At 41.1% G+C, this 57,671-nt stretch carries 47 protein-coding genes and 2 pseudogenes (1 of these 49 running past the window's edge); 40 read left to right on the top strand and 9 right to left on the bottom strand.

Annotated features, from left to right (window positions below):
- The first annotated feature begins 251 nt into the window (after positions 1-251).
- Together FYJ75_RS08405 and FYJ75_RS08410 are read left to right on the top strand one after the other, a co-directional pair.
- On the top strand, positions 252-1,028 hold the full coding sequence (locus tag FYJ75_RS08405; RefSeq protein WP_154430011.1) for a tyrosine-type recombinase/integrase: 777 nt from the start codon (positions 252-254) through the stop codon (positions 1,026-1,028).
- Positions 1,012-2,037 (top strand): tyrosine-type recombinase/integrase, encoded by a 1,026-nt coding sequence (locus tag FYJ75_RS08410; RefSeq protein WP_154430012.1) that lies wholly within the window; start codon positions 1,012-1,014, stop codon positions 2,035-2,037. Before FYJ75_RS08405 ends, FYJ75_RS08410 begins: the two co-directional genes overlap by 17 nt.
- A 72-nt stretch (positions 2,038-2,109) precedes the next feature.
- Here FYJ75_RS08410 and FYJ75_RS08415 read toward each other — a convergent pair.
- A pseudogene (locus FYJ75_RS08415) lies at positions 2,110-2,922 on the bottom strand (DDE-type integrase/transposase/recombinase); the annotation flags it as partial.
- 73 nt (positions 2,923-2,995) lie between these two features.
- Positions 2,996-3,394: pseudogene (locus FYJ75_RS08420) on the bottom strand (DUF6431 domain-containing protein); the annotation flags it as partial.
- Between the two features lie 463 nt (positions 3,395-3,857).
- Here FYJ75_RS08420 and FYJ75_RS08425 point away from each other — a divergent pair.
- On the top strand, positions 3,858-5,423 hold the full coding sequence (locus FYJ75_RS08425; RefSeq protein WP_154430014.1) for a ComEC/Rec2 family competence protein: 1,566 nt from the start codon (positions 3,858-3,860) through the stop codon (positions 5,421-5,423).
- Positions 5,424-5,436: 13 nt separating this feature from the next.
- On the opposite strand, the gene FYJ75_RS08430 is transcribed toward FYJ75_RS08425, so the two are convergent.
- Positions 5,437-5,952, bottom strand: coding sequence for an HNH endonuclease (locus FYJ75_RS08430; protein ID WP_195838975.1), 516 nt, complete (start codon positions 5,950-5,952; stop codon positions 5,437-5,439).
- 787 nt (positions 5,953-6,739) lie between these two features.
- On the opposite strand from FYJ75_RS08430, the gene FYJ75_RS08435 reads away from it, so the two are divergent.
- The 30 genes from FYJ75_RS08435 to FYJ75_RS08580 all read left to right on the top strand — a co-directional run bounded on the left by FYJ75_RS08435 (position 6,740) and on the right by FYJ75_RS08580 (position 43,492).
- Entirely contained in the window at positions 6,740-8,911 is a 2,172-nt protein-coding gene (locus tag FYJ75_RS08435) for a hypothetical protein (protein WP_154430016.1), read from the top strand.
- Positions 8,912-9,338: 427 nt separating this feature from the next.
- Entirely contained in the window at positions 9,339-10,766 is a 1,428-nt protein-coding gene (locus tag FYJ75_RS08440) for an IS110 family RNA-guided transposase (RefSeq protein WP_154430017.1), read from the top strand.
- 697 nt (positions 10,767-11,463) lie between these two features.
- Positions 11,464-12,198, top strand: a complete 735-nt coding sequence (locus tag FYJ75_RS08445; RefSeq protein ID WP_154430018.1) for a hypothetical protein — start codon at positions 11,464-11,466, stop codon at positions 12,196-12,198.
- 189 nt (positions 12,199-12,387) lie between these two features.
- Positions 12,388-12,651: a hypothetical protein gene (locus FYJ75_RS08450; RefSeq protein WP_154430019.1), complete on the top strand. Its 264-nt coding sequence runs from the start codon at positions 12,388-12,390 to the stop codon at positions 12,649-12,651.
- Between the two features lie 100 nt (positions 12,652-12,751).
- Positions 12,752-13,666: a glycoside hydrolase family 25 protein gene (locus FYJ75_RS08455; protein ID WP_235907048.1), complete on the top strand. Its 915-nt coding sequence runs from the start codon at positions 12,752-12,754 to the stop codon at positions 13,664-13,666.
- 9 nt (positions 13,667-13,675) lie between these two features.
- Positions 13,676-14,440 carry a YARHG domain-containing protein gene (locus FYJ75_RS08460; RefSeq protein ID WP_154430085.1) on the top strand — a complete coding sequence of 255 codons (765 nt, stop codon included), beginning with the start codon at positions 13,676-13,678 and terminating at the stop codon, positions 14,438-14,440.
- A 174-nt stretch (positions 14,441-14,614) separates the two neighbouring features.
- Positions 14,615-14,866, top strand: coding sequence for a hypothetical protein (locus FYJ75_RS08465; RefSeq protein WP_154430020.1), 252 nt, complete (start codon positions 14,615-14,617; stop codon positions 14,864-14,866).
- A gap of 36 nt (positions 14,867-14,902) precedes the next feature.
- Positions 14,903-15,703: a prolipoprotein diacylglyceryl transferase gene (locus FYJ75_RS08470; RefSeq protein WP_328596897.1), complete on the top strand. Its 801-nt coding sequence runs from the start codon at positions 14,903-14,905 to the stop codon at positions 15,701-15,703.
- Positions 15,704-15,823: 120 nt separating this feature from the next.
- The gene (locus FYJ75_RS08475) at positions 15,824-16,258 is read left to right on the top strand and encodes a DUF7577 domain-containing protein (RefSeq protein WP_154430022.1); all 435 of its coding nucleotides are present in this window, start codon (positions 15,824-15,826) and stop codon (positions 16,256-16,258) included.
- A 15-nt stretch (positions 16,259-16,273) separates the two neighbouring features.
- The gene (gene ccmA / locus FYJ75_RS08480) at positions 16,274-16,936 is read left to right on the top strand and encodes a heme ABC exporter ATP-binding protein CcmA (protein WP_154430023.1); all 663 of its coding nucleotides are present in this window, start codon (positions 16,274-16,276) and stop codon (positions 16,934-16,936) included.
- Between the two features lie 17 nt (positions 16,937-16,953).
- Positions 16,954-18,456, top strand: a complete 1,503-nt coding sequence (locus FYJ75_RS08485) for a hypothetical protein (protein WP_154430024.1) — start codon at positions 16,954-16,956, stop codon at positions 18,454-18,456.
- A 1-nt stretch (position 18,457) separates the two neighbouring features.
- Positions 18,458-19,663, top strand: coding sequence for an ABC transporter permease (locus tag FYJ75_RS08490; protein ID WP_154430025.1), 1,206 nt, complete (start codon positions 18,458-18,460; stop codon positions 19,661-19,663).
- Positions 19,648-20,670 (top strand): ABC transporter permease, encoded by a 1,023-nt coding sequence (locus FYJ75_RS08495; protein ID WP_154430026.1) that lies wholly within the window; start codon positions 19,648-19,650, stop codon positions 20,668-20,670. The genes FYJ75_RS08490 and FYJ75_RS08495 overlap by 16 nt, the downstream gene beginning before the upstream one ends.
- A gap of 23 nt (positions 20,671-20,693) precedes the next feature.
- Positions 20,694-23,048 (top strand): zinc ribbon domain-containing protein, encoded by a 2,355-nt coding sequence (locus tag FYJ75_RS08500; RefSeq protein ID WP_154430027.1) that lies wholly within the window; start codon positions 20,694-20,696, stop codon positions 23,046-23,048.
- Between the two features lie 17 nt (positions 23,049-23,065).
- Positions 23,066-23,962: a zinc-ribbon domain-containing protein gene (locus tag FYJ75_RS08505; protein WP_154430028.1), complete on the top strand. Its 897-nt coding sequence runs from the start codon at positions 23,066-23,068 to the stop codon at positions 23,960-23,962.
- Positions 23,952-25,256 (top strand): glycoside hydrolase family 3 protein, encoded by a 1,305-nt coding sequence (locus tag FYJ75_RS08510; protein ID WP_154430029.1) that lies wholly within the window; start codon positions 23,952-23,954, stop codon positions 25,254-25,256. The genes FYJ75_RS08505 and FYJ75_RS08510 overlap by 11 nt, the downstream gene beginning before the upstream one ends.
- 123 nt (positions 25,257-25,379) lie before the next feature.
- Positions 25,380-26,408 carry a leucine-rich repeat protein gene (locus FYJ75_RS08515; RefSeq protein WP_154430030.1) on the top strand — a complete coding sequence of 343 codons (1,029 nt, stop codon included), beginning with the start codon at positions 25,380-25,382 and terminating at the stop codon, positions 26,406-26,408.
- Positions 26,409-26,750: 342 nt separating this feature from the next.
- The gene (locus FYJ75_RS08520) at positions 26,751-28,085 is read left to right on the top strand and encodes a vWA domain-containing protein (RefSeq protein ID WP_154430031.1); all 1,335 of its coding nucleotides are present in this window, start codon (positions 26,751-26,753) and stop codon (positions 28,083-28,085) included.
- A 432-nt stretch (positions 28,086-28,517) separates the two neighbouring features.
- Positions 28,518-30,005, top strand: a complete 1,488-nt coding sequence (locus tag FYJ75_RS08525) for an ATP-binding protein (protein ID WP_154430032.1) — start codon at positions 28,518-28,520, stop codon at positions 30,003-30,005.
- Between the two features lie 97 nt (positions 30,006-30,102).
- Positions 30,103-31,920: a VWA domain-containing protein gene (locus FYJ75_RS08530; protein ID WP_195838976.1), complete on the top strand. Its 1,818-nt coding sequence runs from the start codon at positions 30,103-30,105 to the stop codon at positions 31,918-31,920.
- Positions 31,921-32,056: 136 nt separating this feature from the next.
- Positions 32,057-32,785 carry a hypothetical protein gene (locus tag FYJ75_RS08535; protein ID WP_154430034.1) on the top strand — a complete coding sequence of 243 codons (729 nt, stop codon included), beginning with the start codon at positions 32,057-32,059 and terminating at the stop codon, positions 32,783-32,785.
- A 75-nt stretch (positions 32,786-32,860) separates the two neighbouring features.
- On the top strand, positions 32,861-33,868 hold the full coding sequence (locus FYJ75_RS08540) for an LCP family protein (protein ID WP_195838977.1): 1,008 nt from the start codon (positions 32,861-32,863) through the stop codon (positions 33,866-33,868).
- 12 nt (positions 33,869-33,880) lie between these two features.
- Positions 33,881-34,648 carry a class B sortase gene (gene srtB, locus FYJ75_RS08545; protein ID WP_154430036.1) on the top strand — a complete coding sequence of 256 codons (768 nt, stop codon included), beginning with the start codon at positions 33,881-33,883 and terminating at the stop codon, positions 34,646-34,648.
- 96 nt (positions 34,649-34,744) lie between these two features.
- Complete coding sequence (locus FYJ75_RS08550; protein ID WP_154430037.1) at positions 34,745-35,470, top strand: CpsB/CapC family capsule biosynthesis tyrosine phosphatase; 726 nt, start codon at positions 34,745-34,747, stop codon at positions 35,468-35,470.
- A gap of 16 nt (positions 35,471-35,486) precedes the next feature.
- A complete protein-coding gene (locus FYJ75_RS08555) occupies positions 35,487-35,969 on the top strand; it encodes a hypothetical protein (protein ID WP_154430038.1) in 483 nt (160 codons plus the stop codon).
- Positions 35,970-36,009: 40 nt separating this feature from the next.
- Positions 36,010-36,777 carry a YveK family protein gene (locus tag FYJ75_RS08560; protein ID WP_154430039.1) on the top strand — a complete coding sequence of 256 codons (768 nt, stop codon included), beginning with the start codon at positions 36,010-36,012 and terminating at the stop codon, positions 36,775-36,777.
- Positions 36,778-36,821: 44 nt separating this feature from the next.
- On the top strand, positions 36,822-37,751 hold the full coding sequence (locus tag FYJ75_RS08565; protein ID WP_195838978.1) for a polysaccharide biosynthesis tyrosine autokinase: 930 nt from the start codon (positions 36,822-36,824) through the stop codon (positions 37,749-37,751).
- 29 nt (positions 37,752-37,780) lie between these two features.
- Positions 37,781-39,307 (top strand): LCP family protein, encoded by a 1,527-nt coding sequence (locus FYJ75_RS08570; protein WP_154430041.1) that lies wholly within the window; start codon positions 37,781-37,783, stop codon positions 39,305-39,307.
- A 58-nt stretch (positions 39,308-39,365) separates the two neighbouring features.
- Entirely contained in the window at positions 39,366-40,712 is a 1,347-nt protein-coding gene (glmM, locus tag FYJ75_RS08575) for a phosphoglucosamine mutase (protein ID WP_154430042.1), read from the top strand.
- Positions 40,713-40,861: 149 nt separating this feature from the next.
- The gene (locus FYJ75_RS08580; RefSeq protein ID WP_154430043.1) at positions 40,862-43,492 is read left to right on the top strand and encodes a C1 family peptidase; all 2,631 of its coding nucleotides are present in this window, start codon (positions 40,862-40,864) and stop codon (positions 43,490-43,492) included.
- 62 nt (positions 43,493-43,554) lie between these two features.
- On the opposite strand, the gene FYJ75_RS08585 is transcribed toward FYJ75_RS08580, so the two are convergent.
- From FYJ75_RS08585 to FYJ75_RS08610, 6 genes are all read right to left on the bottom strand, one after another.
- Positions 43,555-45,000: a flippase gene (locus tag FYJ75_RS08585; protein ID WP_154430044.1), complete on the bottom strand. Its 1,446-nt coding sequence runs from the start codon at positions 44,998-45,000 to the stop codon at positions 43,555-43,557.
- 3 nt (positions 45,001-45,003) lie between these two features.
- On the bottom strand, positions 45,004-45,612 hold the full coding sequence (rfbC, locus tag FYJ75_RS08590) for a dTDP-4-dehydrorhamnose 3,5-epimerase (protein ID WP_154430045.1): 609 nt from the start codon (positions 45,610-45,612) through the stop codon (positions 45,004-45,006).
- Positions 45,613-45,644: 32 nt separating this feature from the next.
- Complete coding sequence (gene rfbD, locus FYJ75_RS08595) at positions 45,645-46,655, bottom strand: dTDP-4-dehydrorhamnose reductase (protein ID WP_154430046.1); 1,011 nt, start codon at positions 46,653-46,655, stop codon at positions 45,645-45,647.
- A 29-nt stretch (positions 46,656-46,684) separates the two neighbouring features.
- A complete protein-coding gene (gene rfbB / locus FYJ75_RS08600; protein WP_154430047.1) occupies positions 46,685-47,704 on the bottom strand; it encodes a dTDP-glucose 4,6-dehydratase in 1,020 nt (339 codons plus the stop codon).
- A 53-nt stretch (positions 47,705-47,757) separates the two neighbouring features.
- Positions 47,758-48,654: a glucose-1-phosphate thymidylyltransferase RfbA gene (gene rfbA / locus FYJ75_RS08605; protein WP_154430048.1), complete on the bottom strand. Its 897-nt coding sequence runs from the start codon at positions 48,652-48,654 to the stop codon at positions 47,758-47,760.
- Positions 48,655-48,774: 120 nt separating this feature from the next.
- Positions 48,775-49,983: a MerR family transcriptional regulator gene (locus FYJ75_RS08610; protein WP_154430049.1), complete on the bottom strand. Its 1,209-nt coding sequence runs from the start codon at positions 49,981-49,983 to the stop codon at positions 48,775-48,777.
- A 240-nt stretch (positions 49,984-50,223) separates the two neighbouring features.
- On the opposite strand from FYJ75_RS08610, the gene FYJ75_RS08615 reads away from it, so the two are divergent.
- The 7 genes from FYJ75_RS08615 to FYJ75_RS08645 form a co-directional block, all read left to right on the top strand.
- A complete protein-coding gene (locus FYJ75_RS08615) occupies positions 50,224-51,948 on the top strand; it encodes a phospho-sugar mutase (protein ID WP_154430050.1) in 1,725 nt (574 codons plus the stop codon).
- A 136-nt stretch (positions 51,949-52,084) separates the two neighbouring features.
- Positions 52,085-52,285: a DNA-directed RNA polymerase subunit M gene (locus FYJ75_RS08620; RefSeq protein WP_154430051.1), complete on the top strand. Its 201-nt coding sequence runs from the start codon at positions 52,085-52,087 to the stop codon at positions 52,283-52,285.
- Positions 52,286-52,314: 29 nt separating this feature from the next.
- Positions 52,315-53,454, top strand: a complete 1,140-nt coding sequence (locus tag FYJ75_RS08625) for an LCP family protein (protein ID WP_154430052.1) — start codon at positions 52,315-52,317, stop codon at positions 53,452-53,454.
- Positions 53,455-53,523: 69 nt separating this feature from the next.
- Positions 53,524-54,732: a UTP--glucose-1-phosphate uridylyltransferase gene (locus FYJ75_RS08630; protein WP_154430053.1), complete on the top strand. Its 1,209-nt coding sequence runs from the start codon at positions 53,524-53,526 to the stop codon at positions 54,730-54,732.
- A 147-nt stretch (positions 54,733-54,879) separates the two neighbouring features.
- Positions 54,880-56,301 carry a S1C family serine protease gene (locus tag FYJ75_RS08635; RefSeq protein ID WP_154430054.1) on the top strand — a complete coding sequence of 474 codons (1,422 nt, stop codon included), beginning with the start codon at positions 54,880-54,882 and terminating at the stop codon, positions 56,299-56,301.
- Positions 56,302-56,462: 161 nt separating this feature from the next.
- Complete coding sequence (locus FYJ75_RS08640) at positions 56,463-56,873, top strand: GtrA family protein (protein WP_154430055.1); 411 nt, start codon at positions 56,463-56,465, stop codon at positions 56,871-56,873.
- Positions 56,874-57,028: 155 nt separating this feature from the next.
- Positions 57,029-57,671 carry the beginning of an amino acid adenylation domain-containing protein gene (locus FYJ75_RS08645; RefSeq protein WP_154430056.1) on the top strand. The gene runs 896 nt beyond the window's last position, so 643 of the gene's 1,539 nt are visible here — the first part of the coding sequence; its start codon is at positions 57,029-57,031; its stop codon lies off the right edge, out of view.

Genomic DNA, 57,671 nt, shown 5'->3' on the forward strand with positions numbered 1-57,671 from the left:
AAAGAAAATAATAGCCAAGCTGGGATATACATCCATGCTTGACTATTATCTAATAGTTAGTGAAAACTAAAGAACCGCCCTGGTACGGAACCGTATGCCGGGTGGTGTGGGAGGACGGTAAATAAAACAATTATTTACCTCCTACCCGATTGGTTACGAAAAGACTATATGGGAAAGAATGGGAATGGTCAATAGGGCAGATAAAAACGTGCCGCAAAAAACAGCACGTTAAGATAGATGATATAAAGGAGATGTCGGATTTAATCTGCGGTAAAGCTGCAGTAGGTGGGAACTATAATTCGACGCGTGACATTAAAGGATATGATGTATACCTAATGCACGACGTTTTCTTTAAAGCAACAGACTTTCAGCCGCATATTTACACGGACGATGAAATTCATAGGTATTTCCATGCGGTTGACACATATCATTCAAGCATTAATCGTATGGAAGATGTTCAGCTGCCAGTCCTGTTCCGTCTGTTATACTGTTGCGGTACCAGAATCAATGAAACTCTTGGGATTAAAAAATCCGATGTAGATTTGGCAAATGGCATCATTAGACTCACGGAGGTTAAAAATGGCTGCGAACGCTACATCGTTCTTAACGAGGAAATGAACAGGTTGATGAAGCGCTATGCTGATAAAACCTTTTATCTCCTGGGCGACGACGATTATATCTTCGCTTCCTTCGCCGGCAGGCGCAGGCAGGGACGCAGGATATATGATATCCACAGGATGATTCTAAAAAAAGCAGATATACCCTTTCTTGGAGATGGGAATGGACCCCGCCTCCATGACTGGAGGCATACCTTCGCAGTACATTCATTCAAGCAGATGGTTGATAACGGAATGGACATGTATGTTGCTCTCCCTGTCCTTTCAACTTATCTTGGGCACAAAACAATTTATGCCACGGAACGGTATGTGCGGCTGACAATGAGCCTGTATCCATATATAGAAGAACGGTTCAGCCACCGGTTTTCTGAGGTGTTCGGGAAGGAGGCATCCTATGGCCAAACAGACTGATTTTGCTGTTTTCCTGAACCGTTTTCTGACAGACTATCTTCCCAACAAAAGAGGAAGTTCGCCAAAAACCATTGATTCTTACAGGTATTCGTTTATCTTTCTTATAGATTACTATGAGGAAGCCTATAGGATTGGACCTGACAGGCTGGCATTGGCAGATATCACTTACGAAAAAATTTCAGGATATTTTGACTGGCTTCAGGAAACGAAACTTTCATCCGTATCCACCCGAAACCAGCGACAGGCAGCAATTAACAGCTTTATCCGTTTTCTCATGTATGAAAGACCGGAGTATCTGAATGAATACCAACGTATACTTGCTATCCCGGTAAAAAAGGCTCCACAGAAAGAAATCTCTTACCTGAAAACAGATGGTGTGTCAGCTTTAATGGGAACGGTAGATACATCCAAAACAAATGGACTCCGGGACTATGTCATCCTGATGTTACTGTATTCTACAGGAATTCGAGTGAGTGAACTGATAAACCTAAAAATCAGGGACATTTCCCTGCACATGCCTTATACACTGCTCGTCCATGGAAAAGGTAACAAGAGTAGGTATATTCCATTGTTAAAGGATGCAGTTCCAATTATCCAGAGATATCTGGATTCGGACATTTTTCATGGCTATGTTGATGTTAATCGCTGGTTATTTGTCAACCATATGAAAAAGCAATTCACCAGGCAGGGAATAAATCATCTCATCAAAAAATATGGTGACCTGGCACGAAAACAACATCCTGAGTTAATTCCGGAAGATATCAGCCCGCATAAAATGCGGCATACTGCCGCAATGGAACTGGTTAATTCGGGCGTCGACCTTATTTACATTCGAGACATGCTTGGTCATGTGAGCGTTAAAACAACGGAAATATATGCCAGAACCGACGCAAAACTCAAAAGGGCGGCTATTGAGGCGGCAAGCCGTGAGATTGTCCCTCCAGAAGAAGCACTCTGGGATTATGACGAAGACCTGAAATCCTGGCTAAAGGGATTCAACAAGCGATAATTATTATGTAAAGAAATCCATGCTGAAGTTCAGCATATATGGGCTTCAGCAGACATTTCTTTACATAACGGATTTCTTGTCATAACCCTTGCTTTTCCCTGAACGTGGTTTTGCATGCATGACACGGATTCCAAGTCTGGCAAGTGAGAACTGGATCTGTTTTGCAATGTACTGGCTTCCATTATCGAAGTAGCAGGCATCAAAAGTTCCATATCTGGAGATTGCCTGATGGAAGGTATCCTCAATGATGGATTCCTCCTGATTATCATAAAACCGGGAGGAAAGCAGATATCTGGAATGGTCATCGATGGCAGAAGACAGATAAGTCTGTACCTTTGCGCCATGTTTCCCAATGGGAAGTTTAGGACCATACTTGATATCACCCTGGATCAGCATCATGCGGTGAGGTTTGCAGAAACGTTTGGAAGAGCTGTTTCTTGCTTCTTTGTACATCTGCATTTGTTTCTGACCATAACCAGCCCGGTATATGTGCCGCTCAAGGGTCGATCTTTTCAGAATACCCGGTGCCACAAGACCTTCCGCTTCCAAAATGTAAATAATCTTAGCAACTGACCGCTCCGGGACTTCTTTACGGAGCTGGATCGCCTGTTCCAGAAGAAACTCAAAGTTTTCCGGAAGTTTTTGAGAGCGGTGTTTTGCACGGTCAGCTGGTCTGAGTCCTGCAAACTGTTTTTCAGCGAATGCTTTCTCATACCGGTAAAGAGTGCGGACAGAAATGTTATTCTCGTCTGCAATCGCTCTGCGGAGCTGTAAACGTTTGGCATCATCCAAACCTGTCTGAAGAAGCGGTGAGATCAACTGGAAACGGTGAAGCGCTTCTTGATCCTGCCATTGCTGCTTTATCAATGTTTCATTTGTATTCATAGTATAGCTACCTCCTTATGAGACCACTATACTATCTGCCTGTATGACAGACGAACCAAAGCAGGTGCAAAACTTACCAGCGGATTGGCACCAAAAATCCACCGCTGTTATAAATGAGCCGGAGGATAAGTTCCAGCCAGTTTAGATATCTGTTTCTGATCTTGTTGAGCAGTAAGTCTGGCGTAAATAGGAGTTCCTCTCCCAGATTTAATATCTGATATCCAGCTGTCCGTAAGTATCCTTCTATACGTTGCAGGTTTTCGCGAAACCATTGAAGCCAGCGGAGCATTGTACTGAAAGAAGGATAATCTTCAGAGTCCAGGTAACCAGGAAGAATCACTTCATCCAGAACACCGGCAATCACTTCTGCTTCGTAGTGTTTATAGGGAACAAGGCAGTCCGGAAGTTCATTGTGATAGCTATGGCAGTTCTGACAGCGGAACCTGCGGATCATCAGACGCTCCTTCACGCCACCTTCCTTTTTCGGATGCGTGGACGGGAGTCTCTATAGCGGAGTATCCCCTGGCAAACCGGACAAAGATGGGAGTTCTCACTGCTCTCAACAAAAAACACCAGAATCCTCCTTGAGGACCAGTGTGTAGTCTGATATAATAATCATGGTTTTGACCATGGTCTCAGAGTACACAACTTTCCAGGTAGGGTGCTCTGGGACCTTTTTCTTTCTGTAAACTAATGACAGTATACAGATCATTCCAGAGACATGCAAGTAGATCAGTATCATGCTAATTTAAAGAGTCAACAACAGTAATGTTTGAAAAAATCTCTGAACACAGTCAATTGAGTCGTTGTCGTCGAAATGGTTTTGTGGTATACTAGACATGACATAAACCCCTTTGTAAAGATGGTTTCTAGTCAACATAAATTATGTGATCAGTAAACTTGTTATTTTTAAGAAGGATTAAAAGAGGTGCGTTATGAAAAAGAGAAGAATCATGGAAGCAGCGGGAGTAATACTTTTTTGCTTTCTAATGGTTATCGGTGTTGCTGCCGGAACGAAAAAGAACCAGCATCAGACATTGAATAGCACGGAAGTGGCTGCAGATGAGCTGCAGACAGAGGGGTTTGCTGTTGCAGATGGAATGGAAGTAAATGTATTGCAGGATGTGTTTTATACACAGGATATTGCTTCGGTTGATCCGGGGAGTCTGGTTGAAGTGAAGGGCGCAAAGGATTGTACAGTTTCGATTGATGGATATCAGAAATTAGAGTCTCTCGATGCTGAACAGAATCAGATCGGAGAATTCAGTAATACAGTTCCGGAAGAAGAAGGGTATTATAAAGTATCAATTACGGTATCGGATAAAGTGCAGGGGAGTGTCATGACGGATGCAGTTCTTGTTTATGACAAAACAGCACCGGAGATTGCTGGAGTAGCAGATGCTTCTTTTGATTCGGAGCCGACAGAAGATATGATCACATGTTCCGCAACAGATAATATAGATGGACCGGTAGATTGTCAGAAGCAGATTGAGAAGATCTCGGATGAAGAGTACAAAGTGACGGTTAAGGCTGTTGATAAAGCTGGAAATGAAGCGGTTGCTACAGCAACGCTTACTGTGGGTGCTGAGGGTGATAAAGGCACTGGGCAGGAACAGCAGCAGAGCGCAGCTGCATCATCTGATTCGGCGAATGTCGAGCAGGGCACAAATACAGGTGCAGGGACGCAAAATGTCGCAGATAGCTGGCAGATCACTCAGTATGGCGATGAGGGCGGAGCTCAGTATATGTTTTATACAATTGTTGATAATACAGGGCGTCTGGTTATTGTAGATGGAGGTTATGAAGAAAATGCAGATGCAGTCCGCAACGTGATTAAGCAGCACAATAATCATGTCACAGCATGGATTATTACACATCCGCATGCTGATCATGTTGGGGCATTTAATGCAATCATGTCTGCAAATACAGACAATGCGATTACCGTAGACCGAATATATACAATTCCGGTAAATAAAGAGCGGTATGAAGCAACTGCACAGGATTATGATAATATTGGGACCTTTGAAAAATTCTATTCTCTGTCTCAGACGATGAATAATATATCTTACTTAAATGCAGGGGATGAATTGGATCTGATCGGACTTCGGATGCAGGTGTTCCATTCGTGGGATGCGAATGTTGATGCATTGCCAGATCATTTATGCAATGATGGATCTATGATGTTTAAGGTATCCGGCAAGAAAAAAAGCATGTTATTCTGTGCAGATGTTCAGTCGGAAATGGAGCCATATATTCTGGCTTCTTACAGGAACCAGTTCCATGCAGATTATGTTCAGCTTGGACATCATGGCAACTGGGGACTGACGACAGATTTTTATGATGTGGTAAATCCTTCTGCAGTATTCTTTGATGGACCACGTTCATTGATTGATGATGAAAGTGGAAAATATGATGGATATTTATTGAGAAATTACTTTGCAGCAAAAGGAATACCGGAGTATCGCTTTACAACAGCACCAAATACCGTTGTGGTGGAATAGGGAATATACCCAGTCAGGCAGGTCGAGCATGATCTGCCTGATTTTTGCGTTTAACTTCTGCAACACCCCCTAAATGACCAAAATATGAGTGAATTATGCTTGGCACAAGATCGCAGGATCGCATATCATTTAATTCATGCCAAGTATATTTATGAGTTTGTCTCCATTGTGCAACAGAAGTTGAAGTCCAATTATTTTTTCCCTCAAAAAGCTCTTGATTCCATTTTTCAGAGCAATGTTGATCACATAGACGGAAATTGATACTGCGTGTTTCGGTAATGGAGATATTTGCTATTCGTATAAGTTTACAGGGAGAAAAATCAGGGACAGCATTCAGATATTCAATGCCGATTAAGCCAAATTCATGGAGTGCATGGATTACTTTTTCTGATTTTGGAACACAAAGTCCTTTTCCCCGGATTCCAGATAACCAGATAACTCGATTCAGGTTTTTAGGAGTGCATTTGATGCGTTCGGAGAGCGTACTAAAAAAGATGGTGAAAAGTTTGGGATTAAGTTGTTTTTTCATTTGTAGATTCCTTTCTGCTATGCAAAACAGCAAGGAATCTACAGGAAAAAAGTGCATCACAAAAAAACGAGAACTTATTTTAGAAAGAAACTTTTTTATATAAGGTTCCTTTCATATGTATTTCCTCGCTGTTTTGTACGTACAATTAAGCGTGTTGTTATGTTTTATTTTTATAATGGATAAAAGTTTGATTTTTTAGAAAAAAATATAAAAATTTTTAAAATAAAAAATTATTCCTATTTCTAGCATGTAATATTAAAAATTCGTCTATATAAAAATGTGTGAATTTATAAAGATTTTGCTTGATTAAAATGAGATATTTGGGAATTTTATTGCGTAAGCGTCGGTTTATTTAAAGTGATAAAAGAATGTAAATTATACAAAGAAGTTTGTAAAAGAAAAATGATAGAGCAGAATATTATTATATTTAAGATAGGCTAAGAAGTACTCACTTCTTAGTGGCACTTTCACATGTTTAGCAATTTTGCAAGAACCATAATTGGTTCAAAGGGTATTTAACTATGAAGGCGAAGAAAAAAATATTTCACACACAGATATTGACAGAATATTTATAGGGGAATATAATAAGAAAAAGATGTGATTTTCACAAGATGCGAAATACGGAAACGCTGAGTCAAAATCATTTAAAATACAAGATATTAGGAATACCACCTATATCAAGTATGTGGCGAGAGTTTATGGAATTTAACTGTGTATGTACATGGTTTTTTGTTTTATAGCCTCCTTGTTGAAGTCATGTCTGATTTTAATAAGGAGGTTCTTTATTATGAAAAAACAAGAAATTGCAAGACTTATGCCAAATGAAGCGCATAAGCGAATAAAAACAGCACAGTCGATTGTGGTAATAGGTCCAACATCATCTGGAAAAAGTACATTAATCTATGCTTTGGTAAACTATAAGCTCATCAAATTTATTTTAGTCGGAATCGGAGATAAGTGTCAAACTACTATTATTCCATGCAATTTTTTATTTGATGAGCGAATTGAGAAGAACGAGTATTTCTCAATTCAGATTAAATGTAAGCCATTTTTAACAAAGCTTGTTCACCTTAATGTGATTGAGATGCTTGCAAAACAATTTGTTATCAATGGTTACGATGCTGAAGAGACACTTTATGCGATCGATTCTGGCATATTTGAAGAAGTATTGGAGCCAACAGAAGCCACATATCATTTAGGAAAAATAGCGAAGGATATTTCACTTAAACAATTTAAAAAAGTTGTACATGAGTTATTGGTGCATATACAAAACGCAGAAGACTCATTTTTGAATCGAGTGAAGGAAAAAAAGAAAGAACCGGATAAAAGAAAGGTTTCTATTGATGAAATTCGAAATATTGTTATGGAGGATATGTGGAGTGAGCTTGAACCAGCACTTTTAGAGCCATATCAGAAATGGTTAGATGACATTGGGGAATGCATTAGGAAGCGGTTGTGTGCTTGCATGGGACATATTGAAGATATTGAAAAGGTTTATGAATATAGTGTAGAAGAAAACGATGTACTTGAATACGGAGGAGAAATTTTAAGGAAATTGTTTGATCCGTACGAACCATATAGCCTTATTGTTGAGGATATGACAATGGCATGTAGACCTCGACAAGAATTAATTGATATGTTTGATAAAAGAATTCCGCTGAGATTTTGTTTACGAGATACAATGGGATTAACGCAGGTCAGAGCAGATAATAATTCCATTAAAGATGCATTGGACATTGCATTGAACTGTAGTCCTGATAGTATTCTTTTATTGATGAATTTAGAAGAAAGGGATCAAGTTATTATTGATTGTTGTGAAGCTATCAATTCTAAAATTGGTAAGGCAAAAAAGCTTGATATACCAATTAATGTAATATTTACGAAAGCAGATCGTATCATTGGAAATCTTATAAACAAGGCACACCGTGATACTGTAGAGTTAACTCAGCAAGATTATGATAACAATATTGTGGCTGCAATTCGGAATATGGAGGAGAAAATAGATGGATATTTGTCTTATCTGGAGCAGGACAGAGCTACATGGCTGTCTATTAGATATCTTGAGGAGAGTATAGATCCGATTCAGAAAGCACTTAAAATACTAGGGGATGAAAGAGTTGGAAAATTTCAGAGAATTGGATTATATTCGGAACTTAATGATATTCTTATGGATACTCAGAGAAGAATTCTTCCGGCTGGTATGAATACTCCGTTGTTTGTGACTGTAAAAGATACTAGCCTTCCGGCAGTTGATATCGTAGTTTCTGCTAATGCTATTCAAGATGAATTTAATCAGATTCAACAGAGCTTGACATCAGATAAGGCAATTGTGAATGGGTATCAGATTACTGACACAAGAAGAATTCATGGTCGTAGTGTTATCAGATTCTATGAAAATCTACAAATAGGATTGGGATATACGACGAATGCTTTTGTATATGGAAACTTTAGCATTAATATGAAAGGAATGCTAAAAAAAGTACTAAAAAAGAGTATACCAGAATTCATGAGTTTGTATGAATGTGAAGCGGTTAAGACTCTGGCGGACAATATGGATGAGGTGGAGTTGGATAGAGTTATAGAAGAATTGGATGCAAATGATAAGATAACGGAATTGGCATTTGCCGATATCAATCCAGCTGTTTTTGATGGACTTCCATCAAAAATCCGTAAACTTCAAAAGTTGCATTTAATATTTAGACACTATTTCGCAACATCCGAGAAGTATAATATGGTTATTGATAAAGTTGCATTTAATCTGTCTTATGGAAATACCGATATTCGTAATATGGTTGACACAAAGTTTAATGAACCTTTTATCACATATGACCAGACAATAAGAGAAATGCAGAAAAATTTCCTGAAATATTATTCTTCTGATAAATTTGAAAAATTGCTTTCAAAGGAACTTGGAAATGCTATGACGGAACTCGTTAATAAGATGTTTATCACTATATAATGAGGGCAAGAGATTACTAATAAAGGGAGATTACTTACCTTTTGGAGCTCTAAAATAAATATTGAAGTAATGGAATATATTGGATATTTGTTACTTTAATATTTGTTTTAGAGCTTTTTTTTGATATTTACATATCGATTTTGTTAAAAGGGTTTAAAGATAGAAAAATGTAAAGTAAATTAAAGAAAAAGGATATTTTTAAATGGTGTGCTCTCAAATTATTTGAATTAGGGAAAAGACATTGGAGGTAATAAAATTATTGCTAAAAATGTATAGTATCGTCTATGAGAACTAAATAAATTAGTAGAAAGCTTCCTGTATACTTTAAATAGGTCAAGGGATTGACACAAAAAAATACCTCAAGTAAATTTAGATTATTACTGACCTGCCAGTTGGTAAAATCTAAAGAATACAAGAGGTATCTAAAATGAATGTTAAAGGCACAAAGAAGAAAAATCAAGTAGTAAAAGCAAATATTTTTGAGCAGCAGGAGCTTTTGAAAAAAGCGGAGGTGATTAAGGAAAATCTCACAGCTTCCACTTGGCATGAGTTGGAAACCAATGGTAAGTTCGATAAGAACGCAAAACTTTCATTTATCAGTGATGATATGCTTATCTTAGGATGCGATGTAGGCAGTGAAACACATTATCTGAGAGCTATTGATACCAGGGGTAGAGAACTCAGTAAGTCCGCATTTTCATTCAGCAATGATTCTGAGGGATTCCAGAGTGCAAAGGAATGGGCAGTAAAGATAGCTGCTGAACAAGATAAGAGTCAGATAGTACTTGGCTTAGAACCGACCGGGCACTACTGGTTCTGCCTTGCGACATGGATGATTTCAAATGGGATCAGCGTTGTTCAGGTAAATCCTTATGCTGTGAAGCAGACAAAGGAAGTGGAAGATAACAGCCAGCTGAAAGATGACACGAAGGATCCGAAACTGATAGCAAACCTTGTCAAGGATGGCAACTTTGGTATGCCGTACCTTCCGGAAAAGCTTTATGCGGAGCTTCGCAGGTTATCCATGTTCAGAGACCAGCTGAATGAGGACAGAATCCGGACAATCAACCGGATGCACAGAGAGATGAAAATATATTTCCCGGAGTATAAGGATGCGTTGGGAAAAGTCGATGGTGCATTCAGTTTGGAACTGCTGAAACAGGCGCCATTCCCGGATGATCTAATAGCACTTGGTGAAGATGGAATAAGACAGATCTGGCATGATGCTAAGCTTAGAGGACGCGGCTATAGCAGAGCAGGAGAAATCTTACAGTATGCGAAAGCAAGTGTTGGGATGAAGGATGGAGCCACTGCAGGTAAGACAGCTGTAAAGTGGTTTGTACAGAAGATCATGGAACTGGATGCTGAACTTGCTGTTATAGAAAATCAGATCAACCAGAAATGTCAGAAAATACCGCATGCCGGTAACATTCTGGAGATAGCAGGAATCGGAGAAAACACACTTTCCGGAATCCTTGCAGAGATGGGAGACATTTCGAGATTTGATGATGTTAAGGAAATACAAAAATTAAGCGGATTAGGTCTTGTGGCATGCAGCTCAGGAAAGCATAAGGGAGAAACCAAAATCAGTCACAGAGGACGCAAACGACTCAGATACTGGTTATTCCAGGCGGCAAAGTCAGCAGTGGCCCATGCGGAGGAATTTAAAGAACTCCATGTGTACTACACGACACGCCCCGACAATCCACTGAAAAAGATGCAGTCACTGATTGTGATAGCCTGCAAGCTCCTGAGGATCATTTACACGATTCTGAAGAATGGCACGGTCTATGATCCAAAGAAGATGTTGGCGGACATCAGACGACAGGAAAAGAAAGAAGCAATTGCAGCATAAGACAATCGACAGAATTATTTATTCCAGAGCCTTGCCGGGTTCCGGATGATTCCGAAATCGGGCAGGGTTCTGGAAAGAAACCCGATAACGATGGAGTGCAACAGGCACTGCATCAGCACAATGACCAGCAGGTAACGAAACAGGGGAAGAGTCCACGGAATATCCGTCCTCTGCAGAAAGGGCAGGTCAGTAAAATCAAAATATAAACAAGAGCTGTAGCTTGCAGTAGTTCACTCCGTAGGGCATGACCCTGTTTGAAAGCTTAGCAGGCACTCGGTGTATGAACAGGTGGGACGAAGGAAGTTGGTACATGATACCATTAGACACGGAAGGTTCACCATCATAGTTAGCAGAGGATTAATGGCCTTTATAAAGCAAAACATAGGGACGCTTTATAAAATGCACCTTCTTTTATCTATTCAGTACAAGATACAATGACTGTCATACACTTTTGGCTCTGTTTTATGAGGTAAATATTTAAAGAAAAGCCTGAAAAATCAATGATTTAGGGCTTGACATTATAGGAAGGGATCGTAAAGAATTTGAACGGCAGAGTACTCCGGTGTTATCAGCTTCAGTTGTTGACATACAAAATGAATCAACACAATTAAGGAGTGAATTTATATATAATTTTAGAAATTTCTGTTTTTTAGATGATGATCTGTATTATCTTAAAGAGGGGATTGAATTTCGTAACGTGGGAAGAGGAGAAATTGAATCTGCGCACATTACGGCTAAAAAGTACTGGATTGTAGATGGTGTGCAGTCGGATATTATTACCAATGAAATGCATTCCTATATTCTTTTTCCTGAATATCAATTTATTCCAATTAATGGAAGTATGCGGATGCAGGTCGCTGTACCAAAACCAGATAAAAAAGTTTTAAATATTCCAGATGAAAACAAAGCTCAATGTATGATTATAGAAAATACAGTACAGATAACGTTGAAAGGTGTTTTCAATGAAAGAGAATCTTCCTACCTGTGTCATTATTTTGTTGATTATTATCCCAATGAATTAAAACGCAGTTCTATCAGAGATATTTCAATGATGCTCCTTCGTCCGGAACAAATAAAGCTCACTGGAAAAAAGATTGAGGCAAGTGTTTCAACATATTATAATGTGAACGTTCAATCTTATATGGCTGTTATCAGCATGAAAAATTTATCCAATGATGATATCTTTTTTAAAGAGGCAATATTAACCGACATGCATAATCACAAAATGGGTACTTTTGATTTCCTCGGGATACCGGATTCGCAAAATGGTTCATTAATTGCAAAAGAACAGATTGAAATAGAAATGAAAATAGAACATCATCTGGAAATTATCAGGAAATATGCAATAGATTTAAATGGGCATATTAAATTGTGTATCGTAGATATTGACGATAATAAATATGTGTTTAAGAAGGGATTTCCGGTTGGATGATAACTTCTTTTTTGCAGCTATCCGCGAGCTCCTTCCTGGCAATCAGTCCTGCAATCATATCACTGAGGATGACAAGATCAGAGGACTACCATGAAATGTTGTTGTTCCCTTTTGGTCAGGATGATATAATGAAACTTAAAGCGTGCAGTACAGAAAGCACGCGATCATGAGGAATGGAGGTTGGAGTACATGACATTACTTATGAGAGATAACCAAATGCGAGAGGAAGGTCGCATAGAAGGAAGAATTCAGGTGTATCGTAACCTGCGTAAAAAAGGATTTTCAAAAGAAGAGGCTTTGGCATTTGCTGAGATACCTGCTTCGGCAGTAGAAGATGACGAAGACCAGACCAAACCAAACAGGAATAGCCAATGTTTTCAAAAGGGAACTGCTCACCAAATATCAAGGTGTGCGGCTCCTTTTGATTTGCAGGAGAGATGTCAGAATTTTTGATGATCATATGTGGTAGTTTTTACATTGTCAGAAGTACATGGTATACTGATATAAAAAGCGGGCGAACACCGCGAATCCGGAAAGGATATATATTACAGATATGAATAACCGAAAATCCCTGATCTTACATATCAGTTATATTTTAATTTTAATTATTATTTCTGCGACAACGATTCGTCATAGCCGAAGTGATAAGGCGAAGGAACAGATGATGAATACAGATCGTATGTCAGACACAGAACAGATTGAAGAGACCGAGGATAACGAACAGATGCTTCATTATGTGGATGCCTGGGGTGAATGGCATGATACGATCATTCGTGATGATATTGCGAAGAATGATTATGAGTGGACATGCCTGAAACAGACGGAAAATGGAATTACTTATGAAGGCGATTCTAATTATGCAATCCGAAAAGGGATAGATGTTTCTTATCATCAGGGAGACATCGATTGGAAAAAGGTGAAAGATGCCGGATATGATTTCGCATTTATCCGCATTGCATATCGTGGCTATGGCGAAGAGGGACAATTGAATGCAGATCGTAGGGCACTTGCCAATATAGAGGAAACTCAGGCTACTGGAATGGATGTTGGAGTATATGTGTTTTCGCAGGCGGTGAATGAGGAGGAGGCAGATGAGGAAGCCAGGTTTGTCATAGATCAGCTGCAGGGCAGAACGCTGGAACTCCCAATCGTGTATGATCCGGAATTGATCCGTGATGACGAGGCAAGAACGGACTCCGTGACAGGAGAGCAGTTTACTGCGAACACAATTGCTTTTTGTGAACGCGTAAAAGCGGCTGGATATCAACCAATGATATATAGTAATATGGTATGGGAAGCCGATTTGTATGATCTTGGGAAGCTGCAGTCATATCCGGTATGGTATGCAGATTATGAGCAGATTCCACAGACACCGTATGCATTCCGATTCTGGCAGTATTCCGAGAAAGGAACCGTGGATGGTATCAGTGGTGACGTGGATCTGGATGTGGAGTTTATAAGGAGGTAAGTGAAGATTATGGGTGAAAAGGGACAACCAAAGAGATTCTGCCGCTTCTGTGGCAGCGAATTAAAAGAGGGAGCAAGGTTTTGTACAGCCTGTGGTAAGAAAGTAGCGGAAGATACGGTGCAGAAGCAAAAGAAGGTACAGAAGACTCCGGAAACTGCACCACAACAACCGGTTCAGTCAAAGAAATCGAAAGGTGTGATGATCTGTGCTGTTCTTGTGATTGCAGCACTGGTTGTAATTGGTATAATGATTTTTCTGATCAAAAATGGTCTGGATCAGAAAGCAGATGCGGATCAGGGAGATAACAGAGTACAATCGGAACGTGTTGTTGATACAGAGCAGGAAGAATCTGAGACTACTGACAAGAAGGACAGCAAAGATAAAGACAAAAAAGATAAAGACAGGAAAGACAAAGAAAAGCTGAAAGATACGGAAGAAAGTACACAGAGTGCTGTTAAGGAGGCGAATCTGCCTGGCATCGGAGAAGAGTTCCAGAATGCAGATTACATTCTTCCAACCAGCAATTCACAATATCTGACAGAAGCTGATCTTGAGGGGCTGACAAAGGAAGAATGCCGGCTTGCACGTAATGAGATCTATGCAAGACATGGCAGACTGTTTCTGGATGAAGAATTGCAGAAGTATTTTGACGCAAAGCCATGGTATCACGGAACAATCCAGCCGGATGATTTTCAGGATACGATGCTGAATGATTATGAGATGAAGAATAAGGATCTGATCGTTCAGTATGAAAGTGAACATTTTAATAATTAAGGTGATTTCTTATAAAAATTCTTAATTTTCCAAAGGAAATAGGCTTCAGGATGGACTGAAAATTTAAAAGATTTATAAAAATTTAATAGAAATTTTATGGAAATATTGACAAAATTTAACACCAGTGAGACAATAGTACTTGTAATTAGTTTAAAGAAGTGGAGGATTGAATTAATGGGTGTTGCATCATTAGTACTTGGTATTATTTCATTAGTAATTGGTGTTTTCTCAAGCGGACTTTTAGGATGGTTAGGAGCAATTTTAGCGATTGTTGGTATTATTCTTGGTGCACTTGGAAGAAAGAATCCGGAGAAAAAGGGACTTGCTACAGCAGGACTTGTATGTTCTATTATCGGATTAGTTCTTTGTCTTATTTTATACATTGCATGTGCTGCTTGCGTAGGTGGTTTAGCTGCATCTATGTAATTTTAGAGAACAACACAAGGGAGGTTTCTGCACAATGTGGAAGCCTCTTTTTTAATTTGGAGAAATAAAATGCACGTATATTTACATTTTGGAACATTAACAATTCCGACATATGGTTTTTTGATTGCACTGGGGGTTGTGGTGGCAAACGTAGTTGCCATGTTTGTGCTAAAACAGGTGAAACAGGATGTTAATGATTTTATTATTTTGGAAGCATATGGTTTTCTGGGCGCATTTATTGGGTCAAAATTATTATATCTGATTATTTCATATAAAAGTATTAACTGGGCCAAAATTACAGACATTCATTATGCCAATAATTTAATGTTGACAGGATTTGTGTTTTATGGTGGGCTCATTATGGGATTGCTTTTTGTGTTCGGAGCAGGAAGAATTCATAAAATAAATGCGCAATTATACATTCGTAATTTTATATTTTTGATTCCATTTATCCATTGCTTTGGCAGAATTGGGTGTTTCATGGCTGGCTGCTGTTATGGTATTCCTTATAATGGGATTGGTGCGGTTGTTTTTCCGGAAGGGTCCTATGCGATTCCGGGAATACCTCTGTTTCCAGTGCAATTAGTGGAAGCTGTTTGTTTAATGATAATTGCAATCATTATTTTATATTTGAGAATGAAAAAGAATTGTTTTTATACGATTGAAACATACTTGATTCTTTATGCTATGGTGAGATTTGGACTTGAAAAACTCAGGTATGACAGTATAAGAGGGTATTATGCTGGATTATCCACTTCCCAGTGGATTAGCATTCTTTTAGTAATCGTTGCTATTGCATTGATTGGGGTTCATAGGAAAACAAATCAAGAAAAGTAATATGCCAATATGTCATGATATGTCGATATTGACAGTCAAATTAAGGTAAGGTTATAATATGAATTATTAAGAAAAAGTTAATAATTTAGAAATGTGTACTTTTACAAGCGAGGAGGCAATATGGCAAGTTTAAAGGATACCTTTACAAAGGGGCTTACAACACTGAATGTCAAAACAAACAATTTTATGGAAGAGTCTAAATGCAAGACTTACATTACAACATTGGAGAATGAGATTGCAGGACTGAAACAGAAGCTTGGTGATGATGTATATACCAGCTGGATGAATCAGGGAGATCTTACAGCCGGAGTGGAAGAGACCTGCAAGCAGATCCAGAACAAATATCAGGAGATCGAGGCTCAGAAATTAAAAATTGCACAGCTTCAGGAAGAGGAGAAACAGATCCTTGGAGCTGCATCGGTACAGACTACTTCCCAGGCAGCACCGGCGCAGAATGCAATGCCGGAAGGGGAGACCATTTTTTGCAGCCAGTGTGGAACTAAGAATTCTGTAAATTATAAATTCTGCTGCAAATGTGGCGCTCCATTAAAGTAATGGTCTTGCATCAGGATGATAGAAGTTAAGAATGTTGTAAAACATTACAAGAAGAAAAAGGTACTTCAGGATATATCGTTTCAGGCAAAACAGGGAGAATGTGTTGCAATTGTCGGAAGGAATGGCTGTGGCAAGTCAACATTGCTTCAGATTATGGCTGGTGTGCTGAAAGCGGACTCCGGTGAGATCCGTTATTATGGGCAGAAGGCACAGGGCAAGGCATTTCGCAAATTCTGTGGATATGTGCCACAGGAGAATCCACTGATGGAGGAGTTGACTGTTTTGGACAATCTGAAACTCTGGGGTGCTGTGAAGTCAGGTGAGACAGAGGCAATTATTAAGCAGTTTCATCTGGCAGATATTTTGAAGATGCCGGTAGCAAAACTTTCCGGAGGGATGAAGCGAAGACTTGCAATTGCGTGTGCCTGCTTTAACTGGCCGCCGGTTCTGCTTCTGGATGAACCAACTACGGCATTGGACTTATACTATAAAGAGAATATACATGAATTTCTTGCACAGTATCGCAAGCTAAACGGAATCATTCTCATGACAACACATGATGAAGAAGAGATTCAGAATGCGGACAGATGTCTGATCATGACAGAGGGCAGGATGAAAGAATTGTCCAAAGATCAGATCAATATGCAGGAAATATATCAGTATATAAAAGCAAATTAAGAAAGAAAAGGGAATGAATGATGGAAAACGAAAAGAAACCAATCGGCTTTGATCCGATGACAGGAGAGCCGATTTATGAGGAGACTGCACAAGCAACGGCGAATGCAAAACAGCCAACAGGCTTTGATCCAATGACAGGAGAGCCGATTTATGCGGAGACTGCACAAGCAGAAGAGAACGCAGGGCAGCCAACAGGCTTTGACCCGATGACAGGAGAACCAATCTACGGGAATGCTCCAAAAGCAGCGGAGAAGAAACCATTTTATAAGAGAAAGGCTGTTATCATTCCGGCTGTTGTTGTCGTAGCAGGTGTTGTTGTTTTCGCAGGAGTGAAGAATGGTGCTTTTCTTGGTAAATCCGGAAAAGTTGCGATGGCAACCATGAATACATTAACAGATAATTCACATATCACAAAGAACCTGGCTGGATTATCACTTCTGGAGTCAGACGACTATACGATTACATGGTCTGGAAGTTTTGGAGATGAATTCAGCGGAGATCTGACATTCAGTAACGGTTCAAAACAGAAACAGTTATCTGGTAATGTGGATGTAGATTCAATCAGTGATATTGAATTTGTCGGCAATCTCACCAGTGATGAACTCCAGCTGCAGGTTCCGGGATTTTCGGATGAACTTTTTGTATACAACTATACAGAAGACAAAGATGGATATATCACTGAACTTGTAGATGACGATGATATGGAAGCTTTTGATAAAGCACTTCAGACTGTTTTTTCTTCCAAAGAACAGAAGAAAGAAGGAACAGAAGGCGCTAAGATCTTAAAAGATTTCTATAAAGGACTGAAATTTAAATCCGTTGGCAAAGAAGAGTTTGAAGTTGATGGTAAGGATCGTAAATGTAAAGGATTCCAGACAACCATTACAGGGGACGATCTGTCAGATCTGACAGAGCAGCTGCAGGATTTCACAGAGGAGAACTATGGAGATTCTCTGGATGATCTGGACGCAGATCTGGACGATTCCTTTGATGATATCTACGATGAACTGGATGATTTCCCGGATACCGATGTCACATTCTATATTTATAAAGGTAAACTTGCGTGTGTACAGGTAGAAATTGGAAAAGAGGATGCACAGCTGGTATTCCATGGTGGCAAAACAAGAACTCAGAATATGGAACTTCTTGTAAATGATGACACCATTATGGAAGTTGAAGGCGAGACAAATGGTTCCAAAGAACAGTATGAGCTGAGCTTTGGAGGAACATCTGTAGGAGAGCTGGAATATGATTATAAGTCTGGTGATTACAGTATTGATATCAATGCAGGATATGATGATGTAACAATTGAAGGTACATTAAGAGGAAGCAAAAAGAGCTTCGAATTTGGAATCAGCAATATTGAGGCATATGATTTGGATGAAGACATCGATTTCAATGTAGATCTCAAAAAGGGTGCGAAGTTCCAGAAAGTTTCCGGAGATAAATTTGACATTGGTAATGCTTCCGAAGATGATCTGGAAGATCTGATATACGATCTGGAAGACTATTTCGAATAAGATGAATGTTTTTTTGACGCTGCTGAGAATTCAATACAAAAAATGTTTTGTGACTTTATCCAAATCTCTGGCTGGTTTACTGGCTGCACTGCTCCTTCTGACTGGAGGAGTGGCAGCAGTCAGTTACACGGTCATGCAGTCGCAGGCATTTGCGCAGATTAAAGTCGCAGTTTCAATACCGGAAGGAGAGAAACAGACCAGACAGATTGCGCAGTTCGTCTCGGCCATGAAAAGTGTGCAGAGTATATGCAGGTTTGAGTATATGGATGAGGAGAACGCACTGGAAGAAATGCAGTCCGGTGAAGTACAGGCAGCGATTGTGATTCCGGAGTCTTTTTATGATGACATCGATAGTGGTGTAAATACACCGGCAACGGTATATCTGCCGGAAAATCCATCCCTGAACATACAGATTTTTGCAGAACTGGTTACGAATGGTGTGAAGATGCTTCAGACAGGAGAAGCAGTGACCTATGCAAATATTCTGGAGGTAAAAGAGCATGGGGCAGAGTATGGAAGCGGAAAAGTGGCAAATATGATCGCAACCTGTTACATGGAAGCGATTTTATCCAGAGGAAGTCTTTTTGAGCAGGAGATCTGCTCCTCCACCGGAGAGATGGATCTGTATCAGTTTTATTTCTGCTCATTGGCGTTGATGCTGATGCTTGCATGCAGTCTGAATTTTGCAGTGCTTTATTATAAGCGGAGCAATACGGTAGAGCAGCAGTTAAGAGTGTATGGTGTCGGAAATGCACAACAGGCGTTTATCCGGATTCTTGTGATTACCAGTATTTTGTGGGTCATTGCTATGGGAATCTGTATGATTACGGCTGTTTTTTCGGAGACACAGGGCAATGGTTTCCTGATTTTGGATGGCACTGGCTGTGCAGAACTTGCACTTTTGTGTTTGTCGGTTAGCGGATTTATTCATCTGTGTTATCAGTATCTTCCGGGAAATTCACACAGTGTGGTCTGGTTTTTGATCATTAGTCTTATTATGATTCTGTGTTCTGGAATTTTACTCCCGTTATCCTATCTTCCGAAATGGATACAGCCTGTCGGGGCAGTACTTCCGTTTAATCTGTGGGAAGATTTCATGGGCAGGGTATTATTTACAGGTTGCAGCACAGCACACGTAATTCGGCTTTTGGTCTATACAGCAGTTGAGTTTGGAATAGGAGCTTTGGCGATATGGAAAAGATCATAGTATATTACCGGCTTCTGTTAAAAGATATATGTAAAAAGAAAATCACCTGGTTTTCAGTGGGAGCAATGATTTTTCTTGTCTTACTGATTCTGGGTATTCGGATTCCGGCACAGAACAATACAAAAGTCGGAATGGTTCCGGGAAAAAGTGAGAACGCCGGACAGATTTATGAACTTCTCCAGGACGAAAACGGCGTATTTGATGTTCAGACATATGAAAACGAAGAGAACATGAAAGCGGATATCGCTTCCGGAAAGCTGGTCTGTGGATTTTGCGTTGCAGAGGATCTGGACCGGAGAATGGAAGAAGGAAAGGTAAAAGATTCCGTAAAATATATTACTGGTCCCATGGAAGTCAAGGGTGAAGTCGCAAAGGAAAAGTTTTATTCAGCGTTTCTTGTTGCATACAGCGATGAACTGATCCGTCAGAAAGAAACAGAGATCTACGGAACAAAAGATCCGGAGCGTCTTGCACGCATTCAGGAGGAGATGGACCGCTTACTCAAAGAAGAGGAAGTTTTTCAGATAAAACAGGAATATGTACAGACGGCACAGACGCCGATGATGCAGAACACAGCAGAGAATTATCCGGTGCAGGGCACAGTTGGAATTCTGATTCTGATCTTTATGTTCCTGTCTGCGGAAAAGGGAAGAAGGAGCGTTTTTAATAAGGTTCTTTATCCGGGAGAAAAGCTGGTATTTGATTATATCCGGTTGCTGACCTCAGCAGTTCCGCTTGCAGTGACAGGACTGTTTTGCATTTTATTCAGCGGTCAGTCGAGAGGCATGTCAGCTGAAGTCTTTTGGTTACTTGTTCTGATTCTGTATGGCGGTATATGGAATATGATACTTGCAGGAATGAACAAAAGCGAGACGGGATTGGTTTCTGTGATTTTAGTCAGGATTATTCTTATGATCCTGGTATGCCCGGTATTTGTGGACTTTTCACAATTTGTGCCGGCATTGCAATTTATCAGAAGTATTTTCCCATTGGGAATTTATTTATAAAAACATATGAAGGAGAAAAGATTATGAAATGTAGAGCATGTGGTAATGAAATAGCAGATGATTCACTGTTCTGTACATTTTGTGGTGCAAAAGTGGAAGAAATGCAGAATGCGCCAAATGAACAGCAGAATGTGACAGATAACACAGATGAAGTGAATCTGGAAGAGGGAATTGTTAAAAACATGATGGAGCAGGAAACAGCAGAAGCAGAACAGCCGGCACAGCAGGAAGCACCAGCGGAGGCAGAACAGCCAGCACAGCAGGAAGCACTAGCGGAGGCAGAACAGCCGGAAGCACCGGCACAGCCAGCTCAGCAGGCACAGCCAGTTCAGCCGACACAGCCAGCTCAGCAGGCACAGCCAGTTCAGCCGACACAGCCAGTTCAGCCGACACAGCAGTATGAGGCTCCACAACAGGGGGCACAGCCAAATACAGCAGCAACTGCTAAATCCAAGACAAATTTCCTTGCAATCGGAATTATAGTAGTTCTTATCATTGTTGTGATTGCAGCGATCATCTTCCTGGTAAGCAAGGTGTTTGGAAATCTGGGTGGTTCAAAAAATGACAAGGCAATCGCATATGTATCCGATGGTGAAGTATTCTATACAGCCAATATGGATAAAGACAAAGATCCGATCAGTGTTTCAAAAGTACGCGGCAGCGAAGCAGATTACGATAATGATCTGAAACTTACATCAGATGGCAAATATCTGTATTTTGCAAGTAAAGTAGAAGATGATGGTAACACAATCTGCCGTGCTGAAGTTGGTAAATTAAAGGCAGATTCCAAGAAAAATGATAAATATATTGTAGAGATCGATAAAGGAATTACGAGTTATCGATTACTGAGTGATGAAAAGCAGCTGCTCTACACCAAATACGATGGCAGCCTGAATTACTACGATGGTGATTCTGAGGATTGCATCGAAAAAGATGTCAGCGATTACTATTTGGTTGATGATCATACCGTGGTATATCTTACAGATGACAGCGATCTCTGTTATTATGATTTGAAAAACAAGAAAGATGATACGATCGATGAGGATGTATCCGGAATTAATAAATGTACCAGTAAAGATTTTATCGTTTATGAGAAAGATTATGAAGATCTGTATTGTGGATCCGTTGATGGTGATTCTGAGAAGATCGCCACTGGAATTGACAGCTATATTGGCTGCGATGAAGATAATAAGACAGTTTACTATACTGTTTCTGACAGCGATGAGCAGGGCTTATATGCATATATTGATGATGAGTATGCAGATGACGATGCAAAAGTAGAAGAACCGGATGTTAAAACCTGCCTGACAGCAGTAACAGAAGAGGAAGCTCTTCCAGAATATGAGAAAGAATATCTTGCTGAATATCCGGATGAGAAGGATGATTTCTATAGAGATTTATACTATGAATCAGATCTGAATATGTATTATATGTACAATATTGATACTGACAAAGAGTATTTATATGATGATCTTGCAAAACAGTGGTATGTATTTGACGAAGATAAATATAATGAACTTGATGAGGCATACTCAGAAGTTGCAGACAGAATTGAACTTCGTGAAGAATTAAAGGATGCTTCAGTAGATACTACAGTTTCAGAATTATATAGCTGTGTAGTCGGAAAAGATCCGGAATGTATCAATGGAAATGTATCTTCTTATGCATATTGTTCACATGATGGTTCAATCCTGTATTATTCAGCTGCTGGTGATACAACAGAAAAGATCAGCATTGATGATATAACAAGTGTTTATGATGCACAGTATCAGGTTGAAGATATGCTGAGCGATGCTGGCAGTGAGAATTTCTGCTATGTAGATGGAAATGAGCAGAGCATGGACGTGGATGGTGATATCTGTAGTGCTGATGTTTCTGCTGATGGAAGTGAAGTAATCTTTGGAATCAGAGATGATGGCGTTACAAGTCTTGTTGCTTACAGTCTGAAAAAGGGAACGCTGACAGAGGGCGATGAGCTTACAGATGATGGAAGCTATGGAACATGGATTGACAAGGGCTATTATTTCTTCTCAGATGCTTCAGACGATGAGGGAGATCTGAATGTCTATAAGAACGGCAAAACAGAGTGTATCTTAGAAGGTGTATCCAGCGAGTATTTGGAGAGATATGATGATGGTACATTCACAGCTCTTGACAATTATGACGGAGATGGCACTTTAGTGACATTCACAGCATCGGGAGATGAAACAAAGATCAGCAAGAATGTAAGCACATATTCACGTGTGAATGCAAAGAGAATCGTATATATGAAGAATGACAATCTCTATGTACATACTGGAAAGAAGGATGACAGAAAGATTGCCAAGGATGTAGTTACATATGACTGCGTAGAAGCTCCATACGATGTTATTTACTAAAGAAAGAGGCGATATGTATGTTTTGCAATAAATGCGGACAGGAAATTAAGCCTGGAGCAAAATTCTGTACCAAATGTGGAACTCCGGTTCCACAGGTACAGCAGCCTGCACCAGAGCAGCCGGCGAAACCAAAGAAAGCACAGCCTGCGCCAAAACAGTCGGTGACACCTGAGCAGGAACCACCGAAAAAGAATAAGAAACCGGTTTTTGTAATCCTTGTGATCATTCTGGTGATTCTTCTGTTTGTATGTGGCGGACTGGTTGGATATTATATTACCCAGATTAGAGGAAACGATGATACTGTAGTAAGCGATGACAATGATAAAGACAAGGACACTGAGTCTTTATCCAGGGAATCTGGCAAAAAGAGTAAAAAAGATTCTGAGACGGAAGAGGCTACAGAAGCTGTTTCAAAGAAAGGTGCACATGCAACAGTCGATGGAACAGAAGAATCCGAGGTAAAAGAGACTAACAAAGAACATACTTATCAGATTGTTGTAGCGGATGTTACATGGACGCAGGCATATCAGCAGGCAAAAGAGGTTCCAAACGGACATCTTGCTACATTCGAAACACAGGAAGAAATGGACAAGGTAATTCAGCAGATCAATGCAGAAGGTCATAATGATATGATCTTTTGGATCGGTATGACCAGACGAGGTGATTCTACCGATTATCAATGGGTAGATGAAAATGGAAAATCCGAAGGAAAGATGGAGAATTCCAACTCGAACTGGCTTCAGGGAGAGCCGTCTTTCTATGACACGGACAACTCCAAAGACGAGTATTATGTAGATATGTTCTACTCCAGTTCCAATTCGAGATGGGTATGGAATGATGTGCCGGATGATTTACTGGCATTGATTCCATCATATTCAGGAAAGGTTGGATACATTGTCGAAATTGAAGAATAGATCAAAACGTCATTTCAATAAGAATTGCTATATTTTTATAGCAATTCTTATTGTATTTATTGCTGTGTTGGCTATGGTATTCCTCATAGCAGCCCATGGAAAAAAACAAAAGAAAGTGTCAGAAGCTGATTCTGTTGTTACACAGATGACGGATTCGGAATATGAAAGTGATCTTGTAATTGAAGAGAGCACGGTAGAAGAGACAGAAATGCAGCTGATAGAAGAAAAGTCGCCGGAACAATTGCTGGAAGAACGGATCGATGCGAAGATGGCACAGATGACACTGGAGGAAAGAGTACTTCAGATGTTTATGATCACGCCGGAGGCACTGACTGGATATGGAACGGTAACAGCTGCCGGTGATGTGACGTATCAGTCGCTTCAGAAGTATCCGGTTGGAGGAATGATTCTTTTTGCACAGAATGTGATTGACCCGGATCAGCTTGGAACAATGAATGGGAATCTGCAGAATTATTCGGAAGAGATTACTGGACTGCCGATGTTTATTTCGGTAGATGAAGAGGGTGGAAAAGTCGCCCGTATTGCAAAGAATTCCAATTTTTCGGTGGAAACATTTTCGGATATGAGGTCGATTGGAGACTCTGGTGATACTACAAAAGCGTATGAAGTCGGAAATACAATTGGCGCTTATCTGAACCAGTATGGATTTAATCTGGATTTTGCACCGGATGCGGATGTACTTACGAATCCGGATAATCAGGTGATTGGAACACGTTCTTTTGGAACCGATCCATATGTGGTATCCGAGATGACGCAGTCGGTTGTAAAAGGACTGGAAGACAATCAGGTATATGCATGTCTGAAACACTTTCCGGGTCATGGAGCTACATCAGGGGACACACACGCCGGTTATGCATACACAGATAAGACGCTGGATGAATTAATGCAGAGTGAACTTGTTCCTTTTTCCAATGGAATTCAGAATGGAGTGCATTTTATTATGGTTTCCCATATTGCGGCACCACAGGTGACGGGAGACAATCTGCCGGCATCGTTATCTCCTTATATGATCCAGACTGTTCTCAGGGAACAGATGGGATATGATGGAATTGTGATTACGGATGCTATGAATATGGGGGCAATCTCTGACAATTACGGAAGCGCTGATGCAGCAGTTCGGGCTGTCAATGCCGGTGCAGATATTGTGCTTATGCCAAAAGATTTTGCCAGCGCATACCAGGGCGTTTTAAATGCTGTGGAGAATGGAACAATCAGCACAGACCGGATCGATGAATCCGTGCGCAGGATCTTAAGGGTGAAGATGCAGCCATAATGTAGAGTAGAGTTGAAGATACAGCTTTAATGTGGGGGGGGAAGATGTAGCCTTAATGCAGGGCTGAAGATACAGTCTTAAGAAGAAGTTGCGCAATGATTGCGAATGTGCTAGTCTGAGAGCATGATTAGTGCACAGGATAACAATATATATGTATATGAACAAATAAATAATGATGAGATACGTCTTCTTCGTGTATGGGGACAGTACTCAGTATTAACGATCCCGCAAAAGATCGGTGAACAGACAGTGACGGTGATCGGAGCATATTGCTTTGCTCCGGCATCAAAACTGTCGGAAGAATTGGAACAGGAGTGTGCGAACTATTTGAGAGAACATGCCCTGAAAGATTCATACCGGACGATTGCGGGAGATTTTTTATGCCGGATCATTCTGCCAGACAGTGTGCGCTGTCTGGAATCTTATGTTTTTTACAATTGCAGGGAATTAGAAGAAATCACAGCAGGAGCAGCACTTCGTGAAGTGAATGGAGATGCGCTTATGAATTGCCGGAAGCTTGGCAGGTTAAAGCTGCGGGAATCGGTTGACAGACCAACTGGTTTGTCATTTCTTCTGGGACAGATTACTTCGGAGATCGAAGTTGTGTTTCAGAAGGGAGATGTAAGACTCGTTTATCCAGAGTTTTCCGAAAGTTATGAAGAAATCGGACCGGCTCACATTTTCCATTTGCAGGTAGAGGGAGAAGGGTTCCGTGCAAGGAATCAGTTTCAGAGTGGTGTTGTGGATCTTGCCGGATATGACCAGGTGTTTGAAAATGCGGTTCGCACGGAATCGGCACAGACATTGATCAGGATGGCGTCCGACAGGCTCTGTTATCCGGCAGACATAAAAGAAGCGCACCGGTTACAGTATGAGGTATATCTGAGAGCGCATGAACAGGAATGGATGAGGATGCTTGTGCAAAATCAGGATGAAGAGACCATGGAAGCAGCAGGAAAACAGGGACTGATCTCCAATCAGGCAAGGGAATATGCAGTGCAGGAAGCAGCTGCAAGTGGTTGGATCCGCGGAAGCGCGGCATTGCTGAGAGGTGCAGCGCAGCGGCGGAGTGTTATAGCACACCCAGATGAACTGCGACCGGATGGCATACAGGACGCTCCGGCGGACGTGGAGGATGAGTATAACTTTTAACATGGGGGTTCTATCTAATCAGCTGTAGCAGAAAATGAACTTTGTTTTTTACGAAAAATGATGGATTCTCCGTAGCATAGGAAAAATGTTTGATTACGGAAAAATAACAGCTCTAAAACAGCTATTTTCAGGTGAATTCTCCGTACAGCCAAAGAAATCATTGATTACACCGATAAAATCAGAAAATGTGTGGGCGTAGAACAAAAAATACTGCAATTACGGAGAATTCTATCGAATGTGGACATGGCTTACGTTAGGAGATACGTGGCACATGGAAAATACAGAGTGTATAGGTTAAATAAGAAAGAATATTTTAAAAATAACAGAAAGGAGCGCAGGAGCATGGAAAAGGCACAGACCCAGGAAGAATGGGAAGAACAGATGGGCTTTGAGATCCTGGATTATCTCAAAGGCGAAATTTATATGGATCTTCCATTTATGGAGCTTGCATTGTCAGCACTGGCTCCGAAAGGAAACAGCAATCTGCTTACTTTTGCAACAGATGGCATATGGCTGAATTTTGGACCTGCACATTTGATTGAAGTATTTAAAGAAAATACACAGTTTCTGGAAAGAGCATATCTTCATACCGTGTTACATTGCATCTATGCGCATCTTTGGATTGCAGGAACAAGGGAGCGCAGATTGTGGAATCTGTCGTGCGATATTGCAGTGGAATCGGTGATCGACAACCTGAATAAGCCTTGTACAAAAAGGATACTTGGATGGCAGAGACAGAGATTGTATCAGGTTATGGAAAAAGAAAAGCTGGTGTCAGCCGCGGAAATTTATGAATATCTTCTTGAGACAAAAAAGTTTTCGATAGAGGAACTGATTCTGGAATTCCATGTGGATGACCACAGATACTGGCCTGAGGAGAAGGATGTAAAACAAAGGCCGCAGATGCAGCAGGAGAACCAGAATCAGAAGAAGTGGCAGAAGATTGCAAGACAGATGCAGATGAAGAAAGAACAGAAAGGAAATGACCCGGACGAAGCAACAAAGGTTCTGCTCCGAAATGCAGCTGTCAATAAAGGCCGGAAAAGTTATGGAGATTTCCTGAAGAAATTCACAAGAAGGCAGGAAGAACTTCATCTGAATATGGAAGAATTTGACCTGACTTATTATACATATGGATTGGAGCATTATGGGAATATCCCACTTGTGGAACCATTAGAGACAAAAGAAGAACAAAGAATCCGGGAACTTGTGATTGTGATTGATACCAGTTATTCTACCAGTGGAGAACTGGTGGAAGGTTTTTTGCAGGAGACATTTACGATTCTGAAAGAAAAAGAGGCGTTTTTCCGCAATAATCGGGTGCACATTATTCAGTGTGACGATGCGGTGAGACAGGATGTGGAGGTTACGTCAGAGACACAGATGGAAGCGTTACTTCAGCAGTTTTCACTTTGTGGAGGTGGAAATACAGACTTTCGCCCGGCATTTACATATGTTAATGAACTGGTATCCACAGGGAAATTGAAAGATCCGGGAGGACTCTTATATTTTACGGATGGAAATGGAATCTACCCGAAGAAGCAGCCACCATATAAGACGGCATTTCTTTTCCTAGGAGATTATGATAAAGAAAAGGTTCCGGCGTGGGCAATGCAGCTGGCAATCGAGAAAGAAGAACTGCGCTATGCAAAAGAAAACCGGAGTCCATGCAGCTAAGCAGAGCCACACAGCTAAACAGAGCCACATATAGGCAATTGCGAAAAACTTATATGCGCTAGTTGTGCATAGCTGGGATTTATCGATTTTACTGCTTAGATCTCCAGTTTGGCGATTGAAACAGTATATATATTTTAAAATGAATGGAAAGCTTAAAGAAATACTGCTTGAAATCATCAAAACGATTTTTTAAACAGTAAATATTCATTCAAATTGTTAGAAGGTTTAAATAAATACTGCTTAAAATCCCTAAAACGTTCTTTTAAACAGTAAATATTTTCCTAACCGTTAGAAAGCTTGAACAAATACTGTTTGAAATCTCAAAATGTTCTTTCAAGCAGTATATACATTTATACATATTAGGCATTTGCTTAATGTAGATTCCCTAGTTTTGCAATTGCCTAAATAGGACATAGAAAAGAGAGAGAGTATATGAATATCAGACAGGCAAAAGAAGAAATCAGACATACCGTGCAGGCATATCTATTGAAGGATGAAAGCGGTGCATACCGCATTCCATCCATCCGCCAGAGACCAGTCCTTCTGATGGGACCTCCGGGAATTGGAAAAACACAGATCATGGAGCAGATCGCAAGGGAATGCAGGATTGGACTGGTGTCATACACGATCACGCATCATACCAGACAGAGCGCTGTGGGACTGCCGATGATTGAACATGAAGAATTTGACGGAAAAACATATGCAGTAACGGAATATACGATGAGTGAGATCATTGCAAGTGTTTATGCAAGAATCCGGGATTATGGACAGAAAGAAGGAATTCTTTTTATTGATGAGATCAACTGCGTATCAGAGACGCTGACACCTGCAATGCTTCAGTTTTTGCAGTGTAAGACGTTTGGTAATCAGGCGATTCCGGAAGGATGGATTATTGTAGCTGCGGGCAATCCCCCGGAATATAACAAATCAGTCCGTGAATTTGATGTGGTAACACTGGACCGTGTACGTTATCTGAATGTTGAAGCTGATCTTGATGTATGGAAATCTTATGCTGCCGCACAGCATATCCATGGTGCGATCTTAAGCTATCTGGAACTGAGACCGAAGAATTTCTATCGGATTGAAAATACTGTAGATGGATTGCAGTTTGTCACAGCCAGAGGCTGGGAAGACTTAAGCACTCTGATGCAGACCTATGAAGCACTGCAACTTCCGGTAACAGAGGAGGTAGTTCGTGAATTCATCCGGAATGAGGAAGTGACTGAAGATTTCAGTGCGTATCTTGAGCTGTATCGCAAATACGAGGACGATTATCGGATTGACCGTATTCTTTCCGGAGATGTGCCTTCCGAGATTTATGCGCGTCTGCTTCATGCAGATTTTGATGAGCGGCTGAGTGTGGTGAACCTTCTTTTAGATGGATTGGAAAATGGCTATTCTGCAATATATTGGGAGAAGCATGTTACGGATCAGTGGTATGCATTTTTAAAGGATTACAAGAGCAGACTGGATCGCAGTACAGAGTTATCCACAGATGGAAAAGGGATATACGAAGAACTTCTTTCAGAAGTGGAAAAAGACGAACAGATGCGGGCAGAAAGTGGATATCTTACACCGGATGAGAAGAAAGCAGGTCAGCGGCTGATCGCCTTCTTAAAAGAGAATGCACCGGAGGCGTCAGACTATTTTGAACACGCGAGAAGTGGATTTTCCGTGCAGACAAAGACATTAGCAGAAGGCAAAAAAGCGTTGTCAGTACAGACGGAGCATGCATTTGATTTCATGGAAGCAGCATTCTCGGCAGGACAGGAGATGCTGGTGTTTGTGACCGGGCTTACGATGAGAAAAGAAGCCGCAGTATTCCTTGCAGCAAACCCGTGCGAACGGTATTTCAAGTATAATGAAGAACTGCTTGCTGGCACGAAAAAAGGCGAGATATTGAAGAAGCTGGAAAACTAAAATGAAAAATAACCTCATTTGTAGTCGAAAATCATTGACAGCATGTGTCGAAAGAACTATACTTTTAGTGACAAAAAAGGAAAATGGAGGTTATGAAATGAAACTCAAGAGAAAATTATTAGTTTTTCTTGCAGCGGTATGCCTGCTGGCAGGTAATCTGGCTGCAGTTCCGGTTATGGCTGAAGAGACAACTGGAACAGAAGCTTCTGTCGACTGTACTGGAAAATATGTAAATATTGCTCTGGTCGTTGACACAACCGGTTCAATGGCAGGTGACATTGAAACCGTAAAGGAAAACCTTTCAGCATTCGTAAAAGAGATTGCTGCAAGTGGAGCGATTCCAAGAATTGCGCTGATTGAGTACAAAGATATCCAGTGCGATGGTGACGACAGCACAGTTGTTCATAAGACACCGGATTATTCTGTATGGTATGATGATGCCGGACAGATGGTTGCTGAAATTGAAAAATTAGAGGCATATGGTGGAGGCGATTCACCGGAAAGTCTTGTAGATGCACTTGGTTATGTAACAAATGACAGTGTTATGACATTCAACAGATATGCTGCTAAATTTGCATTTGTTCTGACAGATGCTGCTTATAACAATGCAAACAGATGGGGTTACAAGGACATGAATGACGCAATCGCACAGCTGAGCGCGAAAGGCATCCAGACAACCGTTGTAACACACAAAGATCGTTATGCAGATACATGGGATGATGTAACAGAAGGATATATCATGGGAGATGGTTATGGCTCTCTTACTCTTTCTGATGTTTATGCTGATCTTACAAGCAAGACCGGCGGTACAATCATCGACATGAGTGAAGATTTTGAGAAAGAATTAAGCACATATGCAAAATCGATCATTGCTGCTACTGCTTCTACAGAAGTAGATGCTTCTTATGTACCAGTAACATCAATTTCTTTAGGTGAAGCAGAAGAAGTACCAGTTGTAACTGGTGGAGCATATAAGTTCCCGATCACAGTAAATCCTTCTGACGCAACAGTGAAAGATATCATCTGGAGCGTAGAGGATGAAAGTGTTGCAACAATTAATAAAGATCTGACAACATCAGAGTTCTGTGTGGTTAATCCGGTTAACGAAGGAACAACAAAGCTGATTGCAAAAACAACAGATGGCGGATATACTGCATTCTTTACTTTAACAGTTGCAGACAGCCTGAGTGATGGAACCACAACAATTACATGCAAACCGGAACTGGTTGCTGGAATTCTTACAGGTTCTACAGATACAAAGGTAGCTCTGAAGCTGGATGAATCTGCTACAACAGTGGATGCAGGAATCTTAAAAGATATCTTTACAACACTTTCAACTTTACCATCTAAGGATGTGACATTCTCATTCCAGGATGCGTATGGTGAGGAACTTTACAGCTGGAGTTTCAGCGGTTCAGAACTGAAAGATGCTTCAACAGTAATCAATTCATTCAAGATTGAGACTGGAGCGAAAGTGGATGCTGTAACTGCAGCAGTTTCTGCAACTGGAACAGATGGAACAACTGAGACAATTCACTTTGCACATGATGGATTACTTCCTGGAACAGCTACAGTAAAAGAACGTACATCTCTTCCGGATGGAACATCTTATCTGTATTATTACAATCCATCAACTGGCAAACTGGAAGAAGCTGGCGAGGCAAAAGTAGAAGGTGGATGGGTAACTTATAAGATTGAACATTGCTGTGACTATGTTCTATCTTCAAAGGTATTAAATCTTTCACCTGCACCTACACCGGCAACACCTGCACCGGCACCTCAGGCGCAGACAACACCGACTGTGAAAGCTCCGAATACCGGAGATAATACCGGAATCATGGCTGGAATTTCACTTCTGATCGTTGCAATTGCATTGGTAAGCGTAGCAGAATTTATGAGAAGAAAAAGAGCATAAAATTCGCAAATAATAAGAGCCTTCTGAGTGTTTGTTCTCAGAAGGCTTTTATTGACAATATCACCCTTTAGTGCTATTCTATGAATGATAAATACATATTATGTGCGTATAGTAATTTAAAGGAGGAGACATTTTTATGAAGAAATTTGTTACTTTCGTGCTGGCCGCAGTAACTGCTCTTTCCATGACATGTACTGCATTTGCGGCACCAAGCCCGGAGAATTCTGATATAGTGAACAACAGTGGCGCAACAGCAACAATTGACGGCAAGGCAGCATCAGTTACCGTGAAATCAGTAGGATCTGGAGTATCAATTCCTACAGCAGATCAGCTGGTAAAGGATGGACTGGTAAAAGAGGGAGCTAAGGTATTAGGAGCAGCAGATATTACTGTAGACGGTGCATCTGCAGAGCATCCGGTTACCGTAACTGTTCAGGTCGCAGGAGTGAAGGCATCAACAAGCATTGTTGTATTACATTATGTGAATGGTGCATGGAAGGTAGAGAGTTCAAGTACTGGCGATGGTACAGTTACCATTTATGGACTGACAAGCTGTTCTCCATTCTTATTTGTAGAAGGATCTACACCTGACAATAGTGGAGATACTGTGAATAACACTACAAATAATAACACGACTAATAACAACACAACCAATAATAATACAACGAATAACAACAGTACGACGAACAACAGTACAACCAATACCAATAATAATTCTTCAGTAAATAATTCCGGCAGCGCATCCGGAACAGCAGCAGGTATTTCTCCGGCAACAGGAGAGAATGCAATGATTCCTGTAGTGATGGTTATCTGTGTGATTGCAGCAGCAGGTGTTGTATTAGTTTCAAGAAGACGCAGAGCGTAATCTGAAAATATAGAGAGAATGAAAAGGGGGAGAGATTCCCCCTTTTTTTCAGTAATGGGACGGACAAAAGAGTATATGAAAAAGAACAGTGGACGAATTATAGGAATAGGAATTTTGGCGGTTGCTGCGATCGCACTTGCTGCAGTTGTGTTTGTGCTTGATCAAAAAGACAAACAGAACGTGGCGGTAGTACGCAAAGAACCGGAGACACAGACGGTTGTGTCAGAGGATGGGCAGGGCGCAACCGACTATTCTTCAATTACATATCAGGGAGAACGGTATACCTATCGCAAAAATTTAAAAACAATACTTTTTCTGGGTATCGACAAGAACCAGGACGAAGTGGATCCGGATCATGTTGGAACAGAGGGAAGATCGGATTGCATGATATTGTTTCTGGTAAATACCGATGACAACACAGCACAGATGCTTGCAATTCCAAGGGAAACCATGGTGGATGTTGAGATCTATACAATGAACGGAGAATATTTCTCGACACAGAATGAACAGATTACATTACAATATGCATATGGTGACAGTGAGAAGAAGAGCTGCTGGCTCACAAAAAAAGCGGTTTCAAAACTGATGGATAACATTCCAATCGATGCGTATCTGTCGATGCAGTTAGAAGGTGTGGCTGATATTACCAATCTGATTGGAGGCGTAACACTTACGATGCAGAAAGATTATACGTATATTGATCCGGCATTCTCTGAGGGGGCAATGGTAAATCTCCAGGGGGAACTGGCAAAGAAATTTGTCAGAACCAGAGATACCACGGCATTTGCCAGCAATGAGGACCGAATGGACAGACAGAGTCAGTTCATAAAAGCGATGGTTCCGCAGTTGAAAATGGGTGCTGCCGATGTCCAGACATTTTTAAATGAAACATCGGATTATCTGACTACTGATATGGATGTGGATGAGATAAAGAGCTTGATGAACTGTTCATTGAATGATGAAACGCTGACGATTCCGGGAGAAAGAGTTTCGACCGGGGATGACACTCCGGAAGAGTATTATGTGGATGATGATGCGCTGACACGTATGATAATAGAACTTTGTTACGAGAAAGTGGAATAGGAGTTTGGAGTTATGAAAAAGAAAACAAGTCTGATAGTAAGTGGAATTTTGGTTGTAATTATATTGATATGTCTTATTTTTATCGGAAGACATTATCTGACACAGAAACAGAATGAAAAGGTTTATGACAATCTGGCATCGGAAGTACAGAAAACGCAGACAGAACAGAAGATATCAGATGTGACAACAGAGACCGAAGAACAGAGCACGATTGATTTTAATGCACTCTGGGATGTGAATCCGGATATTTATGCATGGATCGAGATTCCTGGGACACAGGTTGCATATCCTGTTTTGCGCAAGGAAGGAGACGATGACTATTACCTGAATGTTACTGTTGAGGGAAACAGTGGACTTCCGGGTTCGATTTATTCGCAGGCTTCCTATAACGGAAAAGATTTTCAGGATTTTAATACGATTCTTTATGGCCATGATATGAAAGACGGCTCCATTTTTGGTGGACTTAAGAATTACAGGGATGCATCTTACTGGACCGATCATCCGGAGATGATAATCTATACACCAGATCAGAAACTGACCTATAAGATTTTTGCTGCGGTAGTATACAGCAATGATCTGATTCCGTACAAATATGACCTGAATACCGACGAGGGAAAACAGCAGTTTTTGGATTCGGTATATAGTAATTCGGACAGCAGAAGCATCATTGATAAGGATGTGGAGGTAACGACACAGAGCAGACTTCTTACATTAAGTACCTGTATCGGAAATGAGACGGAGCATCGTTATCTGGTCATTGGGGTGCTGGAAAACCAGTAAGGCGCGGTTGCTTTTTTATATGAATCATTGTACAATTATTTAGAATGCCTTGCAGGAAAAGCAGGGCAAGTTACAGATGACAGATAAGGAGCGTTTATGCCGGATTTTTTTGATGTACATAGTCATTATATGCCGAAAGTTGATGATGGGGCGGCATCGGATGAGATGACCAGCCAGATGCTTCAGATAGCATATGAAGAAGGAATACGACAGATCATATTGACCCCGCATTATCGAAAACCGTATTTTACCACATCCAGAGAAGATATTGACCGTGGTTATGTCAGAGTACGGGAGATTGCAGGGCAGGTCAGACCTGAAATGAAGATTTATCTTGGAAATGAAGTACATTATCATCCGGATCTGCTTTTATGGCTGCAGGAAGGGCGCGTACATACAATGGCAGACACTTCTTATGTATTGATTGAATTTTCAATGAATGATACATATGATCTGATATATAATTGCCTGAGGACATTAATTGCTGCACAATACCGGCCGATTGCTGCACATGTGGAACGGTGCGGAGCACTGCTTGGTCATACAGAGCGTGTGGAAGAACTGGTCGACATGGGGGCTTATATCCAGGTCAATGCCGGCACGTTTTCCGGTGAATGTGGTTTTCAGGCAAAGCGGTTTGTACATAAACTTGTAAAGCAGGACCTGATTGACTTTGTTGGTTCTGATGCACATAATATTACAGACCGCAGACCGCGGATGCTCAAATGTGCGGAGTATCTGAAGAAGATACACGGCCGGGAATATATGGAGAGAATCCTTCAGAATAATCCACAGCGGATGGTAAGTAATAAGGAGTTATAACAGAGGAGAAAGCATTATGGGTAAAAGATTGGGAATTTTGATTGCATTGCTTACAGCAGCCGCTGTAGCCGGATGTGTCTTTTTAAGAGTTGCCAGAGATAATGAAGGACCAGTGATTGAGTTTACTGCTAATGTCCCGACTTATTATGGAAATCCGGATGACAAAGACCTTTTATCCAATGTTACAGCTATGGATAAAAAGGACGGAGATGTTTCCAATACGTTGTTTGTGGACAGTGTCAGAGTATCTGAGGATGGAACAAGGGCAAAGGTGACGTATGTTGCTTTGGATAGAAACAGTAATGTGAGCAGAGTTTCACAGGTGTTATCCTGTAAGACGGGAAGTAGAAAAACAGAAGATTCCAGGAAAGATGCTGACGCAAAGAACGAAGATGAAAATGTGAAAGATTCACAGGATCAGGAGAATCAGACTGAGAACACATCTGAAGACACGCAGCAGCTGGATACACAAGAGGACACACAGGCGGTAGAGCCTTAAAACGATAAAGAAAGCACGGTAGACAGAAAGGAGAAGAAACTTGAAGGAACAGATCAAGGATGATGAAATTGAAATTGATCTTTTAGAGTTGTTTCATGTATTATTAAAGAATGCATGGGCATTGATTTTGTGCATGATACTTGGGGCATCTGTAGCATATGGAGGAACAAAACTTCTTGTAACACCACAGTATGAAGCAACATCAATGATTTATATTCTGTCTAAAAGCACAAGTATCTCTTCTTATCTGGATGTGCAGGTCGGACAGCAGCTTACAGTAGATTTTGAGACACTGGCAACGACAAGAACTGTAGTTGAGAATGTAATTAATGAACTGAATCTGGATACGACATATGAACAGTTGAGTAAGAATATAACCGTAACGAATCCAAGTGGTACACAGATTCTGAAGATTATCGTAAGGAATCCGGATCCGGTTCTGGCAAAGGATATTGCAAATGCGATGTCAGAGGCAACGGCAAAACGGATTGCAGAAGTTATGATGACAGATAAACCTAGTGTTGCAGACAGTGCTGTTACGCCGGACAGTCCTGTCAGCCCGAATACTGTAAAGAATACTGCAGTTGGGGCTATGGTGGGATTACTATTTGCGGCAATTTTTGTACTGACGCGTACCTTGATGGATGATACGATTGTGGATCGTGATGATGTTACAAAATATCTCGGATTAACAACACTTGCAGCAATTCCGTTGAATCAGGAAGAAAGCAGCGGACGGCGCAGCAGAGGCAGAGGCCGCAGTAAAGGCCATAGCAGAGGGCATGGACGAAAGAAGAGAGTTGGTTAGAAGAATAAGTCCTATGCACTGGATCGGAAAGGATGATACCTGGAATGAATAGTCAGGAATATGATTTCAATGAAAATAAAATAATCATCAAAAACCGGGAACTTTCTTATGAAGTGAACGAAGAGATGAAAGTTTTGCGTACGAATATCCAGTTTAGCGGAAGTGATACGAAAGTCATTGTAATGACAAGCTGCATTGGTGGAGAGGGAAAAAGCACAACATCGATGAATCTTGCGATTGCACTTGCTGACCTTCATAAAAAAGTTGTACTGATTGATGCGGATCTTCGTAAATCAGTTATGGCAACCAATGTGGAAGGTGGAATTCATAAAAAAGGACTTGCACATTTCCTTGCAGGGCAGGCATCGATTGCAGAGGTACTGCTCACGACGAATATCCGGGGATTGAATCTGATCCTGGCAGGCAATGTCATCCCGCCGAACCCGGCAGAATTATTGTCGAATCCGCTTCTGGATAAAACACTCCAGATCATGCGGAATAACTATGATTATATTATTATTGATGCACCACCGCTTGGACTTGTGGTAGATGCAGCAATTCTTGCGAGGGTATCGGATGGTGCAATCCTTGTTATGAAATCTGGCGAGATTAAATACCGCTATGCACAGGGGGTAAAAGAACAGCTTGCAAATAGTGGGTGTAAAATACTTGGCGTAGTGTTGAACAAAGTGGACTATAAGAAACAGGGACGCTATTATGGCAGATACTATGGCAAATATTACGGTAAATATTACGAGGAGGAAGATCTGGAGGAAAGCTCCAGTTCAAGTCCGCCGATGCAGACTGCTACAGCACCGAAACCTGAACTGACAAAGAGTGAGTTGTTCATGCAGGAGAGTGCGAAGCGTGAAAGCGGTATCAGCCGTGCATCAAGAGCCGCAAAGCACAGAACGGATACTGGGATGACAATGGCATCTTTAGATCCGGATAATCCGCAGAGAACACAGAAATAACAGCAGAAGAGAAAGAGGTACCTTACATCATGACAAAGACAACAAAAAAGATTTTGTATCTGCTTGGCAGCCTGGTGATCCTGCTTCAGGCAGTCGTTGAAATCGCCGCAGTATATGAAATGATCCAATCCAATATGATTCCAAATGTGATATTGATTGTTGGAATCGCGATTCTTGTTATTTTACAGGCCGTAACTACGGTTCTGTTTTTTGTGAAACCGAAAAAGAAGAATGATAAGAAAACGGGAGAGAAGATTTCACAGAAGAAACGGTTGAAAAAACATCGTAAGATTGCAATGATCCTTGCAGTGATCATGATCCTGATCTGCGGTCTGTTAACTTATGTGATGGCAAAAGTAAATGATGCGTTTGGAGCGATCACAAACGAAGATGGACAGTATATTGAGATCGGTGTATATGTTATGAAAGATTCACCGGCACAGTCGATTAATGATCTTACAGACAGCACTTTTGGAATGACAGATTCTTATGATGCAGAGAACACACAGGCAGCCTTAAATGATATCAATGACAAATTGGGCAAGGAAGTTGCAACAGAGAATTATGATTCTGTGAATACAATGGTAGATGCTTTATACAGTGGACAGACCGATGCAATGATTCTGAATGAAGCCTATGCATCCATTCTGGAAGATCAGGAAGCTTATCAGAATTTCTCGGATGATACCAGAATTGTGTACACATACCGTATTAAAGTGGACGAGGACGAAAAACGAGATGTAAAAGTGACGAAAGATCCATTTGTCGTATATATCAGTGGATCTGATACAAGAAGTGATAAGCTGGCAACAAGCCGAAGTGACGTAAACCTGCTTGCGATTGTGAATCCGGAGACAAAGCAGGTATTGCTTTTGAATACACCACGTGATTATTATGTACAGACTTCAGTTTCCGGTGGTGCAAAGGATAAGCTGACACATGCAGGAATCTATGGGGTACAGTGTTCGATGGACACGCTTTCCATGTTATATGATACGCCGGTAGATTATTATATGCAGATTAATTTTACCGGATTTGAGACGATGATCGATGCAATCGACGGTGTGGATGTGGATGTGGATCAGGCTGTGACTACCGATGACGGATATTCGTTCAGTGAGGGAATCAACACGATGAACGGTAAGGAAGCGCTCTCTTATGTAAGAGAACGTCATCATTTTGCAGATGGTGATAATGCACGTGGTCGTCATCAGATGGCTGTGATCAGTGCGATTATTCAGAAGGCTTCTTCTGGAACGACGATTCTGAAGCATTACGGAGATATCATGGACAGTATGGAAGGCATGTTTGTGATGGATCTGAGTCAGGATGATCTTGGTAATCTTGTAAAAATGCAGTTATCAGATAGTTCTTCATGGAACGTAAAGTCTTATGCAGTAACCGGCGAGAATTCTTCCAATTATACGTATTCCGCACCGGGGCAGCAGCTTTATGTTATGGAGCCGAACCAGGATACGGTTGATCATGCAAAAGAACTGATCAACAAGGTATTCTCCGGTGATACGCTGACAGATGAGGATGTAGCAGCACAATAGTAGATAGAAGGCGGATGCTGAATAAAATTATGCAATAAATGAAAAGAGGATAAGATTCATGGGTAAGTATTTTGGAACAGACGGATTTCGTGGTGAGGCAAATAAAGTCTTAACAGCTGATCATGCATACAAGATTGGACGTTACCTCGGATGGTATTACAACCAGAACCATAAAGGCCGCATTGTGATTGGTAAGGATACAAGAAGGAGCAGCTACATGTTTGAGTACGCTCTGGTTGCAGGAATTACTGCATCCGGTGCAGATGCATATCTGCTTCATGTAACTACAACTCCGAGTGTTGCTTATGTTGTGCGTACAGAGAATTTTGACTGTGGAATCATGGTATCGGCAAGCCATAATCCATTCTATGATAACGGAATCAAAGTAATGGATGGAAATGGACATAAGATCTCAGCAGATGTAGAAGCTGCAATGGAGAAATACATTGATGGTGAGATGGGCGAGCTGCCATTTTCATTTCAGGATAAAGTTGGCGTAGCCAAGGATTATGCGATTGGAAGAAACCGTTATGTAGGCTATCTTATTTCTCTGGCTACCAGATCTTATGATGGTATGAGAATCGGACTGGACTGCGCGAATGGTAGTTCATTCAGCATTGCTAAGAGCGTGTTTGATGCACTTGGTGCTAAGACATACGTAGTTGGTAATGAGCCGGACGGAACAAACATTAACATGGCCTGCGGATCGACGCATATTGAGAATCTTCAGAAGCTGGTAAGAGAAAAGAATCTGGACTGCGGATTTGCTTTTGATGGTGATGCGGACCGTTGTATCGCTGTTGACGAGAACGGAATGGAAGTACATGGAGACTATGTCCTTTATGTATGTGGCAAGTATCTGAAAGAATGTGGAAAGCTTCAGAATAATACCGTTGTTGCAACGATCATGTCAAACCTTGGTTTATTCAAGGCAATGAAGCGAGAAGATATCAATGTATGTGTAACGACTGTCGGAGATAAATATGTGAATGAGGCCATGGTGGCAAATGGTTATGTACTCGGTGGAGAACAGTCAGGTCATATTATTTTCAGCAAGCACGCGACAACCGGGGATGGAATCCTCACTGCAATTATGCTGATGGAAGTAATCCTTGAGAAGAAACAGAGTCTTGGAACGCTGTGCAGAGGAATGCAGATGTTCCCGCAGCTTCTGAAAAACGTGCGTGTGGCAGATAAGCCAACAGCGGTAAATAATCCAAAGGTTCAGGAAGAGGTACAGAAGATTACAGCAGCACTTGGCGATAACGGACGAATTCTTCTGCGTGAAAGTGGTACAGAGCCGGTTGTCCGGGTTATGGTGGAAGCAGGAACAGATGAACTTTGCCAGCGTTATGTAGATCAGATGATTCAGGTTATGAAATCAGAGAATCTGATCATTGATTAATATATAATTTCACATAATGAACAGGAAGCAGGTAAGCAATTTTACAGATTGTTTACCTGTTTTTTAATTAGGTGTATACAAAACCTTTCTGCGCATGGTACAATAGTACTGGTACAAATTCACCATATATAGATGATGAGGTATGAAAAATGAAAGGAAAAAAATTATTAGCACTGTTACTTGGTGTGACACTTTTGATGTCACCGGTTCAGTATGCACAGGCAGAAGGGGAGACAGAAGCACCTGTGAATCAGGAGGAACACGCCAGTGGATATATCGAGAGTGATCTCGATCAGAACACTCCGGTATATATGCCGATGGCAAGAGCAGCAGCTGCAATACCATCTGCGTTTCCGACTGATATAGAGGCGATGAAGGAGAAGTATCCGGACAACAGAAATCAGAATCCATATGGAACCTGTTGGGCATTTGCATCTATGGGACTTGCGGAGTTTGATCTGATCAATGATGGAACTGCAAACAGGAATGTTGATTTCAGTGAACTTCAACTGGCGTATTTTACGTATAATTTTGTGCAGGATCCATTAGGTGGAACAGAAGGTGATTCGGCTCAATATTATAATGAAAATACGGATACAAATTATCTGAATCGTGGAGGCAATTTTGAATATGCCTCAAGAAGACTCAGTCAGTGGATCGGTGCAGTAGACGAATCGAACGTTCCATATGATAAGGCAGCTGATACATTAACAAAGGGGTTGCCGGAGGAATATGCATACGGATATAATAAAGCACATCTGGAGAATGCATATGATATTAATATTAAGGCGAATTCCAATGAGGTAAAGACACAGATTATGCAGCATGGTGCTGTTGGGGCGATGTATTATCATAATGATGACAATATGAATTATAATACCAGTACTTATCCGGCGTATTATGATCCTGCAAAAACAGGAGGCGGTCATGCTATTATGATCGTTGGCTGGGATGACAATTATTCAAAGGCGAATTTTATAGGAGAAACAAAGCCGCAGAACAATGGTGCATGGCTGATCCGAAACAGCTGGGGATTTCAGTGCAGCTACTTCTGGATGTCTTATGAGAATGCATCCCTGATGAATGCAGCGTGGGTATTTGACTTTAATGCGAATGATGGATATGACAATAACTATCAGCTGGATGGGGGAATTGAGACATATAAATGTTCAAAGGAAAAAGTCGCAAATGTTTTTACGGTTCAACAGAAACATGGCGTTGAATCGGAACTTTTAAAAGCAGTTTCGCTATCAATGACCCATGAGACAGGTGTAGGTTACACGATTGAAATTTATACCGATCTGCAGGATGCAGAGGATCCTACAAGCGGAATGAAACAGGAGACTGCTACGACAAGCGGAACAACAACATATGCAGGAATATACACGATTCCACTTCAGAATTCAGTAAGACTTACACCGGGAACCACATTTTCTGTTGTTGTGACCTGTGATCAATCAGCAATTGACCAGGAACAGGCCACTTCTATGGCAAATGGTGATAAAATGGTCTGGGAAAGGAAGGTAAGTAGGGGGAATAATAAGAGTTTTTATTATGCATATAACAGATATAATGCAGAGCCAGAAGGCAATTACTGTATCAAAGCATTTACTTCCAACAATGCAATGAATGATGCAGAAATGGTTGCAGATGCAAAGAAAGCAGTAACAGACAGTCTGAACGACATAATTGGAAGCAACAGTCTGACCAGAGAGGGGACACAGGGAAAAATATCTGACTCATTGACCAAAGCAGGAATTACAGACGTTACAATCACTGTAGGAGAATGGAATAAGGTTGATGCAACGATAGACGCAGATGGTAATATTACCGCAACGGTTACGATTCAGTATGGAACTGCTGTAGATACGGTGCAGCTGAATAAAGTGATTGCAAAGCTTGCGTTACCAGAAAGCAGTTCGATTAATGCGGTATACGGGAAAACACAGGTAGGAGAGAATCTTTTGGGTGCAGATCTGACAGTTGACAATAAGAAACTGATCGAGAATCTGAATGCGCATGTGTTTACAACGGAGGAAAAGAACTGGATTGCCAATGGGGCATCGGTTCAGATCTATTCTAATATCAATAATATAACAGATTCTGTTGGAGAAACAGATCAGAAGCTGATTGATGCGATACGGAAGAAAGACCAGAAAATTGGATTATATCTGGATATTTCAGTTGGTATGAGAATGCTCGACAATAACGGAAACGAGATTGCCGGATCGAACCGTTTGATCCATGAACCACATACAGAGTTTACAGGTGTAACAGCATTGCCGGATGAGTTGATATCCAAAGATGCAACGAAGACAAGAACTTATGAGGTGATTCGTATCCATGATGGAAAGGCGGAAGTGATCCCTTCTGATTTTCATGCTGATACAAAAACCATTTCATTTACAACGGATAAGTTTTCAACCTATGCAGTTGCGTATCTCGATACGGACAAGTCCGGAAGTTCGGGAGGTTCTGGAACAGGAGAGAGTACAGAACCTGGCAGCGGAACTGGCACGAATCACAATTCAGACATGAATGCAGATGAGAATACATCGAAGAATTCCGGTGAGAATTCGAAAAATAACTTAGAAAATAATTCACAAAACAAAGCAGAAAATAATGCGGGAAAAGATACTCCGGATACATCAAAAGTAAAGAGCCCGGATACGATGGACAATAATGTTCTTGCTTTCTGGCTGATTGCGACAGCTTTGACCGGAGCTGGAATGTTTTTTATTGAGAGTAAAGAGCGAAAGAAAGAAAATAAAGAAGCTTAAAACGTAAAAAGAGCAAAGAAAAGGTGGATGTCTTGATCATCCACCTTTTGTTTTAGAGTCTTTTATTTATGGCGTAATTTCTGCAATACCTGTTTGGCATAGGCAAAAAAGAACTGATCTTTCAAAATGAAAAGTGCAATAAAGTATACGATTGCACCAGAGAAGATCATAATGCAGGAGTGCAGTACAGAAGGACTCAGATAGTGATTTTCAAAGAAAAGCACAAGTAACATGCATGCACCTGCCAGCAGGTATTTTACGGATTGTGCCATGATTCTGGTAAAGGAAAGCTCATTCCGGATAAAATACAGCTGTGTCAGCGTGATCACTGCTTCTGCAGCTACGGAAGCGATAGAAGCTCCGATGGAATACAGCTTTGGAATCAGGATCAGGTTGCAGATAAAATTGACTACGGCTCCAATAATAACGGTAGCTGTCAGAAGACGTTCCCGCTTGGTCGTAACAAAATACTGGATACCGGTGACGTTGCTGAGACCAATGATAATGATCAGAAGACCGAGAATTGGAAGCAGCACGTTGATCTTATCATAGCCTTTTCCATAGAACCATGGAACCAGATTCTGTGAGATGCCGATCAGTCCAAAGCTTAATGGCACACCGAGAAACCAGACAAAATTATAACTCTGATAAGTCAGTTCCTTAACTTTATCCATGTTTTTCTGATTGAAATAATAACCCATGCGGGGAATCATGACAGCACCAAGCGCTGTGACCAGAGTCAGCGCGGTTTTGGAGATCTTAAGCGCCTGTTCGTAGTATCCGTTTTCGAAGTTATTGGAGAAAAGGCCGATCATTGTCTTATCGAATACAGTATAAATTGACATTGCAACGGATGGAATGAACAAAGCCAGCGTCGGTTTCAGATGCCGCATTGGGTGAAGCTCTTTCCATACAGGGCGGTCAATGTATTGTGGCAGATAAAACCAGATCGATAAATTGCTTGCAAGAGCAAGCAGAACCATTCCGGCAACATAGAGGAAGAGATCATCTTTGTCCCGGACTGCAGTAAAAATAAATACAATATTGATCACTTTAAACAGCATATTCCGAAACATGACTTTTCCAAATTCTTCCATTCCCTGAAGAAGCCAGGCAATATCGAAAGCAACGCAGACGATACTGATTGTCTGGATTGCATAAAGCGAAAAACGGCTTCGGTCACAGAATAGAAGAAAGATCAGATAAGCTGCGGTACAGATTCCGGTGCTTAGAAAACTGAGCAGTTCAATCTCCCAGAAGAGTTTGCTCCTTGCCTTACGATCGTCCTGAAGATAGGAAATCTCACGGTTGCCGTAGGTCAGTGTTCCAAGGACAGCTACCATGGAGAAGTAAGTGACAACAGAAGCCGTAAAGCTGTAATCACCAATTCCATCAGCTCCGAGGACTCTGGATACATAAGGCGTAGTAATTAAAGGAGTTATCAGGCTCAGCACCTGATAACTCACATTATAGATATAATTCAGTTTAAGACTTTTCTGTTTTGCCATACATTAAAATTTAAAGGTGTCTTTCAGACCAACCCATTTCTGATCTTTGTCACTTAAGTTTAAAGGTGTTCCGTCGGAAAGAGTATATCCTTCACCGGAAGCAGTACCTTTGTACTCACCAACAAGCTGTGGCCATTCGATTCCGATTTCCGGATCATTCCATGCCATTCCGCCTTCATCACCCGGATGATAAAAATCAGTACATTTATAGCAGAACTCTGCAAGATCAGATAATACCAGGAAGCCATGTGCAAATCCTTCCGGAATATAGAACTGTTTCTTGTTTTCTTCGGTAAGTTCTACACCAAACCATTTTCCATATGTTTTGGAGTCACCACGGAGATCAACAGCTACATCGAATACGCTTCCTTTTACAACACGTACTAATTTACCCTGTGGAAACTGTTTCTGGAAATGTAATCCACGAAGTACGCCTTTGGTGGAAGAGGACTGGTTATCCTGAACGAATTCCATATCAAGTCCTGCTTCTACCATATCGTTTTTATTGTAAGTCTCCATGAAGTATCCTCTTGCATCTCCATGAACTGCTGGTGTGATTACGCATAATCCTTCGATTCCACCAACATTTTTTTCAACTGTAATCTGTCCCATGACGATAATCCTTCTTTCTTAATGATAATCTTTTAAAAATCAAGTTCTTTCAAATAACGTTCAACGGCATCCTGCCAGGTAGGAAGTGGAGTGAATCCGTTTTCTTCCAGTTTCTTTTTGTCCAGCCGGCTGTTAAAAGGTCTTGCAGCCTTGGAAATTCCATATTCAGCAGTTGTGACCGGTGTTACAGTAAGACGGTCTTCGGAATATTCGCTATGACCCTGGGCAACAGCCTGACGAAAGATCTCTTTGGTAAAATCATACCAGCTGATATATCCGGTCTTGCAGCCTGTGTTACCAGCATCAGTTACTTCGGAGTTGGTTGCATGATAATAACCGTATTTGTCCGTTACGATCATGTCACATAACAGTTTTGCAAGGTCAAAGGTATATGTCGGAGTTCCAATCTGGTCATCGACAACGGTAAGTTTATCGTGTGTTTTGCCGACATTTAACATTGTTTTGATAAAGTTCTTTCCGTTCTTTCCAAATACCCATGCGATACGTACGATGAAATATTTTTCCAGATTCCCCGATACGGCAAGTTCGCCGGCAAGCTTTGTTTCACCATATACATTTAATGGTGCATAATCTTTGCAGTCCGGTTCCCATGGGGTAGTTCCCTGACCGTTGAATACATAGTCGGTAGAGATATACATCATTTTGCATCCGTTTGGCTGACTCTGATCTAATTTCTTTACTGCTTTGGCAAAATTTTCAGTACCTACAGTATTTACCATACGTACCTTTTCTTTTTTGTCATCGTCTTCAGCGAGATCAACCGCTGTCCAGGCTGCACAGTGGATGACAACATCCGGTGCAGCTTCGGCTAAAACACGGTCAACAGCAGCAGTATCTGTGATATCCAGAGAAACGTATGGTGTTTTTGTGACAGCAGTACCGTCCTGGGCACCATTGTATTCCGGAGCCAGATCAGATCCGATGCAGGAGAAGCTGCCTTTTCCTTCTGCAGTACGTTTCATTAATTCATTGATTACATCGTGGCCTAACTGACCAGCGACACCTGTTACAAATACTTTCATTGATTGTCTCCTTTTTGGAAAAAGAGTGATTAGCGATTTCCGTACATTTTTTCATAATAATTCTGGTATTCACCGGAGATGATGGTTTCCCACCATTCTTTATGCTCAAGATACCATTTGATGGTCTTCTTGATACCATCTTCGAATTTGGTTTCTGGTAACCATCCAAGTTCATTGTGGATCTTGGTTGGATCGATTGCATAACGCATATCGTGGCCTTTACGGTCAGCAACATGTGTGATAAGGCTTTCTGGTTTACCTAATTCTTTACAGATGATCTTAACGATTTCAATGTTTGTTTTCTCGTTGTGTCCACCGACATTGTATACTTCACCAACACGGCCTTTGTGAATGATCAGATCGATAGCTTTGCAGTGATCCTCAACGTATAACCAGTCACGTACGTTTAAGCCTTCTCCATATACAGGAAGTGGTTTATCGTTTAATGCGTTGGCAATCATCAGTGGAATCAGTTTCTCAGGGAAGTGATATGGTCCGTAGTTGTTTGAGCAACGGCTGATGGTTACAGGAAGTCCATAAGTTCTGTGGTAAGCCAGTACTAAAAGATCGGCACCTGCTTTGGATGAGCTGTATGGGCTGCTTGTATGGATTGGAGTATCTTCTGTGAAGAATAAGTCAGGTCTGTCGAGTGGAAGATCTCCGTATACTTCGTCAGTAGATACCTGATGATATCTCTGGATACCGTATTTGCGGCATGCATCCATCAGTACAGAAGTTCCGATGATGTTGGTGTCTAAGAAAATCTGTGGATTTTCGATAGAACGGTCAACATGGCTTTCAGCTGCAAAGTTTACGACCATGTCTGGTTTTTCTTCTTCGAATAATTTGTAAACAGCTTTACGGTCTGTGATGCTTTCTTTTACAAAGCGGAAGTTCGGGTTGTCCATAACTGGAGCTAATGTAGATAAGTTACCTGCATAAGTCAGGCAGTCCAGACATACGATACGGTAGTCAGGGTATTTGTTTAACATGTGAAATACGAAGTTTGAGCCGATGAATCCAGCTCCACCTGTTACGATGATTGTCATAATGATTCTCCTTTAAATAGATAATAATATAATTTTTTCGTAGGGTTAATTAATTAGTGAAGGACATCAAGGAATTTTCCGTCTAATACGTCCTTTAAGTACTGTCCATACTGGTTTTTCTTTAATACTTCATAAACTTTCAGTACGTCGTCTTTGGTGATCCAGCCATTTAAGTAAGCAATCTCTTCCAGGCATGCGATCTTTCTGTGCTGGTGGGTTTCCACGGTTTTTACAAAGTTGGTTGCCTCTACAAGACTTTCATGTGTTCCGGTATCAAGCCAGGTGAATCCCTGTCCAAGCAGTTCAACGTTCAGATCCCCGTTCTCAAGGTAAATACGGTTCAGATCTGTGATCTCCAGCTCGCCACGCGCACTTGGTTTTAAGTCTTTTGCATAATCAACGACACGGTTGTCGTAGAAATACAGACCGGTTACACAGTAGTTGCTCTTTGGTTTTTCCGGTTTCTCTTCAATGGAGATGGCTTTGCCGTTTGCATCGAATTCTACGATACCGAAACGCTCCGGATCGTCTACATAATATCCGAATACGGTTGCACCCTTTCCGGATTCTGCATTCTCAACAGCAGCTTTTAATCTCTTCTTCAGACCATGTCCTGCAAAGATATTATCACCGAGTACCATGGCTACGCTGTCGTTTCCGATAAAATCTTTACCGATTACGAAAGCCTGTGCGAGTCCGTCCGGACTTGGCTGTACGGCGTAAGTAAGGTTAACACCATACTGATGTCCGTCTCCTAAAAGCTCCTTAAATCTAGGGGTATCCTGTGGGGTCGAAATGATCAGGATATCGCGGATGCCTGCGTTCATAAGAACAGACAATGGATAGTAGATCATTGGTTTGTCATAGATTGGTAATAACTGTTTGGATGTTACCATCGTCAGTGGGTAAAGGCGTGTACCTGAACCGCCTGCAAGAATAATTCCTTTCAAGATAAAACCTCCTTTTTAACGAATGTTGTCAGTTGCGGATTGCTCCGATGTACTTACTATAACAGATGACGTTACGTCACCTGCAAGCAAAAAATGTTATTTTTCATAAAATCTTAATTTTTATTTGACAGTGAGAAAGATTCCGGCCTCTTTTGTAATGTGAAATCCATGTGTTGTTTTCTTCTCCACAAAAGTCCGGAAATCTTTATACCGGTCAAGGAGATACTGGTTCTGGTTGCCATGGCAGGACAGGATATACTCGATCAGAGGCTCCGCAGAATCCACGATCAGTTCATCCGGATATGTCTGTATCTCAATATTATGGAAAAAAGGATGCAGGATTTCGGCTCCGTTTTCCAGACCAAACTGGTCATACAGTTTGTCCCCGGAGAGAACAATCCTGCTGTCGAATTCCTGCACAAGATCTGTGATCTCTTTCATATGGTGGCTTCCATATGTGCTGCAGAGAAATCTTCCCGATGGTTTCAGCACACGCCAGATTTCTTCGCATACAGCAGGAATGTCTTCACAGTAAAAAAGAACATGGTTTGCAATGACCAGATCAAAGGTGTTTTCTTCATATGGAATATGATCGGCGGGAAAAACCTGAAAACTGAATCGGGCATCCCTGGATATGTTATGTCCCGAATGTGGTAAAAGCATTCGTCTGGCATCACGTATCATACCTCTTGATATGTCGGAGAGAACGATCTGGATGTCTTTTTTCGGGATGAGAGAAGCATTTTCCGACCAGAGAGAACCATTTCCACATCCGATTTCCAATATGTGCATTCCGGGCTGAATCTGACACTGCTCAAATACCCATGGGAACCATCCCTTTTTATTCTGGGAATACAGGTTGTGGAGACGGATGCGTGAAGTAATATTGCTGGCATTCTGGTACTGGCTTTTTAAGGAATTTTCCATGCCGGTCAGATGGATCAGATCAAGCATCTGCTTCCAGTTGATATTCTGATTCTGATCGATGGCGGCAGTCGTATCTTCGATGGCCTTCTGGACGAGCTGCATCTGTTCGATCTTATCCTGAATAAGGGTAAGCTGAAGATCCAGCTGATTCCGGAGAATATGGTAGTCAGCATCTTCAATCGTCAGTTCTTTGATGTCATCCAGTGAGAAACCAAGATATTTTAAAAGCAAAATCTGCTGGAGCTGCACCAGGTCTGCATCTGTGTAGTAACGTGCGCCGGTTGCCTCATTAACATAGGAAGGCTTTAAAATATTCTGTTTGTCATAATAGCGTATGGTACGGACGGTGACATTTGCCATCCGGGCAAATTCTCCGGAGGAATAGTATCCTGGAAGCTTCATGGATTAGGCTCTCACTTTCTAAAAAAATATTCACTATATTATATCATATTTTGGATATAAGAAAATCTTAATAAAATCTTCTCTATAGAAAAACTTTTCAAACAGAAGTTGTTGTGCTAGAATAAGATGAAAAATATGGTAGACAATCGCAAATTATGTATATGTTCTTTAATGGTAGGAAGGAACGGAACTGGTTTGACTATTGGATATTAAACAGTGATATTAGGAGGAATAATAACCATGGATTTTATGAAAGAATATCAGAAATGGTGTACTGATCCATACTTTGATGAGGAGACAAAGGCTGAGCTTGCTGCAATCGCAGATGACAAAGCTGAGATCGAAGATCGTTTTTATCGTACATTAGAGTTCGGTACCGGTGGATTAAGAGGTGTTATCGGTGCAGGAACAAACCGTATGAACATCTATACAGTACGTCAGGCAACACAGGGACTGGCTAATTATATTATTTCCCAGAACGGACAGAATAAAGGTGTTGCAATTGCACATGATTCAAGACGTATGTCACCGGAGTTTACAGAAGAAGCAGCTCTTTGCCTTGCTGCAAACGGAATCAAAGCATATGTATTCCCAAGCCTTCGCCCGACACCGGAATTATCTTTTGCTGTTCGTGAACTTGGATGTATTGCAGGTATCGTAATTACTGCAAGCCACAATCCTCGTGAATACAATGGATACAAAGTATACTGGGAGGATGGCGCACAGATTACACCTCCTCATGATGGAAATATTCTTGCAGAAGTTGCAAAAGTTACTTCTTTTGACATGGTTAAGACAATGGATAAAGACGCAGCAGTTGCAGCAGGTCTTTACAATGTGATCGGTGATGATGTGGACGAGAAGTATTTTGATGCTTTAAGAAAACAGTCCATCCATCCGGAAGTTATCAAAGAAGTTGCAAAAGATATCAAGATCGTATACACACCACTTCATGGTACCGGATTACTTCCAGTTCAGAGAGTGTTAAAAGATCTTGGATTTGAGAATGTATATGTTGAGCCACAGCAGGCAATTGCAGACGGTAATTTCCCTACTGTTGCATATCCAAACCCGGAAGATCCAAAGGCATGGGAGCTTGCACTGAAACTTGCAAAAGAGAAAGATGCAGATCTTGTACTTGCAACTGATCCGGATGCAGACCGTCTTGGTGTATACTGCAAGGATACAAAGACAGGCGAATATGTAAGCTTCACAGGTAATATGTCTGGTATGTTGATCGCAGAGTATATTCTCCGTGAGAGAACAGCAACAGGCACAATGCCAGAGAATCCTGCTCTGATCGAGACAATCGTTACAACAGATATGGCAAAACCAATCGCTGCAGCATACAATGTCAGACTGATCGAGGTATTAACCGGATTCAAATATATCGGTGAGCAGATCAAGATCTTTGATGAGACAGGATGCAACAATTATGTATTTGGTCTGGAAGAAAGCTACGGATGCTTACCAGGAACTTATGCAAGAGATAAGGATGCTCCTGCAGCAGTTACTATGCTTTGCGAGGTCGCTGCTTATTATAAGAAACAGGGCAAAACATTATGGGATGCCATGATCGATATCTACGAGAAATACGGATACTATAAAGAAGGTCTGGCTACGATGACATTAAAGGGAATTGACGGAGCAGCTCAGATCCAGAAGATCATGAGCGATGCACGTGCAAACCTTCCAAAAGAAGTTGGTTCTCATAAGGTTATTGCAGTTCGTGATTACAAAGCAGATACAAGAACAGAGATCGCTACTGGAAAGGTAACTCCAACAGGACTTCCAAATTCCAATGTACTGTACTATGAATTAAGCGACAATGCATGGTGCTGTGTACGTCCTTCCGGAACAGAGCCTAAGATCAAATTCTACTTTGGTGTTAAAGGAGAGTCTCTTAAGGATTCAGAAGAGAAACTCGAGGCACTGAAATCAGCAATGATGAAGATGTTTGAATAAGAACAGATTTACCGAAGAGAAAACAGGCATTTTTTGCCTGATTAAGTGAATTTTCAAGACAAAAATACCCAGCATAAAGAAATTCTCTTTGTGTTGGGTACTCATATATTTGTCAGCACCTGAAGGAGAACACCTTATGATGAAAATTTACATATGTCCGGAATGCGGATGGTTACGGCTGGTATCCAGAAGAAAAGATGTGGAATGTCACAGATGCGGAACCACGCAGATGACACAGACCAATCTTGACTTCGTGAAATACTCGGATATGACAGATCAGGAGCGCAGGGATTATGCGCAGGGATGGCTGTATATTCACCGTAAATCAGGCAATTAGGCAGAAAAGTAAGAGAAAAGGATAAGAATATGGCAAATAATCGCAGAAAGAAAAGAAGGATGAAAAAAAGAAAGAAAGTTCTTCTTTTTGTTTTAGAAATATTGGTCCTCGCAGTTTTACTTGTCGTGTTATATTTCACTAATATTTTAAACAAGATTGATTTTCAGAATATGACAGATAACGAGGCCGGTATCAACGATGATCTGAGTTCTGAGACCGCATTTGCAATGGAGGGATATACAAATATTGCACTGTTTGGTCTGGACAACCGTGGAAGCGGTGATTATGATACCGGTAATTCGGATGCAATTCTGATTGCAAGTATTAACAATGAGAATAAAGAGGTTCGTCTGGTTTCGGTATATCGTGATACGTATCTTAGTGTAGGCGATGGAAAATATTATAAATGCAATTCTGCATATGAACGTGGAGGCGCGAAGCAGGCGGTACAGATGCTGAACTCCAATCTGGATCTTGACATCAAGGATTATGTCAGCGTAGACTGGGGAGCGCTTGTGGAAACAATCGATGATCTCGGTGGTATTGATATTGAGGTTACCGATGAAGAAGTGGACAAGATCAATGAGTATACAGTTGAGATTGTTATGATGACCGGAAAAGAGACAACCCCTCTGACTGAGTCAGGACTGGTTCATCTGGATGGTACACAGGCCACCTCTTATGCGCGTATCCGTAAACTTGCCGGAGACGATTATATGCGTACGGCAAGACAGCGTATTGTATTGCAGGCGATGCTTGAAAAAGCTCAGAAAGCAGATATTGGTACATTGAATAAGGTATGTAATGATGTGGTGGATGATATTTCAACGACACTTACTTTAAAGCAGATGCTGATTCTCGCAAAAGATGTAGGCGCATATAAACTGGTGGAGACAACAGGATTCCCGTTTGAACTGACTACGGCAAGCCTGGATTCCGGAGATACGGTTGTTCCGGTTGAGCTGGAGAACAATGTGTCAGAGCTTCATCAGTGGTTGTTTAACGATGAGGATTATTCGCCATCTCAGACAGTACAGAGTATTAGTGCCAATATTGTGAAGAAGTCCGGTGTGACATTGTCGAATGCAGATGTTGTTAATACAACAAATTATAATAATACCGTGGATCGCAATGGTACTGCAGTTAAGAAAGAAGATGAAGGCGAATAAACAGATGTAAGAACATCTGTATGGTATAAAGGGTATACGTTTTGGGAGTTATTTATTTGAGGAGAAACAATGAATACACAGATTGAAAATAAAATAAAGGCGTCAAATCAGAAGTATTTATCTGGATTGATTGGGAAAACTCTTCCAGAACGCCTGGAAAAACAGTTAGAAGAACTTGACTGGTCTTATCTGGATCTGATTCATGGAGGAAGTCAGAAACGTGGAACATTTGCACCGCTCGGTGCGATGGAGTTAGATGAGATCGCGGCGAAAAAAGAGATTTTTAAAGAAGAGGGATTAAAAGCAATCCGTGCATGCAAGGTGGGAGCGATTCTTCTTGCAGGAGGTCAGGGAACCCGACTTGGATTTGACAAAGCAAAAGGTATGTTTAATATCGGTGTGAATAAGGAACTGTACATTTTTGAACAGCTGATTCGCAATCTGATGAAAGTTACCGATGAAGCAGGAGCATGGGTTCCGCTTTATATTATGACCAGTGAGAAGAACGATGCACAGACCAGAGCCTTTTTTGAAGAACATGCGTATTTTGGATACAATAAGGATTTTGTAAAATTCTTTGTTCAGGCGATGGCACCGGCCGTTGATTTTGACGGTAATTTCCTGATCGAGGCAGAGGATTCCCTTGCATTGTCACCAAATGGTAATGGAGGCTGGTTCACATCTTTCTTAAGATCCGGACTGGATGCCGATATGAAAGCCAGGGGAATTGAGTGGCTCAATGTTTTTGCCGTTGATAATGTGCTTCAGCAGATTGCAGATCCGGTCTTTATCGGAGCGACCATTCTGTCTGGCCGTGTCAGTGGTTCAAAGGTGGTGCGTAAGGCAGATCCTCATGAGAGAGTAGGAGCTCTCTGTCTGGAGGATGGCAAGCCATCGATTGTTGAATATTATGAACTGACCAAGGAGATGGCAGAAGCAACCGATGAGAAAGGTTCTTTATTATATGGATTTGGTGTGATTTTAAATTACATTTTCCGTGTAGATAGGCTGCTTGAGATTGCAGATCGTAAACTTCCGATCCATGTTGTGGAGAAGAAAGTACCTTATATCAATGAGGCTGGCGAGTTTGTGAAACCAGAAGAGCCAAATGCTTATAAGTTTGAGGAATTGATCCTTGATATGGTTTATATGATGGACAATTGCCTGCCGTTTGAAGTTGAGCGTGAAAAGGAATTTGCTCCTGTAAAAAATGCAACCGGAGTAGATTCTGTAGATACAGCCCGGGAACTTCTGAAAAAGAATGGAATTGAAATCTAAGAAAACGGGATGAGAGAGAACACATTCTTATGCCAGATTGTGGCATGAGAATGTGTTTTTTAAAATTTATACAAGATTTTGTCACAATTTGAACACAGATAAAGGTTACACTGTCTTTAGTAAAGAAAAAGGAAGGAGACTTTCATCATGGATAATTGGAACGAAAATAATTTCGATCAGAATAATAACCAGAACCCATATCAACAGCCGGCAGATTCTTATCAGCAATCGGCAAATCAGACTTATAGTGCAGCAGGGCAGCAGGATTACACTTACCAGAATAATCCCTATAGCCAGAAAGCACCAAAGGAGAAAAAAACAAAACATTCTGGTGGAAATGGTTTTGGCGCAAAACTTGCAAAATGTGTAGCAATCGCACTGGTATTTGGACTTGTCGCAGGAGCTGCATTTACCGGTGTAAGTTATTTCGGCGGTAATGCACTTGGAATCAACCAGTCATCTGACAGCTCGGATAAATCTTCCAGAAGCTCGAAAGACTCCGACAGTTCAGACAGCAGCTCATCGGATACAGCAAAGACACTTGCTACAACAAATACCGGAGATGCAACCGATGTGACCGATGTATCCGGAATTGTCGATGCAGTAATGCCGTCAATCGTGGCAATTACAAATACAGGAATCGTCCAGTCCCAGAACTTCTTTGGACAGTCCCAGAGTTATGAGAGCCAGAGTGCAGGATCCGGCATCATCATTCAGGAAGATGATACATATCTGTACATTGCAACAAACAACCATGTTGTAGAAGGAGCAGAGTCATTGACCGTTCAGTTCTGCGATGATTCTACTGTTTCCGCAGAGGTAAAAGGAACGGATGCAAGCCATGACCTTGCGGTTGTTAAGGTTGAAAAGAGTGCAATTGATTCTGATACATTATCTGTAATCAAAGTGGCAACAATTGGTGATTCCACAGCACTTAAAGTTGGTCAGGCAACAATTGCAATCGGTAATGCCCTTGGATATGGACAGTCTGTTACAACCGGTGTTGTCAGCGCACTTGGACGTACAGTATCAACTTCAGACAGCAGCACTGGAACAACAGTGACAAATGATAATCTGATCCAGACGGATGCTGCAATTAACCCTGGTAACAGTGGTGGTGCCCTTTTAAATACAAATGGAGAAGTAATTGGTATCAACTCTGTAAAATATTCCGATACTTCCGTTGAAGGAATTGGTTATGCAATCCCGATGGAAGATGCACAGCCGATCATCACACAGCTGATCACACAGGAGAAAGTAGATGAATCCAAACAGGCTTATCTTGGAATCCAGGGTTATGACGTATCTTCAGATGTAGCAAAGACATACAACATGCCACAGGGAGTTTATGTATATCAGGTACTTTCCGGATCAGCAGCTGAAAAAGCAGGTTTACAGCAGGGAGATATTATTACCAAATTTGACGGAAAAACAGTTGGATCAATGGAAGAACTGCAGGAGACGTTAAGCTATTATGAAGCAGGTCAGAGTGTTAAGATCACAATCTGCAGCAGAGCAAATAATTATCAGGAGCAGGATCTTGATATTACGCTTGGAAGCCGTAATTAATAAAATATCACAATAAAAGCAAATTAATATAAGAAGCGCATATTCCGGACGGATGTGCGCTTTTTTCACAGGACTTGCATAAATCATTCATATAGGTTATAATTGGCGAGTTGCTAGAAGAAGATTATGATTTTAGTTATGAGAGTGAATGAGGAGACAGTATGAGCAGAATTCAGGAGCTGATCCGGCAGTTTTGCAGATTCAGCATGGTAGGAACGCTTTGCTTCGGAATTGATTATGGAGTACTGGTTCTTTTAACAGAGTCCGGATTATGCAGTTACATAGTTGCAAGTGCAATTTCGTATACAACATCCATTATTGTGAATTATATTTTAAGTATGAAATTTGTGTTTAATGGAAGAGAGGATATGCACAAGATCGTAGAACTTATGATTTTTGGCGCGTTGAGTGCTGTTGGACTGGGGCTTACCCAGCTGATCATGTGGTTTACCGTAGAAAGCCTGGGGTTATTTTATATGAGTGCCAAGGTGCTTGCAACCATGGCGGTGACTGTATATAATTTCTTTTCCAGAAAGACATTCTTGGAGCAGCCAGCGCAGGAGATAATATAGAAAGCAGAGGGGGACTGTCCGAGCAGAAATGTTTTGGATGGTCCTTTTGACATCATGCAAAACCCTTAAAAATCCTTAAGAAAATATTAATTGCCTTTATTTCATTAGAAATTAAGATATAATAGGTTCTGGTAAAAGAAAAGAGGATATAGATTATGACAAAGAATGTTTTGGAATGGCTGGAAGAAACAGCTCTTCAATATGAAGATAAGCCGGCATTCCTGGATACAAAAGATGAGATTACATTTGGACAGGTTATGGAACAGGCAAAGGCAATCGGTTCTGCTCTTTCGGAAAAGCTGAAGGAGAACAAAGCTCCGGTTGCTGTGGTTGCCGGACGTAACGTAAGGACACCAGCCGCATTTCTTGGCGTTGTATATAGTGGCCGTGCATATGCACCGATTGATGCAAAACTTCCGGAACAGCGTATTTTTAAGATTTTAAAAACACTTCAGCCGGCTGCAATCCTGGTTGATCGTGAGAATAAAGAAGCCATTGAGAAGCTGCTTGCAGACGGAAGAACACAGGATTCAGAATTTACGCAGGCACCGCTTCTGGTGATAGAGGAATTAAAAGAGCATGTGATTAATTACACAAAGCTTGCATGCATCCGTAGAAGAATGGTGATGACAGATCCGCTCTATATTATTTTTACATCCGGGTCGACAGGAAATCCGAAGGGGGTTATGACTTCCCATCAGTCACTGATCTGTTATATTAATGCATATTCCAAGGTGATGGGAATTGATGAGACAGACCGTCTCGGCAATCAGTCTCCGTTGGATTATATAGCTGCAA

Source organism: Roseburia porci, from assembly GCF_009695765.1.
Lineage (GTDB): Bacteria > Bacillota > Clostridia > Lachnospirales > Lachnospiraceae > Roseburia > Roseburia porci.

Coding starts and splice junctions, on each gene's coding strand:
- FYJ75_RS08405 (WP_154430011.1), top strand. CDS start 252: ATGTCGGATTTAATCTGCGGTAAAGCTGCAGTAGGTGGGAACTATAAT.
- FYJ75_RS08410 (WP_154430012.1), top strand. CDS start 1,012: ATGGCCAAACAGACTGATTTTGCTGTTTTCCTGAACCGTTTTCTGACA.
- FYJ75_RS08425 (WP_154430014.1), top strand. CDS start 3,858: ATGAAAAAGAGAAGAATCATGGAAGCAGCGGGAGTAATACTTTTTTGC.
- FYJ75_RS08430 (WP_195838975.1), bottom strand. CDS start 5,952: ATGAAAAAACAACTTAATCCCAAACTTTTCACCATCTTTTTTAGTACG.
- FYJ75_RS08435 (WP_154430016.1), top strand. CDS start 6,740: ATGAAAAAACAAGAAATTGCAAGACTTATGCCAAATGAAGCGCATAAG.
- FYJ75_RS08440 (WP_154430017.1), top strand. CDS start 9,339: ATGAATGTTAAAGGCACAAAGAAGAAAAATCAAGTAGTAAAAGCAAAT.
- FYJ75_RS08450 (WP_154430019.1), top strand. CDS start 12,388: ATGACATTACTTATGAGAGATAACCAAATGCGAGAGGAAGGTCGCATA.
- FYJ75_RS08455 (WP_235907048.1), top strand. CDS start 12,752: ATGAATAACCGAAAATCCCTGATCTTACATATCAGTTATATTTTAATT.
- FYJ75_RS08460 (WP_154430085.1), top strand. CDS start 13,676: ATGGGTGAAAAGGGACAACCAAAGAGATTCTGCCGCTTCTGTGGCAGC.
- FYJ75_RS08465 (WP_154430020.1), top strand. CDS start 14,615: ATGGGTGTTGCATCATTAGTACTTGGTATTATTTCATTAGTAATTGGT.
- FYJ75_RS08475 (WP_154430022.1), top strand. CDS start 15,824: ATGGCAAGTTTAAAGGATACCTTTACAAAGGGGCTTACAACACTGAAT.
- ccmA (WP_154430023.1), top strand. CDS start 16,274: ATGATAGAAGTTAAGAATGTTGTAAAACATTACAAGAAGAAAAAGGTA.
- FYJ75_RS08485 (WP_154430024.1), top strand. CDS start 16,954: ATGATGGAAAACGAAAAGAAACCAATCGGCTTTGATCCGATGACAGGA.
- FYJ75_RS08490 (WP_154430025.1), top strand. CDS start 18,458: ATGAATGTTTTTTTGACGCTGCTGAGAATTCAATACAAAAAATGTTTT.
- FYJ75_RS08495 (WP_154430026.1), top strand. CDS start 19,648: ATGGAAAAGATCATAGTATATTACCGGCTTCTGTTAAAAGATATATGT.
- FYJ75_RS08500 (WP_154430027.1), top strand. CDS start 20,694: ATGAAATGTAGAGCATGTGGTAATGAAATAGCAGATGATTCACTGTTC.
- FYJ75_RS08505 (WP_154430028.1), top strand. CDS start 23,066: ATGTTTTGCAATAAATGCGGACAGGAAATTAAGCCTGGAGCAAAATTC.
- FYJ75_RS08515 (WP_154430030.1), top strand. CDS start 25,380: ATGATTAGTGCACAGGATAACAATATATATGTATATGAACAAATAAAT.
- FYJ75_RS08520 (WP_154430031.1), top strand. CDS start 26,751: ATGGAAAAGGCACAGACCCAGGAAGAATGGGAAGAACAGATGGGCTTT.
- FYJ75_RS08525 (WP_154430032.1), top strand. CDS start 28,518: ATGAATATCAGACAGGCAAAAGAAGAAATCAGACATACCGTGCAGGCA.
- FYJ75_RS08530 (WP_195838976.1), top strand. CDS start 30,103: ATGAAACTCAAGAGAAAATTATTAGTTTTTCTTGCAGCGGTATGCCTG.
- FYJ75_RS08535 (WP_154430034.1), top strand. CDS start 32,057: ATGAAGAAATTTGTTACTTTCGTGCTGGCCGCAGTAACTGCTCTTTCC.
- FYJ75_RS08540 (WP_195838977.1), top strand. CDS start 32,861: ATGAAAAAGAACAGTGGACGAATTATAGGAATAGGAATTTTGGCGGTT.
- srtB (WP_154430036.1), top strand. CDS start 33,881: ATGAAAAAGAAAACAAGTCTGATAGTAAGTGGAATTTTGGTTGTAATT.
- FYJ75_RS08550 (WP_154430037.1), top strand. CDS start 34,745: ATGCCGGATTTTTTTGATGTACATAGTCATTATATGCCGAAAGTTGAT.
- FYJ75_RS08555 (WP_154430038.1), top strand. CDS start 35,487: ATGGGTAAAAGATTGGGAATTTTGATTGCATTGCTTACAGCAGCCGCT.
- FYJ75_RS08565 (WP_195838978.1), top strand. CDS start 36,822: ATGAATAGTCAGGAATATGATTTCAATGAAAATAAAATAATCATCAAA.
- FYJ75_RS08570 (WP_154430041.1), top strand. CDS start 37,781: ATGACAAAGACAACAAAAAAGATTTTGTATCTGCTTGGCAGCCTGGTG.
- glmM (WP_154430042.1), top strand. CDS start 39,366: ATGGGTAAGTATTTTGGAACAGACGGATTTCGTGGTGAGGCAAATAAA.
- FYJ75_RS08580 (WP_154430043.1), top strand. CDS start 40,862: ATGAAAGGAAAAAAATTATTAGCACTGTTACTTGGTGTGACACTTTTG.
- FYJ75_RS08585 (WP_154430044.1), bottom strand. CDS start 45,000: ATGGCAAAACAGAAAAGTCTTAAACTGAATTATATCTATAATGTGAGT.
- rfbC (WP_154430045.1), bottom strand. CDS start 45,612: ATGGGACAGATTACAGTTGAAAAAAATGTTGGTGGAATCGAAGGATTA.
- rfbD (WP_154430046.1), bottom strand. CDS start 46,655: ATGAAAGTATTTGTAACAGGTGTCGCTGGTCAGTTAGGCCACGATGTA.
- rfbB (WP_154430047.1), bottom strand. CDS start 47,704: ATGACAATCATCGTAACAGGTGGAGCTGGATTCATCGGCTCAAACTTC.
- FYJ75_RS08610 (WP_154430049.1), bottom strand. CDS start 49,983: ATGAAGCTTCCAGGATACTATTCCTCCGGAGAATTTGCCCGGATGGCA.
- FYJ75_RS08615 (WP_154430050.1), top strand. CDS start 50,224: ATGGATTTTATGAAAGAATATCAGAAATGGTGTACTGATCCATACTTT.
- FYJ75_RS08620 (WP_154430051.1), top strand. CDS start 52,085: ATGATGAAAATTTACATATGTCCGGAATGCGGATGGTTACGGCTGGTA.
- FYJ75_RS08625 (WP_154430052.1), top strand. CDS start 52,315: ATGGCAAATAATCGCAGAAAGAAAAGAAGGATGAAAAAAAGAAAGAAA.
- FYJ75_RS08630 (WP_154430053.1), top strand. CDS start 53,524: ATGAATACACAGATTGAAAATAAAATAAAGGCGTCAAATCAGAAGTAT.
- FYJ75_RS08635 (WP_154430054.1), top strand. CDS start 54,880: ATGGATAATTGGAACGAAAATAATTTCGATCAGAATAATAACCAGAAC.
- FYJ75_RS08640 (WP_154430055.1), top strand. CDS start 56,463: ATGAGCAGAATTCAGGAGCTGATCCGGCAGTTTTGCAGATTCAGCATG.